The 55,852-nt window shown below is 71.8% G+C and carries 54 protein-coding genes and 12 tRNA genes (1 of these 66 cut by a window edge); 47 read left to right on the top strand and 19 right to left on the bottom strand.

What is annotated here, in order from left to right; translation table 11 throughout:
• Positions 1-609 precede the first annotated feature (609 nt).
• Positions 610-1,899: a condensation domain-containing protein gene (locus ABZ321_RS41785; protein ID WP_354901271.1), complete on the bottom strand. Its 1,290-nt coding sequence runs from the start codon at positions 1,897-1,899 to the stop codon at positions 610-612.
• Between the two features lie 107 nt (positions 1,900-2,006).
• On the opposite strand from ABZ321_RS41785, the gene dop reads away from it, so the two are divergent.
• The 6 genes from dop to ABZ321_RS41815 all read left to right on the top strand — a co-directional run bounded on the left by dop (position 2,007) and on the right by ABZ321_RS41815 (position 6,412).
• Complete coding sequence (gene dop, locus ABZ321_RS41790; RefSeq protein WP_344502171.1) at positions 2,007-3,524, top strand: depupylase/deamidase Dop; 1,518 nt, start codon at positions 2,007-2,009, stop codon at positions 3,522-3,524.
• Positions 3,525-3,569: 45 nt separating this feature from the next.
• Positions 3,570-3,785, top strand: a complete 216-nt coding sequence (locus tag ABZ321_RS41795) for a ubiquitin-like protein Pup (RefSeq protein WP_033362892.1) — start codon at positions 3,570-3,572, stop codon at positions 3,783-3,785.
• 97 nt (positions 3,786-3,882) lie between these two features.
• Positions 3,883-4,722 (top strand): proteasome subunit beta, encoded by an 840-nt coding sequence (gene prcB, locus ABZ321_RS41800; RefSeq protein ID WP_344502173.1) that lies wholly within the window; start codon positions 3,883-3,885, stop codon positions 4,720-4,722.
• 58 nt (positions 4,723-4,780) lie between these two features.
• The gene (prcA, locus tag ABZ321_RS41805; RefSeq protein WP_344502174.1) at positions 4,781-5,611 is read left to right on the top strand and encodes a proteasome subunit alpha; all 831 of its coding nucleotides are present in this window, start codon (positions 4,781-4,783) and stop codon (positions 5,609-5,611) included.
• A gap of 208 nt (positions 5,612-5,819) precedes the next feature.
• Entirely contained in the window at positions 5,820-6,095 is a 276-nt protein-coding gene (locus tag ABZ321_RS41810; protein WP_344502175.1) for a hypothetical protein, read from the top strand.
• Positions 6,092-6,412: a hypothetical protein gene (locus ABZ321_RS41815; protein WP_344502176.1), complete on the top strand. Its 321-nt coding sequence runs from the start codon at positions 6,092-6,094 to the stop codon at positions 6,410-6,412. The genes ABZ321_RS41810 and ABZ321_RS41815 overlap by 4 nt, the downstream gene beginning before the upstream one ends.
• Positions 6,413-6,714: 302 nt before the next feature.
• Here the strand turns inward: ABZ321_RS41815 and ABZ321_RS41820 are convergent, their stop codons facing one another.
• The 4 genes from ABZ321_RS41820 to rfbB are packed head-to-tail and all read right to left on the bottom strand — an operon-like array spanning position 6,715 to position 9,668.
• Positions 6,715-7,416 (bottom strand): glycosyltransferase family 2 protein, encoded by a 702-nt coding sequence (locus tag ABZ321_RS41820; protein ID WP_344502177.1) that lies wholly within the window; start codon positions 7,414-7,416, stop codon positions 6,715-6,717.
• Positions 7,403-7,813 carry a DUF2304 domain-containing protein gene (locus ABZ321_RS41825; RefSeq protein ID WP_344502178.1) on the bottom strand — a complete coding sequence of 137 codons (411 nt, stop codon included), beginning with the start codon at positions 7,811-7,813 and terminating at the stop codon, positions 7,403-7,405. Before ABZ321_RS41825 ends, ABZ321_RS41820 begins: the two co-directional genes overlap by 14 nt.
• Complete coding sequence (gene rfbD, locus ABZ321_RS41830) at positions 7,810-8,694, bottom strand: dTDP-4-dehydrorhamnose reductase (RefSeq protein WP_344502179.1); 885 nt, start codon at positions 8,692-8,694, stop codon at positions 7,810-7,812. Before rfbD ends, ABZ321_RS41825 begins: the two co-directional genes overlap by 4 nt.
• The gene (rfbB, locus tag ABZ321_RS41835) at positions 8,691-9,668 is read right to left on the bottom strand and encodes a dTDP-glucose 4,6-dehydratase (protein ID WP_344502180.1); all 978 of its coding nucleotides are present in this window, start codon (positions 9,666-9,668) and stop codon (positions 8,691-8,693) included. The genes rfbD and rfbB overlap by 4 nt, the downstream gene beginning before the upstream one ends.
• Positions 9,669-9,741: 73 nt before the next feature.
• Between rfbB and rfbA the strand changes: the two genes are divergently transcribed.
• From rfbA to ABZ321_RS41860, 5 genes are all read left to right on the top strand, one after another.
• A complete protein-coding gene (gene rfbA, locus ABZ321_RS41840) occupies positions 9,742-10,611 on the top strand; it encodes a glucose-1-phosphate thymidylyltransferase RfbA (RefSeq protein WP_344502181.1) in 870 nt (289 codons plus the stop codon).
• 64 nt (positions 10,612-10,675) lie between these two features.
• Positions 10,676-11,275 carry a dTDP-4-dehydrorhamnose 3,5-epimerase family protein gene (locus ABZ321_RS41845; RefSeq protein ID WP_344502182.1) on the top strand — a complete coding sequence of 200 codons (600 nt, stop codon included), beginning with the start codon at positions 10,676-10,678 and terminating at the stop codon, positions 11,273-11,275.
• A 35-nt stretch (positions 11,276-11,310) separates the two neighbouring features.
• Positions 11,311-12,669, top strand: coding sequence for a Pup--protein ligase (gene pafA / locus ABZ321_RS41850; RefSeq protein WP_344502183.1), 1,359 nt, complete (start codon positions 11,311-11,313; stop codon positions 12,667-12,669).
• Positions 12,670-12,694: 25 nt separating this feature from the next.
• A complete protein-coding gene (locus ABZ321_RS41855; RefSeq protein ID WP_354901277.1) occupies positions 12,695-12,922 on the top strand; it encodes a hypothetical protein in 228 nt (75 codons plus the stop codon).
• A complete protein-coding gene (locus ABZ321_RS41860; protein WP_344502185.1) occupies positions 12,919-13,584 on the top strand; it encodes a hypothetical protein in 666 nt (221 codons plus the stop codon). The genes ABZ321_RS41855 and ABZ321_RS41860 overlap by 4 nt, the downstream gene beginning before the upstream one ends.
• Here the strand turns inward: ABZ321_RS41860 and ABZ321_RS41865 are convergent.
• A complete protein-coding gene (locus ABZ321_RS41865; protein ID WP_354901279.1) occupies positions 13,552-14,664 on the bottom strand; it encodes a DUF3866 family protein in 1,113 nt (370 codons plus the stop codon). The genes ABZ321_RS41860 and ABZ321_RS41865 overlap by 33 nt on opposite strands.
• A gap of 105 nt (positions 14,665-14,769) precedes the next feature.
• Between ABZ321_RS41865 and ABZ321_RS41870 the strand changes: the two genes are divergently transcribed.
• The 6 genes from ABZ321_RS41870 to ABZ321_RS41895 all read left to right on the top strand — a co-directional run bounded on the left by ABZ321_RS41870 (position 14,770) and on the right by ABZ321_RS41895 (position 19,997).
• Positions 14,770-15,765: a WYL domain-containing protein gene (locus tag ABZ321_RS41870; RefSeq protein WP_344502187.1), complete on the top strand. Its 996-nt coding sequence runs from the start codon at positions 14,770-14,772 to the stop codon at positions 15,763-15,765.
• Complete coding sequence (locus tag ABZ321_RS41875) at positions 15,762-16,727, top strand: WYL domain-containing protein (protein WP_344502188.1); 966 nt, start codon at positions 15,762-15,764, stop codon at positions 16,725-16,727. Before ABZ321_RS41870 ends, ABZ321_RS41875 begins: the two co-directional genes overlap by 4 nt.
• 21 nt (positions 16,728-16,748) lie before the next feature.
• Complete coding sequence (locus ABZ321_RS41880) at positions 16,749-17,033, top strand: hypothetical protein (protein ID WP_344502189.1); 285 nt, start codon at positions 16,749-16,751, stop codon at positions 17,031-17,033.
• Positions 17,034-17,229: 196 nt separating this feature from the next.
• Positions 17,230-17,496, top strand: a complete 267-nt coding sequence (gene tatA, locus ABZ321_RS41885; RefSeq protein WP_344502190.1) for a Sec-independent protein translocase subunit TatA — start codon at positions 17,230-17,232, stop codon at positions 17,494-17,496.
• Positions 17,497-17,579: 83 nt separating this feature from the next.
• Positions 17,580-18,482 carry a twin-arginine translocase subunit TatC gene (tatC, locus tag ABZ321_RS41890; RefSeq protein WP_344502191.1) on the top strand — a complete coding sequence of 301 codons (903 nt, stop codon included), beginning with the start codon at positions 17,580-17,582 and terminating at the stop codon, positions 18,480-18,482.
• Positions 18,483-19,118: 636 nt separating this feature from the next.
• On the top strand, positions 19,119-19,997 hold the full coding sequence (locus ABZ321_RS41895) for a diacylglycerol kinase (protein ID WP_354901282.1): 879 nt from the start codon (positions 19,119-19,121) through the stop codon (positions 19,995-19,997).
• Here the strand turns inward: ABZ321_RS41895 and ABZ321_RS41900 are convergent.
• Both ABZ321_RS41900 and ABZ321_RS41905 read right to left on the bottom strand, forming a co-directional pair.
• A complete protein-coding gene (locus ABZ321_RS41900; protein WP_344502193.1) occupies positions 19,994-20,368 on the bottom strand; it encodes an Hsp20/alpha crystallin family protein in 375 nt (124 codons plus the stop codon). The two genes, ABZ321_RS41895 and ABZ321_RS41900, sit on opposite strands and share 4 nt — an antisense overlap.
• Before the next feature lie 114 nt (positions 20,369-20,482).
• Complete coding sequence (locus tag ABZ321_RS41905; protein WP_344502194.1) at positions 20,483-21,223, bottom strand: HAD-IA family hydrolase; 741 nt, start codon at positions 21,221-21,223, stop codon at positions 20,483-20,485.
• Positions 21,224-21,244: 21 nt separating this feature from the next.
• On the opposite strand from ABZ321_RS41905, the gene ABZ321_RS41910 reads away from it, so the two are divergent.
• From ABZ321_RS41910 to ABZ321_RS41920, 3 genes are all read left to right on the top strand, one after another.
• A complete protein-coding gene (locus tag ABZ321_RS41910) occupies positions 21,245-23,965 on the top strand; it encodes a DEAD/DEAH box helicase (RefSeq protein ID WP_344502195.1) in 2,721 nt (906 codons plus the stop codon).
• 100 nt (positions 23,966-24,065) lie between these two features.
• Positions 24,066-24,980 (top strand): MHYT domain-containing protein, encoded by a 915-nt coding sequence (locus ABZ321_RS41915; RefSeq protein ID WP_344502196.1) that lies wholly within the window; start codon positions 24,066-24,068, stop codon positions 24,978-24,980.
• Positions 24,981-25,490: 510 nt separating this feature from the next.
• On the top strand, positions 25,491-27,971 hold the full coding sequence (locus ABZ321_RS41920) for a glycogen/starch/alpha-glucan phosphorylase (protein WP_344502197.1): 2,481 nt from the start codon (positions 25,491-25,493) through the stop codon (positions 27,969-27,971).
• Between the two features lie 7 nt (positions 27,972-27,978).
• On the opposite strand, the gene ABZ321_RS41925 is transcribed toward ABZ321_RS41920, so the two are convergent.
• Both ABZ321_RS41925 and ABZ321_RS41930 read right to left on the bottom strand, forming a co-directional pair.
• Positions 27,979-28,887 carry a 5'-3' exonuclease gene (locus ABZ321_RS41925; protein ID WP_344502198.1) on the bottom strand — a complete coding sequence of 303 codons (909 nt, stop codon included), beginning with the start codon at positions 28,885-28,887 and terminating at the stop codon, positions 27,979-27,981.
• Positions 28,888-28,909: 22 nt separating this feature from the next.
• Positions 28,910-29,860 (bottom strand): sensor histidine kinase, encoded by a 951-nt coding sequence (locus ABZ321_RS41930; RefSeq protein ID WP_354901285.1) that lies wholly within the window; start codon positions 29,858-29,860, stop codon positions 28,910-28,912.
• Positions 29,861-30,026: 166 nt separating this feature from the next.
• On the opposite strand from ABZ321_RS41930, the gene ABZ321_RS41935 reads away from it, so the two are divergent.
• The 3 genes from ABZ321_RS41935 to ABZ321_RS41945 are packed head-to-tail and all read left to right on the top strand — an operon-like array spanning position 30,027 to position 32,729.
• Positions 30,027-31,118, top strand: a complete 1,092-nt coding sequence (locus ABZ321_RS41935) for a Xaa-Pro peptidase family protein (protein WP_354901287.1) — start codon at positions 30,027-30,029, stop codon at positions 31,116-31,118.
• Positions 31,115-32,242, top strand: a complete 1,128-nt coding sequence (locus ABZ321_RS41940; RefSeq protein ID WP_344502202.1) for an acyl-CoA dehydrogenase family protein — start codon at positions 31,115-31,117, stop codon at positions 32,240-32,242. Before ABZ321_RS41935 ends, ABZ321_RS41940 begins: the two co-directional genes overlap by 4 nt.
• A 46-nt stretch (positions 32,243-32,288) precedes the next feature.
• Positions 32,289-32,729: an Lrp/AsnC family transcriptional regulator gene (locus tag ABZ321_RS41945; protein ID WP_344502203.1), complete on the top strand. Its 441-nt coding sequence runs from the start codon at positions 32,289-32,291 to the stop codon at positions 32,727-32,729.
• Here the strand turns inward: ABZ321_RS41945 and ABZ321_RS41950 are convergent.
• Positions 32,726-33,421, bottom strand: coding sequence for a haloacid dehalogenase-like hydrolase (locus ABZ321_RS41950; RefSeq protein WP_354901290.1), 696 nt, complete (start codon positions 33,419-33,421; stop codon positions 32,726-32,728). The genes ABZ321_RS41945 and ABZ321_RS41950 overlap by 4 nt on opposite strands.
• A 37-nt stretch (positions 33,422-33,458) precedes the next feature.
• On the opposite strand from ABZ321_RS41950, the gene ABZ321_RS41955 reads away from it, so the two are divergent.
• From ABZ321_RS41955 to ABZ321_RS42040, 18 genes are all read left to right on the top strand, one after another.
• The gene (locus ABZ321_RS41955; protein WP_344502205.1) at positions 33,459-34,028 is read left to right on the top strand and encodes a histidine phosphatase family protein; all 570 of its coding nucleotides are present in this window, start codon (positions 33,459-33,461) and stop codon (positions 34,026-34,028) included.
• Between the two features lie 365 nt (positions 34,029-34,393).
• Positions 34,394-34,467 (top strand) — tRNA-Glu (locus tag ABZ321_RS41960).
• 133 nt (positions 34,468-34,600) lie between these two features.
• Positions 34,601-34,673: transfer RNA gene (locus tag ABZ321_RS41965), tRNA-Gly, on the top strand.
• Positions 34,674-34,715: 42 nt separating this feature from the next.
• Positions 34,716-34,788: transfer RNA gene (locus ABZ321_RS41970), tRNA-Gln, on the top strand.
• Between the two features lie 43 nt (positions 34,789-34,831).
• Positions 34,832-34,904: transfer RNA gene (locus ABZ321_RS41975), tRNA-Leu, on the top strand.
• A 14-nt stretch (positions 34,905-34,918) separates the two neighbouring features.
• A tRNA-Arg gene (locus ABZ321_RS41980) sits at positions 34,919-34,992 on the top strand.
• 11 nt (positions 34,993-35,003) lie between these two features.
• Positions 35,004-35,076, top strand: a tRNA-Lys gene (locus ABZ321_RS41985).
• A gap of 1 nt (position 35,077) precedes the next feature.
• A tRNA-Met gene (locus ABZ321_RS41990) sits at positions 35,078-35,154 on the top strand.
• Positions 35,155-35,182: 28 nt separating this feature from the next.
• Positions 35,183-35,258, top strand: a tRNA-Glu gene (locus tag ABZ321_RS41995).
• Positions 35,259-35,280: 22 nt separating this feature from the next.
• Positions 35,281-35,353, top strand: a tRNA-Asn gene (locus ABZ321_RS42000).
• 14 nt (positions 35,354-35,367) lie between these two features.
• A tRNA-Tyr gene (locus ABZ321_RS42005) sits at positions 35,368-35,450 on the top strand.
• 12 nt (positions 35,451-35,462) lie between these two features.
• A tRNA-Arg gene (locus ABZ321_RS42010) sits at positions 35,463-35,536 on the top strand.
• Between the two features lie 11 nt (positions 35,537-35,547).
• Positions 35,548-35,623 (top strand) — tRNA-Cys (locus ABZ321_RS42015).
• A gap of 134 nt (positions 35,624-35,757) precedes the next feature.
• On the top strand, positions 35,758-36,174 hold the full coding sequence (locus ABZ321_RS42020) for a YciI family protein (RefSeq protein ID WP_344502206.1): 417 nt from the start codon (positions 35,758-35,760) through the stop codon (positions 36,172-36,174).
• 4 nt (positions 36,175-36,178) lie between these two features.
• Positions 36,179-37,390, top strand: coding sequence for a DUF6596 domain-containing protein (locus tag ABZ321_RS42025; protein WP_354901292.1), 1,212 nt, complete (start codon positions 36,179-36,181; stop codon positions 37,388-37,390).
• A gap of 9 nt (positions 37,391-37,399) precedes the next feature.
• Positions 37,400-37,807 (top strand): DUF1801 domain-containing protein, encoded by a 408-nt coding sequence (locus tag ABZ321_RS42030; RefSeq protein ID WP_354901294.1) that lies wholly within the window; start codon positions 37,400-37,402, stop codon positions 37,805-37,807.
• Between the two features lie 85 nt (positions 37,808-37,892).
• Positions 37,893-39,509 (top strand): M4 family metallopeptidase, encoded by a 1,617-nt coding sequence (locus tag ABZ321_RS42035; RefSeq protein ID WP_344502209.1) that lies wholly within the window; start codon positions 37,893-37,895, stop codon positions 39,507-39,509.
• A gap of 334 nt (positions 39,510-39,843) precedes the next feature.
• The gene (locus ABZ321_RS42040; RefSeq protein WP_354901295.1) at positions 39,844-41,334 is read left to right on the top strand and encodes an LLM class flavin-dependent oxidoreductase; all 1,491 of its coding nucleotides are present in this window, start codon (positions 39,844-39,846) and stop codon (positions 41,332-41,334) included.
• A gap of 42 nt (positions 41,335-41,376) precedes the next feature.
• Here the strand turns inward: ABZ321_RS42040 and ABZ321_RS42045 are convergent, their stop codons facing one another.
• On the bottom strand, positions 41,377-42,204 hold the full coding sequence (locus ABZ321_RS42045) for a transglutaminase domain-containing protein (RefSeq protein WP_344502212.1): 828 nt from the start codon (positions 42,202-42,204) through the stop codon (positions 41,377-41,379).
• Positions 42,205-42,227: 23 nt separating this feature from the next.
• Between ABZ321_RS42045 and ABZ321_RS42050 the strand changes: the two genes are divergently transcribed.
• Complete coding sequence (locus ABZ321_RS42050; protein WP_354901297.1) at positions 42,228-43,031, top strand: alpha/beta fold hydrolase; 804 nt, start codon at positions 42,228-42,230, stop codon at positions 43,029-43,031.
• Here the strand turns inward: ABZ321_RS42050 and ABZ321_RS42055 are convergent.
• Positions 43,009-44,016, bottom strand: a complete 1,008-nt coding sequence (locus ABZ321_RS42055; protein ID WP_354901299.1) for a serine hydrolase — start codon at positions 44,014-44,016, stop codon at positions 43,009-43,011. The genes ABZ321_RS42050 and ABZ321_RS42055 overlap by 23 nt on opposite strands.
• A 107-nt stretch (positions 44,017-44,123) precedes the next feature.
• On the opposite strand from ABZ321_RS42055, the gene ABZ321_RS42060 reads away from it, so the two are divergent.
• Positions 44,124-45,182 (top strand): nuclear transport factor 2 family protein, encoded by a 1,059-nt coding sequence (locus ABZ321_RS42060; protein ID WP_354901301.1) that lies wholly within the window; start codon positions 44,124-44,126, stop codon positions 45,180-45,182.
• On the opposite strand, the gene ABZ321_RS42065 is transcribed toward ABZ321_RS42060, so the two are convergent.
• Entirely contained in the window at positions 45,152-46,507 is a 1,356-nt protein-coding gene (locus ABZ321_RS42065; protein ID WP_344502216.1) for a diguanylate cyclase, read from the bottom strand. The two genes, ABZ321_RS42060 and ABZ321_RS42065, sit on opposite strands and share 31 nt — an antisense overlap.
• A gap of 30 nt (positions 46,508-46,537) precedes the next feature.
• Positions 46,538-47,878 (bottom strand): extracellular solute-binding protein, encoded by a 1,341-nt coding sequence (locus ABZ321_RS42070; protein ID WP_354901303.1) that lies wholly within the window; start codon positions 47,876-47,878, stop codon positions 46,538-46,540.
• 473 nt (positions 47,879-48,351) lie between these two features.
• On the opposite strand from ABZ321_RS42070, the gene ABZ321_RS42075 reads away from it, so the two are divergent.
• From ABZ321_RS42075 to ABZ321_RS42085, 3 genes are all read left to right on the top strand, one after another.
• Complete coding sequence (locus ABZ321_RS42075; protein ID WP_344502218.1) at positions 48,352-48,885, top strand: C40 family peptidase; 534 nt, start codon at positions 48,352-48,354, stop codon at positions 48,883-48,885.
• 81 nt (positions 48,886-48,966) lie between these two features.
• Positions 48,967-50,994, top strand: coding sequence for a methyl-accepting chemotaxis protein (locus tag ABZ321_RS42080; RefSeq protein ID WP_354901305.1), 2,028 nt, complete (start codon positions 48,967-48,969; stop codon positions 50,992-50,994).
• A gap of 58 nt (positions 50,995-51,052) precedes the next feature.
• The gene (locus tag ABZ321_RS42085) at positions 51,053-51,928 is read left to right on the top strand and encodes a superoxide dismutase (RefSeq protein ID WP_354901307.1); all 876 of its coding nucleotides are present in this window, start codon (positions 51,053-51,055) and stop codon (positions 51,926-51,928) included.
• A gap of 78 nt (positions 51,929-52,006) precedes the next feature.
• Here the strand turns inward: ABZ321_RS42085 and ABZ321_RS42090 are convergent, their stop codons facing one another.
• From ABZ321_RS42090 to ABZ321_RS42105, 4 genes are all read right to left on the bottom strand, one after another.
• A complete protein-coding gene (locus ABZ321_RS42090) occupies positions 52,007-52,522 on the bottom strand; it encodes an LURP-one-related family protein (protein ID WP_344502222.1) in 516 nt (171 codons plus the stop codon).
• 19 nt (positions 52,523-52,541) lie between these two features.
• Positions 52,542-53,294 carry a methyltransferase domain-containing protein gene (locus ABZ321_RS42095; RefSeq protein WP_354901310.1) on the bottom strand — a complete coding sequence of 251 codons (753 nt, stop codon included), beginning with the start codon at positions 53,292-53,294 and terminating at the stop codon, positions 52,542-52,544.
• A gap of 3 nt (positions 53,295-53,297) precedes the next feature.
• Positions 53,298-53,855 carry an SET domain-containing protein-lysine N-methyltransferase gene (locus ABZ321_RS42100; RefSeq protein WP_354901312.1) on the bottom strand — a complete coding sequence of 186 codons (558 nt, stop codon included), beginning with the start codon at positions 53,853-53,855 and terminating at the stop codon, positions 53,298-53,300.
• A 164-nt stretch (positions 53,856-54,019) separates the two neighbouring features.
• A complete protein-coding gene (locus tag ABZ321_RS42105) occupies positions 54,020-55,069 on the bottom strand; it encodes a WD40 repeat domain-containing protein (protein WP_354901314.1) in 1,050 nt (349 codons plus the stop codon).
• 185 nt (positions 55,070-55,254) lie between these two features.
• On the opposite strand from ABZ321_RS42105, the gene ABZ321_RS42110 reads away from it, so the two are divergent.
• On the top strand, positions 55,255-55,852 hold part of the coding region annotated (locus tag ABZ321_RS42110; RefSeq protein ID WP_354901316.1) for a hypothetical protein (this coding region is incomplete at its 3' end). 448 nt of the annotated region lie beyond the right edge of the window; 598 of 1,046 annotated nt are visible.

Genomic DNA, 55,852 nt, shown 5'->3' on the forward strand with positions numbered 1-55,852 from the left:
TGCCCGGGGTGGGGCGTGGGGGCCCCCCCGCCCCCGCCGGTTTTTTGTCGCCCCCCCGGGGGGGGGGGGGGGGCCCCCCCCCCCCCCGCCCCGGCCAAGGCCGCGACGCGACCGTCCCGGCCGCGAACAACCACCGCCCAGCCGACCGCCCCCAGCACCCCGTCGGTCAGGACGCCTGCGGGGTTACCCGTGTCAGCGACGCCCTCGCCGCCGGGTGGCCGCGGGCGACGGCAGGTCGGTCGGTGGCGCGTAGAGCCGTGTCGGTCTGGACGGCCCGCGGGGTCGTCTGCGCCGGCGACGCTCTCGCCGCCGAAAGCCGGTGGACGACCGCTGCTCAGCTGGCGGCTCGCAGCGCTGTGCCGGTCAGGAAGGGCCTGCTGGGTCGTCTGCGCCGATGACGGCCATCGCCGCCGGAGAGACCGCGGGCAACCACTGCCCAGCCGGCCGCTTGCAGCACCCCGCCGGTCAGGACGGCCGTCAGTACCGGCGACGCCTCCGCTGCTGGGAGGTCGTGGTCAACCCGCTGCCCAGCCGGCGGCTCGCAGCGCCCGTGTGAGAGAGCGGGGCGTCAGTACCGGCGACGCCGCCGCCGACGAGAGGCAACCCTGGTCAGCCTATGGCTTGGAGCGCGGCGTCGGTCAGGACGGTCTCGAGGGTTGTCAGTACCGTGGACGCCTCCGCCAGGGAGAGGTGGTGGGTGTCGGCGTAGCAGGTGAGCGCGGTGGCCGGGCCGGCGTCGTCGGCGTGCACGAACAGGCGGCTCGACGGGGTGTCCTTGAACGGCGTCCAGTCGAGGGTCCGGCGGGTCACGGCCTCCCGCAGCGAGCCCCGCGCCGGCGGCGGGACGGGGCCGCGGCGGTCGTTGAGGTGGAAGTCGACCCGGAACTGCGGGCCGCGCTCCGCCGCGATCCGCGCGACCAGGGACTCCTTCGACGCCGTGTCGTAGTACGCGTGCTTGTAGGCGGTCGTGGCCGCTCGCTGGGCGCCCGCCACGACCTGCTCGAACGTGGCGTCGGCGACGTCGACGAGGCACAGCCCCGGCTGGGCGACCGGCGCGACCACGTCCGCCAGCCCGGGGCGGAAGCGGTTGCTGGTCACCAGCAGCACCGGCACCGGGTCGACGCCCGCGCAGCGGCGCACCGCGACCGCGAACCCGGCGAGCAGCGTGGTGGAGGGGTCCGCGCCGGTCCGGTCCGCGAGGACCCGCGTGGCGAGGGGGATCGCGGGGGAGACCAGGCGGCCCTTCCAGTGCCGGGGCCGCTCCCGCCGCCGGGACGAGCGGGGCCACGGCGGCGGCATCGCGCGCAGGACCCGCTCCCAGTGCCGCAGCGCGCTGCGGCTCTGCCGCGCGCCGGCGTCCGACGCCTGCCAGCCGGCCTGTTCGAGGGGCTGCATGCCGCTGACGGGCTCCTGGACCCTCGCGGCGACCTCCCGCAGCATCACCGCGGCCCCGGAGCGGTCCATCGCGATGTGCCAGATCACGGCGCACAGGTGGGTGAGGCGGCCGGCATGGCGCACGACACCCATCCGGATCGGCCAGTCGCTGGTGAAGTCGACGGGTTCGTGGCGGAACCGGTCGAGCATCCGGCCCGCCTCGGCCTCGGCGTCGGCCTCGGTGTCCAGGACCTCCAGCGTGGCGGTGCCGCCGGCCGCGACGACCTGCCGGGGCGTCCCGTCGCCGGCGAACCGCAGCCGCGTGCGCAGCACCTGGTAGCGGCCCATGAGGTACCGCAGCTCGGCCGCGACGTCCTCGACGGACCGGCCAGGGGGCAGCGGCGTCACCCCGCCGAGCGGCAGCTGCTCGCCGAACCTGGTCATCGACGCCCAGATGTCCCGCTGCCCCCATGACAGGGGCGCCTCACCCGCGCCTGCACCCTCGAAGGCGACCAAGATTCGCATCCGTGGATGTTACGGGCGGCGACGGCTTCACAACAATCGGACATCATGCAAACCTGGCGCGCCGCGGTGGAGGCAGACTGTCGTACCTTGCGACTAGGGTTGTGGGCATGAGTGTGCGGCGCGTGATGGGCACTGAGGTCGAATACGGCGTGTCGGTGCCCGGCCAGCCGGGAGCCAACCCGATGGTGACGTCATCCCAGGTGGTCAACGCTTATGGCGCACGACCCGAGCTCACGAAGGGCGGCCGGGCCCGGTGGGACTACGAGGAGGAGTCCCCGCTGCGCGACGCACGCGGGTTCACCTACTCGGGTGCCCTCTACGACCCGGCGGAGGCCCTCGCGGACGAGGACCTCGGCCTGGCCAACGTGATACTGACCAATGGTGCGCGGCTCTACGTGGACCACGCGCACCCCGAATACTCCACGCCCGAGTGCACCAACCCGCGTGACATCGTGCTGTGGGACAAGGCCGGCGAGCGGGTGATGGCCGAGGCGTCCCGCCGCGCGGCCACGATCCCGGGGACGCTGCCGATCCATCTGTACAAGAACAACACCGACAACAAGGGCGCCAGCTACGGCACGCATGAGAACTACCTCATGCGGCGGCAGACCCCGTTCGCCGACATCGTCATGCACCTCACCCCGTTCTTCGTCACCCGGCAGATCGTGTGCGGGGCGGGCCGGGTCGGCATCGGGCAGGACGGGTCCGGCCCCGGCTTCCAGATCTCCCAGCGGGCCGACTTCTTCGAGGTCGAGGTCGGCCTGGAGACCACGCTGAAGCGGCCGATCATCAACACCCGCGACGAGCCGCACTCCGACGCCGACAAGTACCGGCGGCTGCACGTCATCATCGGCGACGCCAACCTGTCGGAGATCTCCACCTACCTCAAGGTCGGCACGACGTCGCTCATCCTGGCGATGATCGAGGACAAGGCGCTGCCGGGCGACCTCGGCATCGCCGACCCGGTGACCGAGCTCAAGGCGGTCAGCCACGACCCGTCGCTGAAGCACCTGATCCGTATGCGCGACGGCCGGCGGCTGAGCGCGCTGGACATCCAGTGGGCGTTCTATGAGCGGGCCCGCGCCTACGTGGACTCCCGGCAGGGGTCCGATGTCGACGAGCAGACCGCCGACGTGCTCGAGCGCTGGGAGAGCGTGCTGGACCGGCTCGGCCGCGACCCGATGCTGTGCGCCGGCGAGCTCGACTGGGTCGCCAAGCTCCGCCTCCTGGAGGGCTACCGCGAGCGCGAGTCGCTGGGCTGGTCCTCGCACAAGCTGCAGCTGGTCGACCTGCAGTATTCCGACGTCCGCGCGGAGAAGGGCCTCTATCACCGGCTGGTCGCCCGCGGGTCGATGCAGACGCTGTTCACCGAGGACGAGATCCAGCGCGCGATCGTCGAGCCGCCGGACGACACCCGGGCCTACTTCCGCGGCCGGTGCCTGGCGAAATACCCCGCCGAGGTGGTTGCGGCGAGCTGGGACTCCGTCATCTTCGACGTGGGCAGGGAGTCGCTGGTGCGGGTGCCGATGATGGAGCCCGAACGAGGGACCAAGAAGCACGTTGGTGCACTGTTCGACAAATGCCCGAGCGCGAAGGATCTGCTCGAAGCGATCACTTCCGGGTAAGTTCGATGCAGCGGTTGTTTGGTGGTCCCCCGAGGAGGATGAGACATGGCGACGAGGGATACGGGCGGGCAGTCCCAATCCGGTAAGTCGCGGCGCGACGAGGAAGAGGACGTCGCCGCGCCCGAGGTCAACCCTGAGACAGCCGAGCGGGTCGAGCAGCTTGGCGAGGACGTCGACGACCTCCTCGACGAGATCGACTCGGTGCTCGAGGAGAACGCCGAAGAGTTCGTCCGCGGATACGTGCAAAAGGGCGGCCAGTAGCCGTCACTGAGAAGGCCCCGTCGGTCCGGACGCATCCGGGCCGACGGGCGTATTGTTTGGTCAACTACAGTCGATCATCCTTGTGAAGGGAGCTCCGTTGCCGACGGGTCTTGACCACTCTGGGCGTCTGCCGGCCGCGTTCCACGCCGCGGGGACCTCGTCGTTCAGCGAGTTCCTGTCGGCCGTCGCGCCCGAGATGCTCCCGGGTCGCCGGCCGCTGCCGCCCGGCATGGCCGCCGACGTGAGCGCGCACGCGACCACGATCGTCGCCATCACCTGTGCCGACGGTGTGCTCATGGGCGGCGACCGGCGCGCGACGATGGGCAACCTCATCGCCCAGCGCGACATCGAGAAGGTCTTCGCCGCCGACGCCTACTCGCTGGTCGGCATGGCCGGCACCGCCGGGTTCGGCCTGGAGATGATGCGCCTGTTCCAGGTCGAGCTGGAGCACTACGAGAAGATCGAGAGCTCGATGCTCTCGCTGGAGGGCAAGGCCAACCGCCTCGCCACCATGGTCCGCAACAACCTGGGCGCCGCGATGCAGGGCCTGGCCGTGGTGCCGCTGTTCGCCGGGTTCGACGTCGACGCCAAGTCCGTCGACAAGGCCGGGCGCATCTTCAGCTTCGACGTCGCCGGCGGCGTCTACGAGGAGCGCGGCTACGACTCGATCGGCTCGGGTTCGCTGTTCGCGAAGTCGTCGATGAAGAAGCGGTACAAGCCCGGCATCACCACCGCCGAGGCCGTGAAGATCGCCGTCGAGGCGCTCTACGACGCCGCCGACGACGACACCGCGACCGGCGGCCCCGACCTGCTGCGCGGCATCTTCCCGGTCATCATGACGGCCACCGTCGAGGGCACCCACCGGCTCACCGACGAGGAGACCCGCGCGGTCGCCGAGGCCGTCATCGCCGAGCGCGCCGACAACCCGGGCGTCTGAGCCCTCCGTCCCCCCGCCCCCGTCAGCCAGCTCCCACGTCAGAAGGAGAACCCGCCCCGTGGCCATGCAGTTCTACGCCTCGCCCGAGCAGATCATGCGGGATCGCTCGGAATACGCGCGCAAAGGCATCGCGCGCGGTCGCAGCGTCGTGGTGCTCAGCTACGAGGGCGGCGTCCTCTTCGTCGCGGAGAACCTGTCGACCGCCCTGCACAAGGTCAGCGAGATCTACGACAGGATCGGCTTCGCCGCCGTCGGCCGCTATCCCGAGTTCGAGAACCTGCGCTCGGCCGGCGTCCGGCTCGCCGACCTGCACGGCTACTCCTACGGCCGCCGCGACGTCACCGGGCGCCAGGTCGCCAACGCCTACGCCCGCACCCTCGGCGCCATCTTCACCCAGGAGCAGAAGCCGTACGAGGTCGAGATCTGCGTCGCCGAGGTGGGCGCCACCGCCGACGGCGACGAGCTCTACCGCATCACGTACGACGGCTCCGTCCAGGACGAGCCCGGCCTCGTCACCATGGGCGGCCAGTCCGACACCATCTCCGGCGCCGTGAAAACCCGCCTGCGGCCCGACCAGACGCTCGCTGAGGCCCTGAAGCTCGCGGTCGAGGGTCTCGGCAGCGTCGGCGGCGAGGGCGGCCAGCCGAGGAAGCTGGCGGCCAACCAGCTCGAGGTCGCCGTCCTGGACCGGCACCGCCCGGGCCGCACGTTCCGCCGGCTGACGGGCCTCGCCCTCACCGCCATCCTGGACGACCCGGCGAAGGCCGAGTCGGTCGAGGAGGGCCTGGAGGACAAGCCCCAGCCGCCGGCCTCCCCGAGCACCCCCGCCGACAACGCCAGCGGCCCCGCCCCGGAGACGGAGACGGAGACGGACAAGCCCACCTCCTGACCGGCCGACGTCCAGCCGTACCACCGCGCGAGCCTCCTCCGGGAGGCTCGCGCGTTGTCGTTCCGGGCACATGCCGCACCGGCGTTCTTGATCGAGTAGCGGATCCGGCTACGTGGACGACCGGATCCGCGATTCGATCAACTGGCGGCCGGAGACGCCACGGGTGGGGGCGTGGACGGAAGTCTGACGGGCGTCGTACATTGGAGGCATGCCGTACCGCTGGTGGCCGGCGACGCTGGCGGCGCTGGTCGGGATCACCGACGTCGAGGTGCTGGAGGCGCTGAACGCCGACCGGCGGCGGCCGCTGCCGGGCTTCGCGTTGGGGATTCCGGCGCTCAGCATCTGGGCGCGGACCGAGGCGGGCCGGGCGCTGATCGTCGTGGTGAAGCAGGAAGGCCAGTTCAGCTGGGGGATTCTCGGAGCGCGGGACATGACCCCTGACGAGCTCGCCGAGTTCGAGAAGTGGGAGGCGAGCGCAGCATGAGCACCGATCCGCTCAGCGAGCAGCAGATGGACGCCATGGTGGCGGCGGTCGCGGCAGGGGAGTTCACGTTCGACCGGGGGGCGCCGACGCCGGCGCTGCCACCGAAGCCGGACGCGGAGGTCATGGCCGTCTACTCGATGCGCCTGCCGTCGGACGTGGCGCAGCGCCTGGCCGCGGTGGCGAAGAGCAAGGGCGTGAAGCCGTCGACGTTGATGCGGCAGTACGTCGAATGGTGCCTGGCCACCGAGGTCAACGACCGGCCGATCTCGCTCACCGACGCACTGCGCGCCCTGACTCAGCTGCGCCCGGCCGCGTAAGCCCGCCTGCGGCGGAACCCCGCCTGCGGCGGAACCCCGCCTGCGGCGGAACCCCGCCTGCGGCGGAACCCCGCCTGCGGCGGAAACCCGCCGGCCGCCGAACCTCGGCAGCCGCGGAGAACCCGGTGGCGCGGTACACCCGCCAGCAGCACGGCCGACAGTGATGGAGCCGGCCGCGGTACACCAGGCGGCAATGCACCCTGCGGCAGGAACGGCAGCAGGCCTGCGGCGGGGAAACCCGGCAGCGGGCGAGCCGGCCGCCTGAAGAGACTGCAGAGCCAGGCGGCCGGGACGCGGCGACGTCAGGTGCGGATCAGGGCCAGGAGCAGCACGATGCCCGCGCGGCCCAGGTAGATCGTGGACTTCATCGGCGAGGCGCTCGGGGTGCCCGCCATCCGGGGGCGCATCGCCACCGGGATCTGGGTGATCCGGTAGCCGGAGCGGGCGACCCGGACCAGGACCTCGATCGTGTCGCCCAGGTACTCCGCCGGGTACCAGTGGGCGAAGAACTCGATCAGCTTGCGGTTGCAGGCCCGGTGCCCGGACGTGGTGTCGCTGAGCTTCGTGCGGGCCAGCCGGGACAGCACCGCCGAGAGCATCCGCATCGCCCACTTGCGCGGGCCGGTGACGCTGTAGCCGCCCTCGCCCGCGAACCGGGCGCCGATGACCAGGTCGTGCTCGTCGAGCGCGTCGACGAGCTTCGGGATGTACCGCGGGTCGTGCTGCCCGTCGGCGTCGACCTGGATGGCGACGTCGTAGCCGTGGTCGCGGGCATACCGGTAGCCGGTGCGCATCGCCCCGCCGACGCCCAGGTTGAACGGCAGCCGGGCCACGATCGCGCCGGCCGAGGCGGCCCGCACGGCGGTGTCGTCGGAGGAGCCGTCGTCGACCACGATGATGTCGACGCCGGGCAGCTCGCCGCGGACCTCGGCGACGACGTCGGCGATGGAGCCGGCCTCGTTCCAGGCCGGGACGATGATCAGGACCTTCTTACCGTTGATCATCAGAGGCCCCAGCGGGAAGGTCCGAGGACGGGGACAGGGGGGCCGGCACGGCGGACGATTCGCGGGGGCGGCCGAGCTCGCTGCGCAGCAGGGCCAGGTCCTCGGCCAGGGTCCGGGTCTCCTCCTCCAGGCGGCTCACCTCCCAGCTGAGGTGCACCGTGACCATGAGCAGGAACACGATGCCGAGGAAGAGCACGAGGCTCACCCCGGACTTGATGCCGAGCGCCTCGGCCACGTTGTTGATGATGGGCGGGAAGAACGCCATCGGCAGGATCACGATGCTGACGGCCAGCCAGAGGATCGCGTACTTCTCCTGCAGCTGTCGCCGCCGCAGCAGCTCGACCATGAAGGCGAGGACCGCCAGGGCGGTCACGCCCGTGACGATGATGAGCTTCACGCCGCACCCCCACTGCCGACGGCGCCCACGCCCGCCGCGAACGCGGGCTCGCGCAGCGCCTCGGCCAGCATGCTATGCCAGTCCCGCATCGGCGCCATCCCCGCGACGGCCCACCGGTCGTGGCCGAGGACGCTGTACGAGGGCCGCGCGGCCGGCGTCACGTAGGCCGCGCTGGTCGTCCGCCGGACCCGCGCGGGGTCGAGCCCGCACAGCTCGAACACCGCCTGCGCCAGCCCGTGCCACGTGGTCTGCCCCGAGGCCGTGCCGTGGTAGATCCCGGCGGGGGCGGCGGAGTCGGCGAGCTCGACGAGCCGGACCGCCAGGTCCCGCGACCAGGTCGGCTGGCCGACCTGGTCGTCGACCACGTCCAGGAAGTCGCGGGTGGCGGCGAGGCGCAGCATCGTCTTGACGAAGTTGCGGCCCTGCGCGCCGTAGAGCCAGGCGGTGCGCACCACGTACCCGGAGTCGGGCAGCGTGGTCAGCACGCTGGTCTCGCCGAAGAGCTTGCTGTGCCCGTAGGCGTTCAGCGGCTCGGTCGGCGCGTCCTCGGCGTACGGCGACGTCCCGGCGCCGTTGAACACGTAGTCGGTCGAGACGTGCACGAGCCGCGCACCGTAGGCGCGGCACGCCTGAGCGAGCACCGTCACGCCCGTGCCGTTGACGGCGAGCGCGGACTCGTAGGCGCTCTCCGCGCCGTCCACGTCGGTCCACGCCGCCGCGTTGAACACCACGTCGTGGCCGTCGACCAGGGCGTGGACCGCGTGCGGGTCGGTGATGTCCAGGTCGGCGCGCTTCAACGCGGTCACCGCCCGGCCGTCCAGCGCCGCCAGGAGGTCCTGGCCGAGCATCCCGCCGGCGCCGGTGACCAGGTAACGGGTCACAGCGCCGCGCGCGTCTTCAGGGGCTCCCACCAGGAGCGGTTCTCCTTGTACCAGGCCACCGTCGCCGCGATGCCGTCCTCGAACGTGACGGCCGGCTCGTAGCCCAGCTCGTTGCTGATCTTCTCGTGGCTCAGCGAGTAGCGCCGGTCGTGGCCCTTGCGGTCCTCGACGGGACGCACCGCGGACCAGTCGCGGCCGGTCGCCTCGAGGAGCACCTCGGTCAGCTCCTTGTTGGTCAGTTCGCGCCCGCCGCCGATGTTGTACACCTCGCCGGCGCGGCCCTTCTCCAGCGCGAGCTGGATGCCGGCGCAGTGGTCGGAGACGTGCAGCCAGTCGCGGATGTTGCCGCCGTCACCGTACAGCGGGACCTGCCGGCCGTCGATGAGGTTGGTGACGAAAAGAGGGATGACCTTTTCGGGGAACTGGTAATGGCCGTAGTTGTTGGAGCAGCGGGTGACCACGACCTCCATCCCGTGGGTGCGGTGGTAGGCGAGCACCAGCAGGTCCGAGCCCGCCTTCGAGGCCGAGTACGGCGAGTTCGGCTGCAGCGGCCACTCCTCCGTCCACGAGCCCTCGTCGATCGACCCGTACACCTCGTCGGTCGAGACGTGCAGGAAGCGGCCGACACCCGCGCGGCGCGCCGCGTCGAGCAGGACCTGGGTGCCGATGACGTTGGTGGTCACGAACGGCCCGGCGCCGAGGATCGACCGGTCGACGTGCGACTCCGCGGCGAAGTGCACGACGGCGTCGTGGCCGGGCATGAGCTGCTCCACCAGGTCGGCGTCGCAGATGTCACCCTCGACAAAGTCGAACGAACCGGCCACGGATGCCAGATTGTCCCGATTGCCGGAATAGGTGAGCTTGTCGAGCACGGTCACGGCCGCGCCGGCATAGGCCGGGTAACCGCCTCCGAGGAGGGTGCGGACGTAGTGGGAGCCGATGAACCCGGCACCGCCGGTGACGAGGATTCTCACGGGATCGGGAGTCTAGTGCACCCACCTGGACGCTGAGTCGACCGAGGGTGTCGACTACCCGTAAGGTGGCCGGGTGCGTGGCATTATCCTCGCCGGTGGCACCGGCTCCCGCCTCTGGCCGCTGACAAAAGCGGTGTCGAAGCAGCTCATGCCCGTCTTCGACAAACCGATGATCTACTACCCGCTGACCACGTTGGTGATGGCCGGGGTCCGCGAGATCCTCGTCATCACCACCCCCGAAGACCAGGATCAGTTCCAGCGACTGCTCGGCGACGGCACCCAGTGGGGCCTCGAGATCAGTTACGCGGCGCAACCGCGCCCCGAGGGGCTCGCCCAGGCGTTCATCATCGGCGCCGACTTCATCGGCGACGACACCGTCGCGCTGGTGCTCGGCGACAACATCTTCCACGGCGCGCTGCTGGGCCAGCGCCTCGCCGACAACGCCGAGCTCAAGGGCGGGCGGGTGTTCGCCTACCCGGTGGCCAACCCGCAGGACTACGGCGTCGTGGAGTTCGACGCCGACGGCAAGGTGCTGTCGATCGAGGAGAAGCCAGCACGCCCGAAGTCGCGGTACGCGGTGCCTGGTCTGTACTTTTACGACAACCGGGTGGTGCAGATCGCCCGGGAGCTCAAGCCCAGCGACCGCGGCGAGCTGGAGATCACCGCGGTCAACGCCGCGTACCTCGAACGCGACGAATTGCACGTGGCAATCCTGGATCGCGGCACGGCGTGGCTGGATACGGGTACGTTCAACACGATGGTCCAGGCCGCCGAGTTCGTCCGGGTGATCGAGGAGCGGCAGGGCCTGAAAATCGGCTGCGTCGAAGAGGTCGTCTGGCGAGCGGGCTTCATCGATGACGCACAGCTGCGGGCATTGGCGGAGCCGTTGCGCAAGAGTGGCTACGGCGATTACCTGATCCATTTGCTCGATTGGGAAGCCTGACCGCCGCCCGCACAATGAGCCGACCGAGCCAGCCAACGACACTGCGACGGGTGGGGCCGCACACGTGAAGTTCCGTCAACTTTCGATCGCCGGTGCCTGGGAGATCACCCCGGTGCTGCACGGCGATCCCCGTGGGTTGTTCCTGGAGTTCTACCGGTTCGAGCAGCTCAGTGCCGAGGTCGGCCACCCGTTGCGGCTGGCGCAGGGCAACGTGTCGGTCTCCGGGCGGGGGGTCGTGCGCGGTATCCACTTCGCCGACGTGCCGCCCGGGCAGGCCAAGTACGTCACCTGCACCAGGGGCGCCGTGCTGGACGTCGTCGTCGACATCCGGGTCGGATCCCCGACATTCGGCCGGTGGGAGGGCGTGCAGCTCGACGACGTCGACCGCCGCGCGCTCTACCTGAGCGAGGGTCTGGGGCACGGGTTCTGCGCGCTCACCGACGACGCGACGATCACCTACCTGTGCTCGGAGACCTACAACCCGACGGGGGAGCACGGCATCCACCCGCTCGACCCGGATCTCGGCATCGTCTGGCCCGTCGACGAGCCGCAGCTGTCCGCCAGGGACGCCGTGGCGCCGTCGTTCGCGCAGATGCGGGCCGAGGGACGGCTGCCGGACTTCGTCACCTGCGAGGCGTATACACAAAGTCTGCGGGCGCAATAGGGTCACAACGGCGCTCAGGCGGCTAATGTTCCTACATGGACCGGCGAATTTTCGGCCTTGAGACCGAATACGGGGTCACGTGCACCTATCGGGGACAGCGCCGCCTGTCGCCTGACGAGGTCGCCCGCTATCTGTTCCGGCGCGTCGTGTCATGGGGCCGTTCCAGCAACGTGTTCCTGCGCAACGGCGCGCGCCTCTACCTGGATGTCGGCTCCCACCCGGAATACGCGACGCCCGAGTGCGACTCGGTGCCCGACCTGGTCACCCACGACCGGGCCGGCGAGCGGATCCTCGAAGGCCTGCTGGTCGACGCCGAGCGTCGGCTGCACGACGAGGGGATCGCGGGCGAGATCTACCTGTTCAAGAACAACACCGACTCCGCCGGCAACTCGTATGGCTGCCACGAGAACTACCTGGTCAGCCGGCACGGCGAGTTCGGACGTCTCGCCGACATCCTGATCCCGTTCCTGGTCACCCGCCAGCTCATCTGCGGCGCCGGCAAGGTGCTGCAGACCCCGCGCGGCGCCGTGTACTGCCTGTCGCAGCGCGCCGAGCACATCTGGGAGGGCGTCTCCTCGGCGACCACCCGGTCCCGCCCGATCATCAACACCCGCGACGAGCCGCACGCCGACGCCGAGCGCTACCGGCGGCTGCACGTCATCGTCGGCGACTCGAACATGAACGAGGTCACCACGCTGCTCAAGGTCGGCACCGCCGACATCGTGCTGCGGATGATCGAGGCCGGCGTCGCCATGCGCGACCTCTCGCTGGAGAACCCGATCCGCGCCATCCGGGAGGTGTCCCACGACATCACCGGCCGCCGCCGGGTCCGCCTCGCCAGCGGCAAGGAGGTCAGCGCGCTGGAGATCCAGCAGGAGTACTTCGACAAGGCCACCGAGTTCCTCGACCGGCGCGGCGCCGACGCGCCGACCAAGCGGGTCATGGAGCTGTGGGGGCGGGTGCTCAACGCGGTCGAGACCGGCAACCTCAAGAGTGTCGAGCGCGAGATCGACTGGGTGACCAAGCTCGGCCTGATCGAGCGCTACCAGACCAAGCACGACCTGCCGCTGTCGCACCCGCGGGTCGCGCAGATGGATCTGGCGTATCACGACCTGCGCCGCGGACGGGGCCTCTACGGCCTGCTCGAGCGCCGCGGGAAGGTCGACCGCGTCTCCAGCGACCTGGACATCTTCGAGGCGAAGGAGACCCCGCCGCAGACCACGCGGGCCCGCCTGCGGGGTGAGTTCATCCGGCACGCGCAGGAGCGCCGCCGCGACTTCACCGTCGACTGGGTCCACCTGAAGCTCAACGACCAGGCGCAGCGCACCGTGCTGTGCAAGGACCCGTTCCGGGCCTACGACGAGCGCGTCGACCGACTGATCGCCAGTATGTGAACGTTGGGTTAGGCTGGCCGGCGCTATGGATGACAACCCCGCCGGTCAGCCCGCCCCTTCGGAGGACCCGAAGCCGAAGGCGAGCGAAAACCCGGACAAGCCGCGGTCCAACCGTCACGGTCGCCGGCTGCAGCGCATCCGCGAGGAGATCGAGCGCAACCGGACCGACGGCCCGGCCATCCCGACCTGGGTCCTGGCGCTCGCCCTGGTGCTCATCATCGCCGTCATGACCGCCCTGGTGGTGTACTCGTGAGCGGCCAGCGGAGCGTCTCGGGCCGCGAGCCGGGGTTGCAGGGTTCGGTCGCGGTGGCGCCGGAGCGCAGCGGAGGCGGCGCCGTGAAGCGGCTGCTCGCGGCCGGGGCGATCTGCATTCTGCTGGCCGGCTGCACGGACGACGGCGAGCGCCGCACTCCGCTGCCCGCCGTCCCGACGTCCGGCGGCGAGGCGTCCGCGCTGCCCCTGCCGTCCCCGTCGCTGCCCCCGGTGGTCGTCTCCGACGGCTGCCAGGGCCTGATCACCCCCGCCCAGGTGCAGAAGTCGACCGGGCTGTCCGTGCAGGCGAGCGCCGGTGACGGCGCGGCCGCCGTCGCGCAGTACGGCCAGGCCGTGCAGAGCCTCGGCCTCAACGCCCAGGCCCGGATGTGCCCCTTCGGCAACGGCGGCGGCGACCAGGTCACGATCGTCGCGCTCACGTTCCCCGACGCGGCCCAGTCGCAGAAGCTCTGGACGACGATCAAGTCCCTCGAGGCCGTCGGCGGCGTCGGCGAGGCCGCACTCAGCGACAGGTCCAAGACGCTGCTCGCCCGCCGCGGCAAGGCGATCGTCGCGGTCTACCTGGTGGTCGCCGCGGCCCCGGAGGCCAACCACCTGAGCCAGCTGCAGTCAGTCGCCAACGCCGCCCTCGCCAAGGCCTGACGGCAGGCTCTGGGCCGCTGCCCGTCCGGCCGCCGCCGCGGCGAGGAAGTAGGCGCGGTCCTCCTCGTACCGGCGACCCATCGTCGACAGCCGCACCGGCAGCGCCAGCAGGGCGGGCTCCAGGTCCTCGGCCACGGGCGTGACGATGCGGTGCGGTGGACACAGCGGCCGCAGCTGCTCGTGTACGACCAGCGCGAGGTCGGCCTCCAGGTCCGACGGCACGACGAGGTCGGCCGGCGCGAGCGCGACCCGCCCGAACGCGGTCAGGCTGTGGTGCGACACCCCGCGGTGCCGGGGCCGGGGGTCCGCGCCGGAGATGCGGGGCGCGGCGACCGGCCGGCCGCCCAGCGCCGCGACCGCGTTGACGGCCTCGCCCGCGGCGACCCCGGAGAAGCCCCACGACGTGCCGGTGCCCAGGTTGCCGGGGCCCTGCGTGACGATGGCCAGGTCGGCGCCGAGACCGTGGCGGGCGGCGAGCAGGCCGCTGTGCACGTTGGTCGACTCCAGGTCGCCGCCGAACGCCTGGCCGGTGGTGACCGTGCCGGCGAGCAGCGGGCGCAGGGCGTCGACGGTGCGGGAGAACCAGGCGGGCAGCGCGCCGCCGTCGGTCATCACGTACGCGACCTTCGCCGAAGGCCGGTCGGCGTGGACGCCGGCGAGGATGGCGGGGAGCGCGGAGTGCAGGTCTGCGATCACCACCGGCATTCCGGAGATGTCGGAATTGTTGGCCAGTGCGTCGCGAAGCGGCGAGACCTCCTCGTCGGCGGCCAGGACGACCGCCTGCAGCGGCGTGTAGCGCGCCTTGACCACGTGGCCGGGGGCGTCCACGTCGTCCGGCAGGCGGTCCGGGATCGCGACGACCAGGGCGTACCCGCCGGTGCCGAGACTCAGGGCGAGCGCGTTGACGTTCAGCAGCACCCGGTCACCGACCTGCGGCGTGCCCACCAGGGCCGGGTAGGCGAGGGCCTGGACCCGCTCCGGGTCGTCCGGCCGGCGCGCCTCGAGGGCCACCTCCACCTCGACGCTGCCGTGCCACGATGTACGGGGCGCGACGACCGTCCCCCAGCGCCAGCGGATCATCGGGACAACCTACCGTGTCTGCGCGCCGTGACCGCGTCGTGACGTAACGAACCGTCACCGCGTGGGCGACGCCGCACGGGCGTTCGGGCTGGTAGGTTCGCTGGCGTGTCGCGGACCCGAACCGAGCGCCTGGTCAATCTGGTGATCTGCCTGCTCTCGACACGCCGCTTCCTGACCGCCGGTCAGATCGCCTCCATCGTGCCCGGTTACGAGCACGACCCGGAGGACGAGCGCGACCACGAGGCGTTCCAGCGCAAGTTCGAGCGGGACAAGGCCGAGCTGCGCGAGCTCGGCGTGCCCCTGGAGATCGGCACGCCCTCCGTGTGGGACAACGAGCCCGGTTACCGCATCGCCCGTCGCGAGTATGCGCTGCCCGACATCCCCCTGGAGCCCGACGAGGCGGCGGCCGTCGGCATCGCCGCGCGGCTGTGGCAGCAGACCGGCCTCGCCGCCGCCGCGTCGTCCGGCCTGGCGAAGCTGCGCGCCGGCGGCATCGACGTCGACCCGCACGCCACCCTCGGCGTCGAGGCGGTCGTCACCGTCGACCCGGCCTTCGAGCCGCTCACCGCCGCCGTCCGCGACCGGCAGGCGGTCACGTTCGACTACCACGTGCCCGAGCGCGACACCGCCCGCGCCCGCAAGCTGCAGCCGTGGGGCGTCGTCTGCTGGCGCGGCCGGTGGTATGTCGTCGGCCACGACCTGGAGCGCGGGGCGGAGCGGTGCTTCCGGCTGTCCCGGATCGTCTCCGGCGTCCGGCGGGTGGGCCGGCGCGGCGCGTACGAGCCGCCGAAGGTCGACCTGATCGCCTACGTCGCGAAGACGAGCGGCCCGGTCGAGCGCACCAGCCCGGCGACGGTCCTCGTGCGGCCCGGCCGCGCGGCGGGCGTGCGCCGCTGGGCGGAGTCGTGCGTGGCCACACCGGAGGGCGACCGGCTCACGTTGCGCTACGCCGACATCGACTTCTTCGCCGGCTGGCTGGTCGGGTATGGCGCCGACGTCGTGGTGCTCGACCCGCCGCCGCTGCGCGACGAGGTCGTCAAGCGCCTCAAGGAGATCGTCGCGGGCGCACCTTCCGAGGCCCGCGCGGAGGTTGCGGTATGACCACGTCCGTCGACCGGCTCGGCCGGCTGCTCAACCTGGTGCCCTACCTGCAGGCCCGGCCGGGGATCACCCTCGCCGAGGCGGCCGCCGACCACGACATCACCGAGCGCCAGCTGCGCGAGGACCTCGAGCTGCTGTGGCTGTGCGGCCTGCCGGGGTACGGTCCCGGTGACCTCATCGACATGGCGTTCATCGGCGACGGCGTCACCGTCATGTACGACGCCGGCATCGACCGCCCGCTGCGCCTCACGCCGGACGAGGCCCTCGCGCTCATCGTCGCGCTCCGCATGCTCGCCGAGACCCCCGGCGTCGGCGAGCGCGACGGCGTCCACCGGGCCCTGGCGAAGATCGAGCACGCGGCCGGCGACCTCGCCGACGCGGCCGTGGCCGTCCGTCTCCCCGGCAACGCCGACCGCCTCGAGGAGCTGCGCGGCGCCGTCGACCGCCGGCACGCGCTGCGGATCACGTACTACACCGCGACCCGCGACGAGACGACCGAGCGCGTCGTCGACCCGATGCGGGTCCTCGTCGTCGGCCGCTGGGCCTACCTGGAGGCGTGGTGCCGCCGCGCCCAGGCGGTGCGGCTCTTCCGGGTCGACCGGATCGACGCCTCCGCCGAGCTGGACGAGCCCGCCCGCGTGCCGGTGCAGGCGCAGCCGACCGACACGCGCACCGGCACCCTCTTCCGGCCCACGTCCGACCTGCCGCTCATCACGCTGCGGGTGGGCCGGGGCGCGCGGTGGATCACCGAGCAGTACCCGTGCGAGGAGGTCGTGCGGGGTCCGGGGGAGCACTGGACGGTCTCGCTGCGCGCCTCCGACCTGGACTGGGCCCGGCGGATGGTGCTCGGGCTGGGCGCCGAGGTGTCGGTCGTGTCGCCGCCGGAGCTGGTCGCGTCGGTGGCCGCCACGGCGCGCGCCGCGCTCGCCGCCTACGACGCGCCCATCCCGGCACTGCCGTAGCCGGTGGTTTAAGGTCGGTGGGTGCTCTGGTGGATCTCGGGTGGCATCGTCCTGGTCGCGCTGATCGTCCTCATCGCCGTGGTGATGTCGACGGCCGGTCGCTTGCGTCAGTTCGGTAACACCGCGCAGTCCCTGCAGCGCAGGCTTCTCGACGGCGAGAAGCGACTCCAGCCCCACCTGGCCCGCCTGCAGCAGACCGCCGAGGCGATGCAGCCCCGCCTGGCCGCCATGCAGGAGCAGGCGTTGGTCATCCAGGCGCGCCGCGGCGAGCTCGAAGACGCTGACCAGCGCCCCGCCGCTCGCTAACAGTTAAGAAACCTTGCGGATCAACTGGGCAAATAGCACCTTTGTCCGGACGGATGGTTGACGATCGGGCAGTTCAGCGTCAACACTCGTCAGGACTTCAGCGGCCGGACCCCTTCCCGCAACCCGGCCTCTGCCCGTCACCCGAAGTGACCAGTACGATGGGTCGGGCAGCATAAAGACAGTGAGGTGGCTTCACATGGGTGCACTCAAGCCGTGGCACATCATCGTGTTGGTGGTGGTGCTGATCCTTCTGTTCGGCGCCAAGCGTCTGCCTGACGCGGCGCGGTCGCTGGGTCGATCGCTGAGGATCATCAAGGCTGAGACCAAGGGTCTCGCCGAGGACAACGTCGACGCCAAGGCCGAGGCCCAGTCGGGTCGCGCGCCGCTGCAGGGCACGATCGACGACAACCGGCCGTCGCCCGCGCCGACCGTCGACCCCGTCAACCGCGTCCCCGAGCGCTGAGGCACTCGAGCGTCGTGAGCATCCTCGCCAGGCGGCGCCAGGAAAGGGCACCGTCGCAGTTCGAACGCGCCGCAGACGGCTCCATGACCCTCATGGAGCACCTGCGGGAGCTGCGCAACCGCCTGTTCAAAGCCTGTCTCGGCCTGGTCTTCGGCTTCGCCATCGGCTTCTGGCAGTCCGGCAACGCGATCAAGCTGGTCAAGCAGCCGGTCTGCGACGTCATGACCTCCCGCGGCCGGGGGTGTGACTTCGTCCAGCTGGGCGTGGCCGACTTCTTCCTCCTGCAGTTGAAGGTCGGCCTCTGGCTCGGCCTGCTCATCACCGCTCCCTGGTGGATGTATCAGCTGTGGGCGTTCATCGCGCCGGGCCTGCACCGCCACGAGCGCAAGTACGCGTACATCTTCATCTCGATCGCGACCCCGCTCTTCGCGCTCGGCGCGTTCCTCGCCTGGTTCGCTCTCGGCCACGGCCTGGAGTACCTGCTGCCGAGCGAGGACATCGTCCACACCTCGCTGGACATCACCCGCTATGTCGACTTCATCACCACCGGCATGCTGGTCTTCGGCGTCGCGTTCGAGTTCCCGCTGATCGCGATGATGCTCAACTTCGCCGGCATCCTCAGTGGCCGCAAGCTGCTGGGCTGGTGGCGCGCCGTGGTGTTCATCTTCTTCGCCTTCGCCGCCGTCGCCACGCCGACCCCCGACCCGTTCACCATGTCGGGCCTGGCACTGGCCATGTCGTTGCTGTACTTCGGCGCGGTCGGCGTCGCCTTGATCAACGACAAGCGCAAGGGCCGCAACCAGTCCATCTACGCCGACGTCGACGACGACGAGATCTCCTCGATCGACGACCTCGCGCCGGAGCCGGTCGCCGCGGCCACCTCAGTCGGCGGCTACGACCCGATCGAGGCACCCACCCCGGTGGACGGCCCGACGCCGGTCGAGCGTCCGAGGTCCCTCGACAGCCGGTACGACGACATCACCTGACCCACCCCACCCGCTCAGCCCCGACGCCCGCCGCGCATCAGCCGGCGGGCGTCGTGCTGTCCGCGCCGGGGACCCGGTGCACGAAGTCTTCCGGATCACGAGAAGCGCCGGCCCCAGCTCCGGTCGGCGTGTGCTTCGGCCGGCCTCCGGTCCGGTGTGCCCATTGGTTCGGCCGGCGCCTGGTTCGGCCGGCCATGGGCTCCGGCACGGCGCGCACGCCGCGGGCGCAGCCCCGGTGTGGTCCCGGTGGGCGGGGAAGGCCCTGGCATCCTCGCGTGGACATCGGGCCGCTCGCCAATCCGACCGCCGGTGAAGGGCGGCGGGCCGGACTGCTGCCTGAGGCCGCCGGGGTCGACTTGCGGCATGCGTGCCTGGAGTGCAGGCGCGGCCGTTTCTGGCTGTCCACTGCCGAGTTGGAAACCTGCTGAGGAGACGACGCGAGTGGCCAGTCGCCGCGCTCACCGTCCGGCCCGGACGGTGAGCGACCACCGGATGCGGCGCGCACGCGCCGCTTGCCCTGCCACGCGCCTCAGCGCGGGCAGTGCGCCGCGGAGCGGCGCATTGGGGTGCGGGTGAGAATCCCCGCCGGGCCCCGCCGCGACAGCGGTGGGGGAGGCACCGCCTAGCATCCGTGCGATGGACATCGCGTTGCTCGCCAATCCGACCGCCGGCAAAGGGCGGCGGGCCGGACTGCTGCCTGAGGTCGTGGCGCGGCTCAAGGCCGGTGGGCACGCGGTCGACGTGGTCACCGCGACCAGCCGGGACGGCATGGTGGAGCAGGGCAAGGCGGCCGTCCTGAGCGGCCGGGCCGTGGTCGCGATGGGCGGCGACGGCACGGTGCACCTCGGGCTGCAGGCGGTGGCCGCGACGGGGGCGCCGTTCGGGATCGTGCCCGCCGGGACCGGCAACGACTTCGCGGTCCGGCTCGGGCTGCCCGGGGACACGCTGCGGGCGGCCGAGGCGATCGCGGCCGGCACGACCACGAGAAGCGTGGACCTCGCGCGGGTCGAGGGGGCCGACGGGACCACGGCGTGGTTCGGGGCGGTCATGGCGGCCGGGTTCGACGCGTTCGTCAACGAGCGGGCCAACCGCATGCGCTGGCCGCGTGGTCCCCAGCGGTACAACCTGGCGATCGTCGAGGAGTTGCTGGCGTTGCGCAGCAGGTCGTACACCATGCGGATCGACGACGAGGAGAGCGTCTTCGACTCGGTGCTGGTCGCGATCGGCAACACCGAGAGTTACGGCGGCGGATTCCGGATCGTGCCCGGAGCCGACCCCACCGACGGGCTGCTGGACGTGGTCGTCGCCGAGCCGCTCAACCGGCGCACGCTGATGCGGCTGCGGCCCAAGGTGTTCAAGGGGACGCACGTGCACGACCCGCGGGTCAGGACGTTCCGGGCGCGCAGGATCGAGCTGGCCGCCGAGGGGGTCACGGCGTACGCCGACGGGGAGCGGATCTGCCCGCTCCCCGTCACGGTCGAGTGCGTGCCCGGTGCCTTGCGGCTGATCGTCTAGGCGGCGTTGTGGATGCGGACGGTGACGCCGTTCGCGGACGGGGTGGTGGAGACGTCCGACTCGGTCACGCCGTCGGGCAGCGAGAAGCTGCGGCTGAACGAGCTGGAGCTGGACGAGCTCGACGAGAACGTCGCGCCGCCCTCCTCGTGGTGCGACGAGGTGCTCGTGCCGCCGCCGCCCTTGATGGTGAGGCGGCCGCCGGAGACCTGGACGTCGACGTTGCTCGGGTCGACGCCGTCGACGGTGATGACGAGGTCGTCGCCCTCGGTCGTGGTGGAGACGGAGGCGGAGTGGGCGCGCGAAGCGGCGTGGTCGACCTCGGACTCGATGCGGGCAAGAGCTTCTGACGGGTTCCAACGGCCTAACGGCATGATGATCCTCCGGAAGGAAGGTAGTCGACGTATCCCCTGCACTGTGGCCGCCTGGCCGGGAGCCGACAAGCGCACAGGCGGTCTTGCGACAATGGTGCCCAACGGCCGCAAGGTTTAAAGCAGGCGCAGCACCGCGCCCAGGCCGTGAACTTTGCCCGGGTCACTCTCCGGGATGACGAGGACGCTGCAGCCCGCCGCGGCGGCGCCGGCGTCGGCGGGCGAGTCGCCCACCATCAGGGTCCGCTCCGGGTCGGTGCGCAGCGCCGCGCAGGCCTTCCAGAAGATGGCGGGATCCGGTTTGCAGCGGCCCACCTCGTACGAGAGGACGAACTCGTCGACCAGGTCGGCGAAGCCCAGCTGACCGGCCAGGTCGCGCAGGTCGAAGCCGATGTTGGAGACGACCGCGACCGGCACGCCACGCGCCCGCAGCGCCTGGAGGGTCGGGACGGTGTCGGCGTACAGCTGCCAGCCGTCGGCGATGAGCAGCCGGTCGTAGAGGGCCTGGGCGAGGTCGGCGTCGACGGTCGCGGCCAGCCCTTCGTATGCGGCCCGGTGCGCGGCGACGGACAGGTCCCGGTCGGCCCACACCTCGGCGAGGTGCGCCGGCACGCGGTGCGGCTTCGGCCCGCCGGCCCGCCCGGCCGTCATCAGCCGGTCGGCGAGGACCGTGGCCTTCCCACGGTCCAGGGTGGTGCCGAGGCTCGAAGCCGCCGCCGTCACCCACCTGACGGGGTCCTCCACCTGCGCGATCGTCCCGTGGAAGTCCAGGAGCACGGCCTCGACGGGCCGCCATGTACTTGGTGGTTCAGCGCTTTCCGGCACGCCAGCACGATACCCATGAGCGGATCCGGGCATCTTTCGCCTAGCCTTGGGGTCATGAACACCCCCGCCGAGCGGTACGAAGCGGCGCAAAGGCGGGCTCAGCGTCCTGCCCTGACCGAGTTCGTCGATGAGCTGGACTTCACCCTCGACGACTTCCAGGCCGAGGCCTGTGACGCGCTGGAGCGCGGCACGGGCGTGCTGGTGTGCGCGCCGACCGGTGCCGGCAAGACCGTCGTCGGGGAGTTCGCCGTCCACCTGGCGCTGCGGCAGGGGCGCAAGTGCTTCTACACGACGCCGATCAAGGCGCTGTCGAACCAGAAGTACAACGACCTCGTGCAGCGGTACGGCGCCGAGCGCGTCGGCCTGCTCACCGGCGACAACGCGATCAACGGTGACGCCCCGGTCGTCGTGATGACCACCGAGGTCCTGCGCAACATGCTGTACGCGGGCTCGGCGACCCTCGAAGGCCTCTCCTACGTCGTCATGGACGAGGTGCACTACCTCGCCGACCGGTTCCGCGGCGCCGTGTGGGAAGAGGTGATCATCCACCTGCCCGACTCGGTGACCCTCGTCTCGCTGTCGGCGACCGTGTCCAACGCGGAGGAGTTCGCCGACTGGCTCGTCACCGTGCGGGGCGAGACCACGGTCGTGGTGAGCGAGCACCGGCCCGTGCCGCTGTGGCAGCACATGCTCATCGAGCGGCGGATGTTCGACCTCTTCCACGACGCCGAGGCCGCGCAGAAGCACGACGTGCATCCGGAGCTGCTGCGGTACCACCGGGAGATGCTCCGCCGGGTCGAGATGACGGCGGGCCAGCGGGGCGGCCGGCGCAAGGGCCCCTACCGGCCCGAGATCGTCGAGCGCCTGGACCGTGAGGGCCTGCTGCCGGCGATCCTGTTCATCTTCAGCCGCGCCGGCTGCGACGCCGCCGTCCAGCAGTGCCTCGCCGCCGGGCTGCGGCTCACCGCGCCCGACGAGCGGGTCGAGATCCGGACCATCGTCGAGTCGCGCACCAAGCACATCCCGAGCGAGGACCTGCAGGTCCTCGGGTACTGGGAGTGGCTCGACGGCCTCGAGCGGGGCCTCGCCGCGCACCACGCCGGGATGCTGCCCGCGTTCAAGGAGGTCGTCGAGGAGCTGTTCGTCCGCGGCCTCGTCAAGGCCGTCTTCGCCACGGAGACCCTGGCGCTGGGCATCAACATGCCCGCCCGGTGCGTGGTCCTGGAGCGGCTGGTCAAGTACAACGGCGAGGCGCACGTCGACCTGACGCCGGGGGAGTACACGCAGCTGACCGGCCGCGCCGGGCGCCGCGGGATCGACGTGGAGGGCCACGCCGTCGTCGTGTGGGCGCCGGAGCTCGACCCGCGGCACGTGGCGGGGCTCGCGTCCACCCGGACGTATCCGCTGAAGTCCAGCTTCCGGCCGTCGTACAACATGGCCGTGAACCTCGTCGGCAGCGTCGGCATCGCCGCCGCCCGCGAGCTGCTCGAGAGCTCGTTCGCCCAGTTCCAGGCGGACCGCTCGGTGGTCGGGCTGGCCCGGCAGGTGCAGCGCAACGTCGACTCGATCGCCACGTACGGCGCGGAGACCGCCTGCCACCTCGGCGACTTCGACGAGTACTTCGGCTACCGGGTCGCGATCGCCGACCGGGAGCGGGCGATCGCCCGCCAGGGCGCCCAGCAGCGCCGCGCCGCCGCCCTGGAGTCCCTGGAGCGGCTGCGCCCCGGCGACGTCGTCCGGGTGCCCACCGGCCGCCGCGCGGGCCTCGCGATCATCATCGACCCGGGCGTCGGCGGGCGTGGTTTCGGCGAGCCCCGGCCGCTCGTGCTCACCGAGGACCGCTGGGCCGGCCGGATCTCCGGCGCCGACTTCACTTCGGCCGTCGAGTCCCTCGGCCGGGTCAGGGTCCCGAAGCAGTTCAACTACCGCTCGGCCCAGGACCGCCGGGACCTCGCCGCGCAGCTGCGCCGCCTCTCGCTGGAGCCGGCTCCCCGCGGGCGGCGGTCCCGCAACCCGTCCGCCGTCGACGACCACGAGCTCGACCAGCTGCGCGCCTCGATGCGCCGGCACCCGTGCCACCAGTGCCCGGAGCGGGAGGAGCACGCCCGCTGGGCCGAGCGGCGCTGGCGCCTGGAGCGCGACACCGAGGCGCTGCGCGGCAAGGTCGCCAACCGCACCGGCTCTCTCGCCCGCACGTTCGACCGTGTCTGTGGCCTGCTCACCGACCGCGAATACCTCTCCGCCGCCGGCACCGTCACCGACGCCGGCCGGATGCTCGCCCGGATCTGGTCCGAGACCGACCTGCTCGTCGCCGAGTGCCTGCGCACCGGCGTCTGGGACAGGCTCGGCGCCGCCGACCTCGCCGCCGCCGCCAGCGTCCTGGTGTACGAGGCCCGCCGCGAGTCCGACGACCGCGCCTCCATCCCGCGCGGCGACGTCTCCGAGGCCATCGACGCCACCCTGAAGCTGTGGTCGGAGCTGCGCGAGGACGAGGACTCGCGGGGTCTTCAGCTCACCCGGGAGCTGGATCTCGGCTTCGTCTGGCCGGTGTACCGGTGGGCCCGCGGCGAGAGCCTCACGAAGGTGCTCGGCAGCGTGCACGGACTGGAGGGCGACATGCCGGCGGGCGACTTCGTGCGCTGGTCCCGCCAGGTGCTCGACCTGCTCGGCCAGCTCGCCGAAGCGCCGGGCGCCTCGGACGCCGTGCGGCGCACCGCCAGGCAGGCGATGGCCGCCATGACGCGAGGAGTTCTCGCATACAGCGTCATCGCGTAGTCACCCACCGAGTTTTCATCGGAGCGGATTAGAAAAAATCGTTCGGATCCGCAATGATGCTTTTCGCCGGGGGGCCAGTCCCGGCGCGGAAGGAAGCATCGTGGGAGAGCTGCATCATTTCACGTACGGGCTGATCACCCCGATCTTCGCGTACGCGATGTCGTTCCTGGGTTCCCTCCTCGGCCTGGTGAGCACCGCCAGAGCCCGGGCGGCCACCGACACCCGCCGCCGGGCGTGGCTGCTGGTGCTCGCGGCTTGGGCCATCGGCGGCACCGGCATCTGGGTCATGCACTTCATGGCGATGATCGGCTTCAGCGTCAGCGGCTCCCCGCTGCGCTACGACGTCCCGATCACCGTCGCGAGCTTCTTCATCGCCGTCATCACCGTCGGCCTCGGGCTCTTCATCGTCGGCCTCGGCAAGCCCGCCATGTGGAAGGTGCTCGTCGGCGGCCCGATCACCGGCGTGTCCGTCGCCTTCATGCACTACACCGGCATGGCCGCGATGCGGATCAACGGCTCCTTCGACTACAAGAGCAACCTGTACCTGGCGTCCTACGCGATCGCGGTCGTCGCCGCCACCGTCGCCCTCTGGTTCACCATCGTGGTCCGCGGCATCCCCGCGACGATCGCCGCGGCGGCCGTCATGGGCGTCGCCGTCTGCGGCATGCACTACACCGGCATGGCGGCCATGCACGTCAACCTCACCACCGACAACCTGGCCACGGTCCCCGGCGTCGACGTCAACTGGTTCCTCGCCCCGATCGTCCTCTTCGTCCTGGTCGTGGTCATCGCCCTCGCCAGCGCCGTCATGGCCGTCCCCTCGGAGCGCGAGCAGGCCGAGGCCGCCGCCGTCCGCGACAAGATCGCCGCCGGCGACGCCCTCCGCTCCGCCACGGCCGGCCCCGTCTTCGGCGGCGGCTCCGCCGCGGGCCCGACGGCCCCCGGCACCGGCCAGGCCTTCTCCGCCCGCGCCGCCAACGGCATCGCCGACGCCCGCCGCCAACGCGGCCGCTGACCGCTCCGCTCCCTTCCGCCGCTTCTTCCTCCCGCTGCCGCTCGACGGGTCGTTTCTCGCCCCGTCCGGGCGGCAGCGTCGTTCCCGTCCCGCCGATCGCCCCGTTGCCATGACCACCGACCCGATCTGGACGTCGGCCTCCGCCCTTCCGCGGCTGGCGGCCGGTCAGGTCTGCGCTCGCCCTTCTGGCCGTACGCGAGCTGGCGTGACCGCCGCTGTCACCTCCCTTGGTGATCGAAGTCGCGTGGCGGTCGTCCGGGCGACCAGAGCTGTCCTTGGTGGGGTGATTCTCATGATCCGGAAGAGTTTGTGTGGCTATGGCGACCAGAAGTCTTCCGGATCATGGGGTGGACTGGGTGGTACCAGGGTTGTGTGCGTGATCCGGAAGGACGTGTGTGGCTGGGGTGGCGTGAGGGGTTCCGGGGCGCCGGGTGAGGGGTGGGAGGGGACGGGGAGAAAAAGTTGGGGAGACGGTGGGTCGGGGATGAGCGGCTGGCGGATACTTGGCGGGTGACCGAGGCGCGGCCCCGACCCAGGCGCACTGTTGGCGACTCGCTCGAGGAGTTCGAGCGGGACCTGATCTCCAACCTGTACTACCAGCGTGGGACGACGATCGAGTCGGCGAGCGGGCCTGACGGGTACCACACGCTGGCCGTGACCGTGCGGGACAGGCTGGTGGACAGGTATGCGAGGACGGCGGCGGCGCATTACGCGGCCAATCCGCGGTTCGTGTACTACCTGTCGGCGGAGTACCTGCTGGGGCGGCAGCTCAGGCAGAACCTGCTGTACACGGACACGGAGCGGTGGGTCAGGCCGATCGCCGAGGACCTCGGGGTGTCGCCGGAGGCGCTCGAGGTGTACGACGTCGAGCCCGGGCTCGGCAACGGCGGGCTGGGGCGGCTGGCCGCGTGCCTGATGGACTCCATGGCGACGCTGGACATCCCGGCGGTCGGGTATGGGATCCGGTACGAGTTCGGCATCTTCAAGCAGACGTTCCGCGACGGCAAGCAGGTCGAGCGGCCCGACGACTGGACGTTCTACGGCAACCCGTGGGAGTTCCCCGCACCCGACGACCGGCAGCTGGTCGGGTTCTACGGCACGACCGTGGCCGACCCGAAGGACCCGGAGAACCTGCGGCGGAAGTGGACGCCGGGGGAGACGGTCAGGGGCGAGCCGAGCCACATGCTCGTGCCGGGGTACGGGACGCAGACCGTCAACATCATCCGGCTGTGGCAGGCCAGGGCGAGCCGCGAGTCGTTCGACCTGGCGAGGTTCGGGGTCGGGCAGTACGTCGAGGCCGTCGACGACATCGTGAGGGCCGAGAACATCAGCAAGGTGCTGTACCCCGACGACAGCACGGAGCCCGGGCGGGAGCTGCGGCTCAAGCAGCAGTACTTCCTGGTGGCGTGCTCGCTGAGAGACATCATCCGGCGGTACCGGCTGCGCAACAGCGGATGGGAGGGGTTCGCCGACAAGGTCGTGATCCAGCTCAACGACACGCATCCGGTGATGGCGGTGACCGAGCTGATGCGGCTGCTGGTCGACGAGCACGGGCTCGGCTGGGACGAGGCGTGGGGGATCACCCGCCGGACGTTCAACTACACGTGCCACACGCTGCTTCCGGAAGCGCTCGAGACGTGGCCGGTGCAGCTGCTGGAGCGGCTCCTGCCGCGGCACATGGAGATCGTCTACGCGATCAACCACTTCTTCCTGGAGGAGGTGCGGCAGGCGTACCCGGGCGACGAGGACGTCGTGCGCCGCATGTCGATCATCCAGGAGGGCGACGAGCGGCGGGTGCGGATGGCGCACCTCGCGGTCGTCGGCAGCACCGCCGTCAACGGGGTCGCCGAGCTGCACACGAAGCTGCTGGCCGGCACGACGCTGCACGACTTCGCGCAGCTGTGGCCGGAGCGGTTCCACAACGTGACGAACGGGGTCACGCCGCGGCGGTTCCTGCGCATGGCCAACCCGGCGCTGTCGGAGCTGATCACCGAGATGCTCGGCGACGAGGGGTGGCTGACGGACCTGGAGCGGCTGCACGGGCTCGGCCCGCACGCCGACGACCCCGCGTTCCGCGCCGCGTGGCGGGACGTGAAGCGGCACAACAAGGCCGGGCTCGCCGCCGCGGTCGAGCGGTCCACGGGCGTCCTCATCGACCCCGACGCGCTGTGCGACGTGATGATCAAGCGGTTCCACGAGTACAAGCGGCAGCAGCTGAAGCTCCTGCACGTGATCACGATGATGAACCGGATCCGGGCCGACCCGCAGGCGACGTACGTGCCGCGCACGGTGCTCTTCGGCGGGAAGGCGGCGCCGGGCTACCACGCGATGAAGCTGCTCATCGAGCTGGTCAACGCGGTCGCCGGCGTGGTGAACACCGACCCGGTCGTCAGCCGGTATCTGCGGGTGGTGTTCCCGGCGGACTACAACGTGACGAAGGCGCAGTTCATCATCCCGGCCGCCGACCTGTCCGAGCAGATCTCCCTGGCCGGCAAGGAGGCGTCCGGCACCGGCAACATGAAGCTCGCCCTGAACGGCGCGCTCACCATCGGCACCCTCGACGGCGCGAACATCGAGATCCGGGACCGGGTCGGCGCGGACAACTTCTTCCTGTTCGGGATGGACACCCCGGCGGCGACGGCGCTGCGCCGGTCCGGGTACTCGCCGCGGTCGTTCTACGAGGCGGACTTCGAGCTGCGGCTCGCCGTCGACACGATCGCCTCCGGCACGTTCGCGAAGGGCGACCGCGACGTGTTCGCTCCGGTCGTCGACGCGATGCTGGGCCGCGACGAGTACATGGCGCTCGCCGACTACCGGTCCTATGTGGACTGTCAGGACACGGTCGCGGAGGCGTGGACGGATCCGGACCGGTGGACGCGGATGTCGATCCTCAACACGGCCCGGTGCGGCTTCTTCTCCTCCGACCGGACCGTGCGGGAGTACTGCGAGCAGATCTGGAAGGTGGACCCGGTCCGCGTCGGGGAAGCCTGAGCGGCGGCTAGCTCGCCAGGGCGTCGACGATGCGCTTGGTGGCGCCGGCGAGGCCCCAGCGCTCGGCGAGGGCGAGCAGCGCGTCGGGGTCGGCGGGGGCGGACGGCAGCTTGGTGTCGACGTCGCCGAGCGGGATGGTGCGGGCGACCGCCACCACGTCGCGGGCGGCGGTGAGGTACTCGCGGCCGGCGGCGATCTTCGTGCGCAGCCCCGGGGCGAAGCCGGAGGCCGGGTCGTCGAGCGCGGCGAGGATGCCGTCGAGGTCACCGTACCGGTCGACGAGGCGCGCGGCCGTCTTCTCGCCGACGCCCGCGACGCCCGGCAGGCCGTCGGACGGGTCGCCGCGCAGGGCGGCGAAGTCGGCGTAGCCGGCGGCGGGCACCCCGTACTTGGCGTGCAGGGCGGCGTTGTCGAGGACCTCCAGCTTCGCGACGCCGCGGCCGCAGTACAGGACGGTCACCTCGCGGGTGTCGTCGATGAGCTGGAAGAGGTCGCGGTCGCCGGTGGCCACCTCGACCGGGCCGGGCTCGCGGGTGGCGAGGGTGCCGATGACGTCGTCGGCCTCGTAGTCGTGGGCGCCGACGGCGGTGATGCCGAGCGCCGCCAGGAACTCCAGGATGATCGGCACCTGCGTCGACAGGGCGTCGGGGACCTCCTCGCCGCCGGCGGGGGTGAGCCGGTGCGCCTTGTAGGACGGCAGCAGCGCCACCCGCCACGCCGGCCGCCAGCTCTCGTCGAGGGCGCAGACGAGCCGGTCCGGCTGCCGGCCGCGGACCAGGGTCGAGAGCATGTCCAGGAAACCGCGGACGGCGTTGACCGGGGTGCCGTCGGGGGCGACGGCCGCCTTCTCGGGCACGCCGAAGAACGCGCGGAAGTAGAGGCTGGCGGAGTCGACGAGCAGCAGAGGTCGGGCCACTGCAGCAGCCTACCCAGTCAGCCTAGCGAAGCACGTGCACCCGGGTGGTGGTGCCGGTCTGGCTGGTGTGTCGCTGGACCAGGTCGACCAGGTAGTGGACCATGACGAGGCCGCGCCCGCCGCGGCCGCCGGTGGGTCGCAGCCGGCCGGCCATCACGTCGGTGAGGTGGCCGAAGTCGCGGACCTCGCAGACCACCCGCTCCTCGTCGCGCCAGGTGCGCAGCGTGCCGGAGCCGCCGGCGTGCATGATGCTGTTGGTGGCCAGCTCGTTGACCGCGCTCTGCAGGTCGCCGATGCGGTCCGGCGGCAGCTCCGCGTCCAGGCCGATCTCGGCGACGGCGCGGCGGACCTTGACCAGCCCGCCGACCTCGAAGCGCAGCGTCGTGGCGCCGAACGGGGGCTCCGACAGCGGCACGTTGTAGGCCTCGGTGATGCCGTAGGGGTCGTACGCGTCGCTGGCGGACCGCGCGCCGTCCTCGATCATCGTCGGGTGCGTCGCGTAGGCGTCCTTGACCATGTACGGGTCGAGGCGGCTGGTGTCGTAGGGGCAGAGGATCGACGCCTCGCGGCCCTGGAACGCCACGTTGATCATCGCCTCGTGCTGGACGCAGGCCGGGTACTCGTCGTCGGAGCGGCCGGGCCAGATCGGCTCGCCGATCACGCGGACCCGCTTGCCCGGGTGCTCGTCCATGAACTTCGACAGCACCCACGGGATGATCCGGCCCGGGTTGCGGCCCGCCTCGTGCATGTCGGTGAACGCGACGACCTCGGCGAACGCGCCGAGCCGCTCGCGGATCAGCTGCACATTGGCCGGCGGCGCGGCGACGGCGACCGGCTCGCCGAGGGAGACACCCTCGTAGATGAAGTTCATCGTGCCGTCGAGGAACGTGGCGGCGTCGCGGTACGCCAACGCATCATGGACGAACGGCTCGTTGCGCCGGTCGCCAGCGATGGCCGCGTTGCGTGCGCTCATGCGATGCGCTGCTCGTCTCGATCGGGGAACCGCTCGGTCCGTACGATCTCTGCCCTTACTCAAGCTCCGACTGCAGACTACGCCATAGGTCCCCGACCGACACCTATCCGTTGGTGTCGACTCCGGGTTGTCGCCCGGAAACCAAACGAACGTTAAGCTTGCACACGTGTCCCAGAAGGAACAGCGACTCCGTGCCGCGCAGTCCGCCGCCACCGCGGCCGGACTCGACGCGCTCCTCATCCCACCAAGCGCTGACCTGCAGTATCTCACAGGTTACGACGCGCACGCGCTGGAGCGGCTCACCCTGCTCGTGCTGCCCGCCGACGGCGAGCCGACCCTGATCGTGCCCCGCCTGGAGCGCCCGGCCGCCGAGGCAGCCGATCCCCACGGTGTACGGATCGTCGACCACGTGGACGGTTCGGACCCGTACGAACTGGTGAGCGCCGCCATCGGCAAGGCCGACGCGGTCGGGCTCGGCAACCGGATGTGGGCCGAGCAGGTCCTCGCTCTGCGCGCCGCGCTGCCGTCCGCCGAGCAGCGCCTCGCCGGCGCCGTCCTGGCCGCCCTGCGGGTGCGCAAGTCGCCCGGCGAGGTCGAGGCGCTGCGCCGGGCCGGGCAGGCGATCGACGCCGTCCACACCCAGATGGGGCAGTGGCTGCGGGCCGGCCGCACCGAGAACGAGGTCGCCGCCGACATCGCCGCCGCGATCCGCGCCGCCGGGCACGCGACCGTCGAGTTCACGATCGTCGCCGCCGGACCCAACGGCGCCAGCCCGCACCACGGCACCTCCGACCGGGTGATCGCCGCGGGTGAGCCCGTCGTCGTCGACATCGGCGGCCGCATGCCCGACGGCTACTGCTCCGACTCGACCCGCACGTACTGCATCGGCGAGCCGCCCGCCGAGTTCGCCGCGTACTACCAGGTGCTGTTCGAGGCGCAGCGCGCCGCGGTCGCCGCCGTGCGGCCCGGGGTCACCGCCGAGTCCGTGGACGCCGTCGCCCGCGACCTCATCGCGGCCGCCGGCTACGGACCGGCGTTCCTGCACCGCACCGGCCACGGCATCGGCCTGGACGGGCACGAGGAGCCCTACATCGTGGCCGGCAACGACACCCCGCTCGAAGAGGGCATGGCGTTCTCGATCGAGCCCGGTATCTACCTCTCCGGCCGGCACGGTGCCCGCATCGAGGACATCGTCGTGTGTACGAGCAGCGGCGTCGACCGGCTCAACACGATCCCGACCGAGCTGGTGATCCTGTGAGCACCGTGGAGCGGATCCTGCCGACCGAGGAGGCCGCGGACCTCATCGGGCTCGTGCGGGAGATCGCTGACGGGGAGCTGGCGCCGCGCGTCGACGACTTCGAGGCCCGCGGCCAGTTCCCCCGCGAGCTGTTCCGCCTGCTCGGCCGGGCCGGGCTGCTCGGGCTGCCGTTCGACGCCGAGTACGGTGGCGGCGGCCAGCCCTACGAGGTGTACCTGCAGGTCCTCGAGGAGATCGCGGCCCGCTGGCTGGCGGTCGCCGAGGGCGTCTCCGTGCACAGCCTCGCCTGCTACCCGACCGCCGCGTACGGCACCGAGACGCAGCGCAAACGGCACCTGCCCGACATGCTCGGCGGTGAGCTGCTCGGCGCCTACTGCCTGTCGGAGCCGCAGAGCGGATCCGACGCGGCGTCGCTCACCACCCGGGCCGACCCCGACGGCGACGGGTACACGCTCAACGGCACGAAGGCCTGGATCACCCACGGCGGCAAGGCCGACTTCTACGACGTCTTCTGCCGCACCCCCGAAGGCATCTCCTGCCTGCTGCTCGACGCCGGCACCCCCGGGCTGCTGCCGCAGGCACCCGAGCGGACCATGGGCCTGCGCTCCTCCACGGTCGCGCAGATCGTGCTCGACGGCGCACACGTGCCCGCCGACCGGCTCCTCGGCGAGGCCGGAGGCGGGTTCAAGATCGCGCTGAGCGCCCTGGACGGCGGCCGGCTCGGCATCGCCGCCTGCGCCGTCGGCGTCGCCCAGGCCGCCCTCGACTACGCGGTCGCCTACGCCAAGGACCGCGCGCAGTTCGGCCGCCCGATCATGGAGTTCCAGGGCGTCGGGTTCATGCTCGCCGACATGGCCACCCAGATCACCGCGGCGCGGGCGCTGTACCTGTCCGCGGCGAGACTGCGCGACGCCGGCCGCCCGCACAGCGCGGAGGCCGCGATGGCGAAGCTGTTCTGCACCGACACTGCGATGCGCGTCACCACCGACGCCGTCCAGGTGCTCGGCGGGGCCGGCTACGTGCAGGACCACCCCGTCGAGCGGTACATGCGAGAGGCCAAGGTGCTGCAGATATTCGAGGGGACCAACCAGATCCAACGCCTCGTCATCGCCCGGTCGCTCTGAGAATCGTGCCTGCGCGCCGGGGCGGGCACCAGTTAGGGTTCGTGCCGTGGAAGAGACCGATCGCGCGATCGTGGCGGCCCTGGCCGCCGACGGCCGCCTGTCCTACACCGACCTCGCCGAGAAGGTGGGGCTGTCGGTGTCGGCGGTGCACCAGCGGGTGCGCCGCCTGGAGCAGCGCGGCGTCATCAAGGGCTACACGGCACGGCTCGACCACGACGCGATCGGACTGCCGCTGACGGCGTTCGTCGCGATCCGCCCCATCGACCCGTCGCAGCCCGACGACGCCCCCGACCGGCTGGCGAAGCTGCCGGAGATCGAGTCGTGCTACTCCGTCGCCGGCGAGGACTTCTACATGCTGCTCGTCCGGGTCGAGAGCCCGCTCGCGCTGGAGCGCCTGCTGCAGGAGATCCGCACCGCCGCCAACGTCATCACCCGCACGACGGTCGTGCTGTCCACGCCGTACGAGAGCCGGTCGCCGAAGATCTAGTGGCCGGTGCGGGCCCGGCTGATCGCGTCCCCGACTCCGCCGGTGTCGGACAGGTCGGGCAGGACCACGTGCGCGCCCGCCGCCGCCAGCTCCTCGACCGTGTAGCGGCCTGTCGCCACCGCCACCACGCCCGCGCCCGTGGCGAGGGCCGCCTCGACGTCCAGGGGTGTGTCGCCGACGAGGACCGTCCGCAGGCCGTCGAAGGAGCGCTCGTACCGGTCCCGCGCCGCCGCCCTGGCGATGCCGACGAGGTTGGCCCTGACGGTGTGGCTCCAGCCGTACGCGCCCGCGTCCAGATCCAGGTGCTCCACCAGGCCGAACGGGCCGAGCTTCACCTCCGCGATCCGCCGCAGGTTGCCCGTCAGCACCGATTGCACCCCGCTCGCCGACATGACGGCGGCCAGGGCACCGGGCAGCGCCCGGCCCCGCACCGGCAGGAGATGCGCCAGCTCGTCGAACGCCGTCTCCGCCGCGACCCGCAGCCCCTCCAGGTGCTCCTCGGACGTCGGCGCGCCGTTGAGCCGCAGCACGTCGTGCGCGATCGCCCGGTCGGTGCGGCCCGCCATCGGCGGCTGGGCGGTCACCGGCCGCCCGTACCGGCGAAAAAATGCCAGATCGTAGGCCTCGCGACCGAGTCCATCGACGTCGACGAGTGTATGGTCAACATCCCAGAGCACCAGAACCTCGTCCACGAGACGCACTGTAGCGAAGCGAGGCAGAATGAGGCGGATGGGCGACATCGTCGTGGTGCGGCACGGACAGACCGAGTGGAGCGCCGCCGGGCGCCACACCTCGAGGACCGATCTCGACCTCACCCCGGCGGGTGAGCGGCAGGGCCGGGCACTCAGCCGGGCGTTCATGACGGCGGGCTTCGTCGCCGTCGTCAGCAGCCCCCGCCGCCGCGCGCTGCGCACGGCGGAGCTCGCCGGCCTCACGGTCACCGAGGTCGACGCCGACGTCGCCGAGTGGGACTACGGCACGTACGAGGGGCTGACCACCCCCGAGATCCGGGCCGAGCGGCCGGACTGGGACCTGTGGACCGACGGCTGCCCCGGCGGCGAGACCCCGGAGCAGGTCACCATCCGGCTCGACCGGTTCCTGGCGCGGGTCCGCCCGATGCTCGTCGTCGGTGACGTCGCCGTCGTCAGCCACGGCCACGCCTCGCGCGCCCTGGCGTCGCGGTGGATCGGCGAGTCCGTCGCGTTCGGCGCGCGCCTCAGCCTCGACACCGCGACCCTTTCGACCCTCGGCCACGAGCACGACCTGCCGTCGATCCGCACCTGGAACACGACCATTTGAAAGACCGCCGATAAATAGGGTTGTCGCCGTCGTCGGCGCGCCCTATCGTATTCATCAACACCGGATGAAACACGAGAGACAGGAGATGGGCCATGAAGCGGCTCCCCAGTGACGCGACGCGACGGCAGCTGCCGCGCGGTTGCGGGGAAGCCGTGTTCGGAGGCAATCTCCGCGGTTATCTCTGTGAGCGACTTCAGCAGCACCAGGGCAGGTGGAGCGGCTAGCATCCCGCTGGCACAGCACCCCGCCGCCCTTCCCGTACCCGGGACCGGGCGGTTTTTCTTTGCCCGCTCACCGGTCGATGAATGGCGTTCTTTGACAACTCCACAGTGGATGACGCACGTCTATATAAATGTGCGAAATAGCGCCCGTGAGGCTGAGGAAGGTAGACCACTGGACTCTCAATCCGGAAGACCGGGTTCAACCCCCGGACGGGCGACGCAGCTCTGGTGAACTCGGCGGACACGCCGCTCTTCCACAGCGGAGAAACGGGGTCGGTGCCCGTGAGCTGTTCTGGGTGCCCGGGGAAGGGAACGCGAGGGGGACGCTCGCCTCCCGGGGCACCAGCACGTGCGGTTGTAGCTCAGTGGTCAGAGCGTCGCCTTGCCATGGCGAAGGTCCCGGGTTCAAGTCCCGGTTGCCGCTCCGTTGTTCCCCGGCCGGCGGGCCATCACCCCGCCGGCCCCTTGCAGGCTGGTGTAACCCGGCAACACATCCGGCTCTGAACCGGACATTGGGGGTTCGAATCCTCCGCCTGCAGCGCACGCCCCGGGGCTGTCCGGGGCGCCGTCAAGAAAAGTCCGGCCCTCGTGGTCCAAAGGTAGAGGCACGGCGTTGAGGTCGTCGTAGGTGCGCGTTCGAATCGCGCCGAGGGCACTTTGGAAAGTCACGTCTTCGTAGCTCAGGGGAGTAGAGCGCCAGGTTGCGGACCTGGGGGTCGCTGGTTCGAATCCAGCCGAGGACACGCAGTACAGCGCGCCGCTAGCTCAATGGGTAGAGCGGCTGGCTCTTAACCAGCAAGTTCGGGGTTCGAGTCCCTGGCGGCGCACTGCGGGGTGGAGGAGTTCGGTCGTCCTCGCCGGTCTCATAAGCCGGAGCATCGTGGGTTCGAATCCCACCCCCGCATCTCACGTGTACGACCGTGTATGAAGCATGGCGCGGTGGACGAATTGGGAGAGTCGCCCGGCTTTCACCCGGGACACTGTGCGGGTTCGAGGCCCGTCCGCGCTACGTCAGTTCGGTGTCAGTCCGGTCCGGCGTCGCCCAATCGGCAGGGCAAACGGCTGTTAACCGTTCGGGTCCCGGTTCGAGTCCGGGCGCCGGAGCAACACCAGATCATGCGGGTGCGCCGACGTTGGAGAGTCGGGCTTGGCTGTAACCCAGGTGCCTTTGGCTCAGGGGGTTCGAATCCCTCCACCCGCACGCAGTACACACGCCTTCGTAGCTCAGTGGAGCAGAGCGCCAGGTTCCGAACCTGAAGGTCGCTGGTTCGAGTCCAGCCGAGGGCACGCAGCAGCACGACCGTATGCCCGAGTCAGGTCAGGGGGCCGCCTGCAAAGCGGTGCACGCCGGTTCGAATCCGGCTTCGGTCTCCATCGTCACATCATGACGTCGTCATCCACTGTGCGAGTGCGAAGATCGTTGCGCCGCGCATGTCGAAACCGCCGGGGTGGCTTCGTTCCCATGGTGACCGCCGCCGGACGGCGCGGCGCGACGTGAGGAGCCGGGGATGGCGAAGTACCTGCTGATCGTGGACTACAACGGCGGCGACGTGGACACGCCGATGGACGAGTGGACGCCGCAGGACATCGCGGCGCACATGGACTACTACGGGGCGCTGCGGCAGGAGCTGCTCGACAGCGGTGAGCTCGTCGACCAGCAGGCGCTGACCGGGCCGGAGCACGCGAAGGTGGTCACGTCCGACGGCGTCGCGGCGCCGGTCGTCACCGACGGGCCGTTCGCCGAGTCGAAGGAGCTGCTCGCCGGGTATCAGCTGGTCGACGTCGACTCGGAGGCCCGGGCGATCGAGATCGCCGCGAAGATCTCGTGCGTGCCGGGGCCGGGTGGGGTGCCGCAGCGGCAGCCGATCACGGTCCGCAGGGTGATGGACGCGGCCGACTTCGAGCTGCTGACGTCCGAGGTCTGAGCCGGTGAAGGACTCCGTCGAGGACCTGCTGCGCGAGCTGGCGCCGCAGGTCCTCGGCGCGCTCGCCCGCCGGTTCGGCGACTTCTGCGCCGCGGAGGACGCCACACAGGAGGCGCTGCTCGCCGCCGCCACACACTGGGACGAGATCCCCGACAACCCGCGGGGCTGGCTGATCCAGACCGGTTCGCGGAAGCTGCTCGACCAGCTGCGGGCCGACCAGGCCAGACGGCGGCGCGAGGTGCTCGCCGTCGAGCCGCCGCCGGTGGTGTACGAGCGGGACGACACCCTGACCGTGCTGTTCCTGTGCTGCCATCCGGCGCTCACCGAGGCGTCGGCGATCGCGCTGACGCTGCGGGCCGTCGGCGGGCTGACCACGGGTGAGATCGCCCGGGCGTTCCTGGTGCCGGAGGCGACGATGGGCCAGCGGATCAGCCGCGCGAAGCAGAAGGTCCGCTCCCTCGACGCGCCGTTCCGGATGCCGGAGCGGCCGGAGTGGGCGTCCAGGCTGCGATCGGTGCTCCAGGTGCTCTATCTGATCTTCAACGAGGGGTACGCCGGCGGTGGCGGCGAGCTCGTCCGCGTCGACCTGTCCGCCGAGGCGATCCGGCTCGCCCGGATGCTGCGCGCGCTGCTGCCCGACGACGGTGAGGTCGCGGGGTTGCTGGCGCTGATGCTGCTCACCGACGCCCGGCGGCCCGCCCGCGTCGACGCCGCCGGTGACCTGGTGCCGCTCGCCGAGCAGGACCGGCGGCGGTGGCTGCGGCCGCTGATCGTGGAGGGCACCGCCGTGCTCGACGCGGCGTTCCGCGCCGGCGCGGTCGGGCCGTTTCAGCTGCAGGCCGCGATCGCCGCCCTGCACGACCGGGCGGCGAGCACGCAGGACACCGACTGGCCGCAGATCCTCGCCCTGTACGGGCTGCTGGAGCGCATGACCGCGAATCCGGTCGTCGCGCTGAACCGGGCGGTCGCGGCCGCGATGGTGGACGGCCCGGCGGAGGGGCTGCGGCTGCTGGCGGCCCTGGACGGACGCCTGCCGGGCAGCCACCGGCTCGACGCGGTCCGCGGCCACCTGCACGAGCTGGCCGGTGACGCCGCGGCGGCGGCCGGGCACTACCGGGCGGCGGCGTCGGCCACGGCGAGCATCCCGGAGCGGCGGTACCTGACGATGCGTGCCGCGCGGCTCAACGCCGGCGGAAATGTCGTACCCGGGTCGTAGCGTGTGCGCATGGCAGACACGAACCAGACGGTGGCGGGCGACGGTGATGTCGGCGAGTTCGTCGAGGGGGTGGCCGACGAGCGGCGGCGCGGGGAGGCGCGGCAGCTCGTCGCGCTGATGGGCGCGGTGACGGGCGAGCCGGCGGTGCTGTGGGGCAAGGCGATCGTCGGCTTCGGCTCGCGGCACTACCGCTATGACTCGGGCCGGGAGGGCGACATTCCGGCGGTGAGCTTCTCGCCGCGCAAGGCGCAGACGGTGCTGTATCTGACCGGCGGGGTGGATGCGTATCAGGACCTGCTGGGCCGGCTCGGGCCGCACACGACCGGCAAGGGCTGCCTCTACATCAAGCGTGTCGATGCCGTCGACGACGCCGTCTTACGCGAGATCGTGGGTCGTTCGTTCCACATGACCTTGTAGCAAGGGGTTCACGAGACATTCATACCCTGATATACGTCGATGCGTGACGTCACCCGTCACGGATGGACCCACTCAGGGAGGGCCAGTGAGAAGAAGCTTCGCGGCGCTGATCGGCGCCGTGCTTGTCGTGCCCGCGACGGCCACCGCCGCGTTCGCGGGACCCGTCGGCTCCGGCGGACCGGCCGTCGAGGTGTCCGGCGGCTCGGCCGGCTCGGCCACCGTCGACCGGGCGCTGCGGCTGCACGGTGCCGACGCGAAGGTCGCGTCCGGTGACGCGTTCAAGGTCTACCGCGCCGAGGTGGAGGCCGGCGGCGCCGCCCACGTGCGTTACACCCGCACGTATCACGGGCTGCGCGTCTACGGCGGCGACGTCGTCGTGCACACCGACGCCAAGGGCGCCTACGCGGGCACGTCCAACAGCCTCGACGCGCCGCTGCGGATCTCCGTCACCCCGTCCGTCGCGGCGGTCGCCGCGCAGCGCACCGCCAAGGCCGCGTTCGCCGGCAGCGTGACCGCCACCCGCGCGCCGCAGCTCATGGTCGACGCCTCCAGCGGCACGGGGCGGCTCGCGTGGGAGAGTGTCGTGGAGGGCTGGGCGCCGGACGGGCAGACCCCGTCCGTGCTGCACGTCGTCACCGACGCGACCAGCAACGAGGTCCTCGGCACGTGGGACGAGATCGAGACCGTGGCCGGCACCGGCAAGACCATCTACTCCGGCAACGTCAGCATCGACACGACGCTGAGCGGCAGCACGTATCGGATGAGCGACCCCTCGCACGGCAACAACACCGCCTGCGACATGAACAACACCACCTCCGGCACGTGCACCGTCTTCACCGATGCCGACAACACGTGGGGCACCAACGCCAACAGCAACCGGCAGTCCGCCGGCGCGGACGCCTACTTCGGCGCCGCGAAGACGTTCGACTACTTCAAGAACGTGCACGGCCGCAACGGCATCTTCGGTAACGGCGCCGGCGTGCCGTCGCGGGTGCACTACGGCAACGCGTATGTCAACGCGTTCTGGAACGGCTCGCAGATGACCTACGGCGACGGCTCCGGCAACGCGCGGCCGCTGGTCTCCCTCGACGTCGCCGGCCACGAGATGAGCCACGGCGTCACCGCCAACATCGTCTCCGGCGGCCTCACCTACTCCGGCGAGTCCGGCGGTCTCAACGAGGCCACCAGTGACATCTTCGGCTCGATGGTCGAGTTCTACGCCAACACCGCCAGCGACCCGGGCGACTACCAGATCGGCGAGAAGATCAACATCCGGGGCAACGGGACGCCGCTGCGGTACATGTACAACCCGTCGCTGGACGGCTCGTCGCACAGCTGCTGGTCCACCAGCACCAAGAACGTCGACGTGCACTACTCGTCGGGCCCGGCGAACCACTTCTTCTTCAACCTCGCCAACGGCACCGGCAGCACCGCCTACGGCACCTCCCCGGTCTGCGGCTCCGCCCCCGCCGTCACCGGCATCGGCCGGTCGAAGGCCGAGCTGATCTGGTTCCGCGCCGTGAACCTGTACTTCACGTCCAACACGTCCTACGTCAACACCGCCAACCCGGGCAACACGGCCCGCGCCTACTCGCTGCGCGCCGCCGCCGACCTGTACGGCAACTGCTCCACCGAGTACAAGGCGGTCAAGGCCGCCTGGACCGCGGTCAACGTCGCCGGTAACGACGCCGCCTGCCCGTAGCGGGCAGCGTTTCAAGTCCGACGTCGAGACAGGGCCCGGCCATGCGGATGGCCGGGCCCTGTCCCGTCACGGGGCTCGCGCCTGTCGATGACTCCCTTGCGCTGGCGATCTACCGCCGTTCCCGGTTCGTGCCGCTGGTGCCGGGGCCGGGTGGGGGATCGCTTCCGGGCGCTCGCGGAGGTTGCCGGGAGCGTCGCCCGAGTCGGTCGCCGACGCTCCGCCATCTGCCTGTGAAAGGGTGGGACCGGGGGCGGGACGCACTTCGCGGCGCCGGCCGGGTGCGTCCGGTCACACGAAGCGAACGCCCCAATCGTCTGTGTGGCAGAATATCTGCATGACCGACTACGGGCACGAGCTGCGCTTCGGGACGTTCCTGCCTGCCGAGGCGGCGACCGCCACGGAGACGCTCCGGCTCGCCCGGCTCACGGAGGAGCTCGGCCTCGACCTGACCAGTGTGCAGGACCATCCGTACCAGGCGCGGTTCCTGGACGCGTGGACGCTGCTGTCCGTCGTCGCGGCGCAGACCAGCACGCTCACCGTCTTCCCCAACGTCGCCAACCTGCCGCTGCGCCCGCCGGCCGTCCTCGCCCGGGCCGCCGCCAGCCTCGACGTCCTCACCGGCGGCCGGGTCGAGCTCGGCCTCGGCGCCGGCGCCTTCTGGGACGCGATCGCCGGCATGGGCGGCGAGGTGCTGACCCCCGGCGCGTCGCTCGAGGCCCTGGAGGAGGCCGTCGACGTCATCCGGGCGCTGTGGAGCACCGAGCGCAGCGCCCGCGTCGACGGCACCCACTACCGCCTGCGCGGCGCCCACCCCGGCCCGCCGGCCGCCCACCCGATCGGCATCTGGATCGGCGGTGTCAAGCCACGCATGCTGCGCCTCGTCGGCCGGCTCGCCGACGGGTGGCTGCCGAGCGCCCCGTACGTGCCGCCACCGCAGCTGGCCGAGGCGAACCGGCGCATCGACGACGCCGCCACCGCGGCCGGCCGCTCCCCGGGCGACATCCGCCGCCTGTACAACGTGGCCCCCGGTCAGGCGCCCCTCGCCGGGCACCCGAGGACGTGGGCGGCGCAGCTGGCCGACCTGGCGCTGGGGGAGGGGATGAGCACCTTCGTCCTGATGGTGCAGGCGGGCGGGGACGGTGTGCTCCGCACGTTCGCCGAGGACGTGGTGCCGGATACCCGCCGTCTCGTGGCCGCGGCCCGTGGCGCCACCGACGCGCCCGCGCCGGCCGCCGCGCCGGAGGTGGTGTCCGTGGCGGCGGCGGGCGAGGTGTCGGGGGCGGTCGCGCTGTGGGACGAGTCGCAGCGGCCGGTGGGGCCCGTGCCCGGGACGCCGCTCACCGCCGCGCAGCGGGCGTCCGGGCAGCACCTGGTCGACGTGCACGACCACCTCCGCCAGGAGCTGGAGCAGCTGCGGGACCTGGTCGAGCAGGTCGCCGCGGGCGGCATGGACGTCGGCCGGGCCCGGTCGATGATCAACACGATGACGATGCGGCAGAACGCCTGGACCCTCGGCACGTACTGCGAGAGCTACTGCCGGGTCGTCACCACCCACCACACCATCGAGGACGTGAACCTCTTCCCGCGCCTGCGCGCCGCCGACCCGCGCCTCGTCCCGGTCGTCGACCGGCTGGAGGCCGAGCACCACGTGATCGCCGACGTGCTCGAGCGGGTCGACGCCGCCCTCGTCGCCATGGTGTCGCGGCCCGACGGCATCGCCGACGTCCGCAAGGCCGTCGACCTGCTCGGCGACACGCTGCTGTCGCACCTCGCCTATGAGGAGCGCGAGCTGGTCGACCCGATCGGCCGTCTCGGCCTCTTCTGACGCATCTTTTGACAACGCCCGCGGGGGCCCGACCGCGGGACGTCAGAGGTCGACCCAGGCGTCCAGGCCGCTCGGGGAGACGCAGTGGACGCGGCCGCCCGGGTGCAGGGCGGGGTCGGCGGCGTACCGGTCGGCGAGCTCCCGCTCCGCCTCGACGGCGCCCGCGTCGGCGGCGAGCAGCCGCTCGGCGACCCAGTCGGCGAGCTCCTCGTCGACCTCACCCCACTCGTCCCACAGCAGCAGCTCGTCGCGCTGGCGGTGGGCGAGCTCGTGGCGGACCTGGTCGAGCAGGAAGCGGTGGCCGCGGTACGGGCCGACCGGATCCGCGCCGAAGTTGTCGGCGTCGATCTCCTCGCGGCGGTGCGCGGTCCACGCCTCGGCCGCGGTGATGAACTCCCGCACGTCGAAGGTGTCGACGTCGGTCGAGGCGGGGTCGAGCTGGGCGTCGACGCGGACCCAGCGCTCGCCGTTCCAGTACTCGGCGACCACGTGGTCGTAGTGGAACGCGTCGCCGAAGTAGCCGGCGAAACCGATCCGGCTGCGGGCGGCTACCCCGCGGTGGCGCAGCGCGGCGACGGTGAGCAGGGTGAAGTCGCGGGCGCAGCCGACGACGCGGGTCTTCGGCTCGCGGGGCGCGCCGAGCGGGCGGGTGTGCCGGGACCGGTCCGCGGCGAGCATCCGCGACACCCACCGCGAGTCGACCTCGGCAAGTCGAACGCCGGAGAACGACAGGCCCTGCGCGAAGTAGTGCACGACGACGTTGCGCACGACGCTGACCAGGCCGGGGATGTCCGTCGGCAAATGGTTGAGCAGCGCGGAGTACGGACCCGGGTCACTGAAGGCGGACTGCGACCGGTACCGATCGACCATGCGCCTCAATGTACCGTCACCCGATGCGCATCGACGTTCGCGGGTTGACCTTCGAGGTGCACGCAAAGGGTCCCGCGGACGGCCCGCCGGTCCTGCTGCTGCACGGGTTTCCACAGGACAGCCGCGAGTGGGACGGCATCACCGGCGGGCTGCACGACGCCGGCCTGCGCACCTTCGCCCTCGACCAGCGCGGCTACTCCCCGGACGCCCGGCCGGACGGCAAGCGGGCCTACCGGATGGCCGAGTGCGTCGCCGACGTCGTCGCCGTGCTCGACGCGCTCGGGCTGCCCGACGCGCACGTCGTCGGGCACGACTGGGGCGCGGTGGTCGCGTGGCAGGTCGCGGCCCGGCACCCGGACCGGGTCCGGACGCTGACCGCCGTGTCCGTGCCGCACCCTGTGGCGTACGCGACCTCGGTCAAGCGCGACGTCGCGCAGACGCTCAAGTCGGCGTACATGCTGTTCTTCCGCACGCCGTGGCTGCCGGAGCGGCTGCTGTCGGCCCGCGGTGGCGCGCTGCTGCGCAGGATCGCCGGCGGTCACCCCACCACGGAGCCGGACAACCTGACGGGTGCGCTCAACTGGTACAGGGCGATCTCCGGCCACGACCTCAAGGGACTGGGACCGGTCACGGTGCCGACGACGTTCGTCTGGAGCGACGGCGACGTGGCGATCTCCGGTCACGCCGCCCGCCGGTGCGCGGCCTTCGTGACCGGAGACTTCCGCTTCGTGACCCTGCGTGGCGTCAGCCACTGGATCCCCGACGAGGCACCCGGGCCCCTGCTGGAGGCGGTGCTGGAGCGGGTCAGCCCCCGTCCACCGCGGTGAAGGGCTTCAGCGGTTGCTTCGCCGCGATCGCCGGCACCGTGACCCGCTCGACCACGTCGAACATGGCCCGGCCGAGCACCGCGTGCGCCTCGACGGCGGGGTGCGTCGCGCCGTAGTTGTCGAGGTCGCCGAGGCCCTCGGCGAACAGCCCGTAGACGAGGGCGGGCGCGCCGTCGGCGCCGAACATGATCCCGGCCTCGTGCCGGGACGCGCCGAGGGTGTTGAAGTCCTGGCCGTACTTGGACGCGACCCGGCTGCGCTCCGCCGAGGACATGTTGCGCCGGATCCCGTCGTGGTAGCCGTTGATCCAGCGCAGGATGCCCAGCAGGAAGTCGCAGGAGGCGGGCTTCAGCAGCGTCTTCGTTGCCAGGCGCCACAGCAGGTCGTGGATCTCGCGGGGCGTGGTGTCGCCGAGGAAGAACCGGTTCGGGTTCGCGACCGGCTCGACCCTGGTGTGGGTGAAGCCCTTCGCGGCGAGGATCTCGTTGATCTCCAGGGCCGGCACGACCCGGCCGCACATGCGCACCGCGGTGTTGTCGGAGACGAGCAGCATCGCGGTGAGGAAGTTGGCGACCGTGATGTCGTCACCCCACACCGTGTGCAGGAAGTAGATGCCGGTGCCGCCGAGGATGATGTCGGCCTGCAGGTCGAGCTTCTGGTCCAGCCGCAGCTCCCCACGGTCGATCTTGTCCATGACGGCGGTGGCGACGGCGAGCTTCTGCACGCTGTAACCCTTGGTGACGTGGTCGGCGTCGTCCTGGACGACCGGCTGCGGCACCCCGGCCGCGTCGACCAGGGCGATGTGGGCGTGCCAGGTGCCGCCGGCCTTGGCCTTCTGCCGCTCGTACACGCGACGGATGCGCTCGGAGGGTGACCCTGTCGTCGTCGTCGCCGCCTCCGCCGAAGCGGGTGAGCCGACGAGCGGGACGGCCGCGGCCCCGGCGCCGAGCGCGATGGCGGCGCGGCGGGTGAGCTTGTTCGTCATGGTCTGGACGCTAACCACGCGCCATGACCGATTCAACATGACAAATCCCATCTGCTGCGCTTTCAACCTTTGACCGCCCTGCGGCGTCGTCCTTGTAGCGTTTCATCATGGACATAGCGGCGTCCCTCACCGAGGCACTTGAGGCCGTCACGTTCGCCGACCGGGGCGCCGACGAGGTCACCGGGCTGCTCGTCGAGGCGGTCGTGGCGTGGGCCGAGGGGCAGGGCTGGCGGACCTATCGCCGCGCCGCGAGCGTGTTGCCGTTGCCGCCACCGTACGAGCGGCAGCGCTCCGTCCTGGATGTCGCCTGCGCGCGGCCCGGCGGCCCGCCCGTGGTGGTCGAGGTCGACCACGGCGACCGGCAGCGCACCGTCGACAAGCTCGCCGCCGAGGCCGCCGCCGGGCGGGTCGCGATCTGGGTGCGGTGGGGCACCGGCCGGCTCGCCGTCCCGGAGGGGGTGTGCCTGGTGGCGCTGCCGGTGACCGCGCGGGCCGGCCTGCACGGGCGCGGCAGGCTGTTCTCCCGGGTGCCGGACCTGCCGGCCCCGGAGCACACCGCGGGCGGCGGGTCGTACACGGCGGAGGAGCTCGGCGCGAGCGGCGGTTCCGACACGGCGCAGGAGCTCGGCGAGGGTGGCGGGTCATCCACTGTGGAGGAGCGCGGCGCGGGCGGCGGTCCGGACATGGTGGAGGAGCGCGGCGAGGGTGGCGGGTCGTACACGGCGAAGGAGGCCGAACAGGACCCGCCGGCACCGGAGCGCGGTGCGGGCGATGGGTCACCCACCGAGGAGGAGCTGGACAGCGATCTGGCGCTGGTGCTGCGCGCCTACGCCGCGTTCGCGCGGGGTGACATCGACGGCGCGGTGCGGGACCTGGCGCCGGACGTGGACTGGGTCGAGCCGGACGAGTTCCCCGGCGGCGGACACCACCGCGGGCCGGCGGCGGTCGCGGCGTACCTGCGCGACTCCTACGACGGCTGGGGCGAGCTGCACTCCGAGCCGGTCGCGCACCGCCGCGGCGACCAGATCGTGATCGTGCACCGGGTGTGGGGCACGCTCCGCGACGGCACGCCGGCGTCGGCGACGGTCGCGGACGTGTTCACCGTCGAGGACGGCAAGGTCGTGCTGATGATGGCCTACGCGGACCCGGCGGACGCGTTCCGGTAGGCGGCGCGCTGCGGGCACGGGGCGTGGGCGACGCGGCCCTTGCCGCCGGTCTTCGCCGCGTACATGGCGACGTCGGCGTCGTGCATGAGCTCGTCGATCGGGACCTCGCCGTCCCACAGTGACACGCCGACGCTGGCCCGCGGGGTGAGCGTGGCGCCGTTGTGCTCGGTCGGGACCTGCAGCGCGGCGAGCAGGCGGCCGGCGACGGCGTCCACGTCCTCGCGGGCGTCCATGCCGTCGAGCAGGACCGCGAACTCGTCCCCGCCGAGCCGGGCCACGGTGTCGCAGGCGCGGACCCCGGCGAGCAGCCGCTCCGCGACGACGGTGAGCAGGTGGTCCCCGGCGGCGTGCCCGTGCACGTCGTTGACCTGCTTGAAGCCGTCGAGGTCGACGAGCAGCATCGCGACGGGCAGGCCGCTGCGGGCGTTGCCGCGGGCCGCGCCGAGCCGCTCGCGCAGCAGCGCCCGGTTGGCCAGGCCGGTCAGCCCGTCGTGGGAGGCCCGGTGGTGCACCTCCTCGAACACGCCGCGCAGCACGCCGAGCGTCTCGTTGAGCGAGCGCCCCATCTGGCCGACCTCGTCGGCGCGGTCCAGCTCGACCCGGCGGCTGAGATCGCCGCGGGCGACCCTGGCGAGGACGTCGACGACCTCCCGCAGCGGTCTGGAGATGGTGCGGGCGGCGAGCACCGACAGCAGCACCGCGGCGAGCGCGCCGATGGCGAGCAGCAGGCCCATCAGCTGGGCGGTGCGCACGCTGTTGGCCCTGGTCCTGCGGGCACCGTCGTCGACGGCGTCGACGAGCTGGTCGAGGAAGCTGCTGGCCCGGTCCTTGACGGCGCGGGCGATCGCCTCGGAGCGCACCAGCACGACGGAGGCCGCCTTGCGCTGGTCGCCGTCGCGGGCCGCGTCGAGCGCCGCGTCGCGGGCGGTGCGCCACATCGTGATCGTCGCGGCGAAGGAGCGCAGGCTCTCGTGTTCGGCGGCGGACAGCCCGATGACGGTCAGCGCCCGCACGTCGGTGTCGATGGCCTTGTCGGTCTCGGCGATGATCTCCGCGTAGCTGTCCCGGTAGAAGCCGGGCTCCGACAGGATGTACGACAGCACGGACTCCTGCTGGGAGCCGACGGCGGAGCGGACCGCGGTCATCCGCGCCAGGGCGACGACGTTGACCTTGTACTCGTGGTCCTGCTCGGCGACGAGCCGGCGCAGGTTGAGCAGGCCGACGACGCCGGACGCGGTGAAGATCGCGGTGACGACGAGCGACACACTCATGATCTTCGTGGCGATCCGGCGGTCAGCCGTCCAGCGCCGCATCCGGTCGTACACGCCGCTGACATCGGCGCGGGGCGGCGGAAGCTAAGCGGGCCAGGTGGCGTCGACCCGGTGCAACGCGGTTGCCGTGGGGGTGCCCTTCACCCACGCGGTCATCTCGGTCCAGAACGAGCCGGCGCCGACGGTCGCGGGCATCAGGTCGGAGCCGTCGAAGCGGAACGCGACGGCGGGGTCGGCGAGCAGGTCCGCGGACAGCTTCGCCACCGGCGAGGTGAGCAGCGACCGGTCGAGGCCCTTGTTGGCGCTGACGATGTCGCCGCTGACGGCCCGGCGGTCGGCGAACTCGGGGGTGGCCAGGTAGGCGGCGAGCGCCTGGACCTCCGGGCGGTCGGTGAAGGCGCCGGCGAACACCCCGGCGCCGAGGACGGGGCGGCCGGCCCCCGATCCCGCCGCGGGGTCGACCGGCGGCAGGTAGAACGCGAAGATGTCGCCGTCCTCGGTGATCTTCGCGGTCGAGGGCCACCAGGTGCTGTAGAACGACGCCTGCCGGTGCATGGCGCACTCCTGCTGCAGGATCGGCAGGCCGCCCTCCTGGAACGCGGTGGTGGCGACGCTGTCGACGCCGCCGTAGCCGCCGTTGACGTAGGCGGGGTTGCGCAGGATCCCGCCGACGCGGTCGAGCGCGGCGACGACGGCGGGGTCGTCGAACGGGATCCGGTGCTCGACCCACCGGTCGTAGACGTCGGGTCCGGCGGTGCGCAGCAGCGTGTCCTCGAGCCAGTCGGTGACCGGCCAGCCGGTCGCGGCGCCGGACTCGATGCCGGCGCACCACGGCTTCACGCCGTCGGCGGCGATGCGGTCGCTGAGCGTGAGCATCTCGGCCCACGTCTTCGGCACCGTGTAGCCCTTCGCGGCGAAGTACTTCGGCGAGTACCAGACGAAGGACTTCACGTTGGCGTCGACGGGGGCGCCGTACAGGACGCCGTCGACGCTGCCGTAGCGCTTCCAGTCCGCGGAGAACCAGCGGTCGACGTTGGCGACGACCTCGGTGCCGGCGGGCTTGAGGGCGCCGGCGCGGACCATGCTCGTCAGCAGGCCCGGCTGCGGGAAGAGGGCCAGGTCGGGCGCGTCGCCGGCCTTGACCCGGGTGGGCAGCGCGGTCTCGAAGTCCGCGGAGCCCGTGTAGTTGATGGAGATGCCGGTGCACGCCTGGAACGCCTCCCAGGCCTTGGCGAGCTTGTCGGCCTCCACGTCCCGGATCGACGAGGAGACGCTGACGGTGGTGCCGCGGTGGCCCTGGTAGTCCGCGTAGGGCGCGCAGCTGGCGGAGGTGGCCGGTCCGTCGTCGCCACCACCGCCGCAGGCGGCCGCGGCGAGCACGACCGCCATCGCGACACCCCTCCGCAGTGTCCGAAAAATCCCCATGAATGCAGCATATGCGGTTGATTCGGTCAGGTGGGTCCGGTCGCCGTACAGGGTCGGCCGGTCGGCTCCGGGCCGGTCGGCCGTTCGGTACGGACAAATACGGTCATTCCAGGGTGCAGGCGGGCAATCGTGGCTGTGAATGATTTCACGCCCGCCAACGTCGGGCGGATGCTGCGGTTAGCGTCGCCGACGGCCCTCATGACGGCCGGTAACCACATCGTCCGTTTCGCCCGGTACTTCGGGTCCGTCCGGCTTCCGCAGCGGCAGGCATCCCGAGACACGCATGAGAGCACCGGGCCGACAGTGGAGTCATCCTGAACGCACGCCAGCCCCTGCACCGCATCGCGGCCGGCACCGCCGCACTCGCCCTCACCGCCGTCTGGCTCGGCCCCTCGGCCGCCGCGGCCCAACCAGCACCACCGAACGAACTGAGCGTCGACTCGGCCGGCACCCTCGCCGACCAGGAGCTCCAGTTGGCCGCCTACGAGCGGGCCGACAAGGCCTACCGGACGCTGCGGCTGCAGACCCGCACCGCTCCCGGCGCCAACGACGCCGACACCCGCCCCGCGCCCCCGGCGCAGCCCTCGGTCAACGTCGCCAAGCCGGCGCCGAAGACGGCGGCACCGAAGAAGTCGACCGGCTCAGGATCGGGCGGGTCCACCGTGAAGCCGCCCTCCGGCGCCGCCGGGACCGTGGTGTCCTTCGCCCTCGCCCAGGTCGGCAAGCGCTACGTGTACGCCACCTCCGGGCCGAACACGTATGACTGCAGCGGCCTGGTGTCGGCCGCCTACGCCCGGGTCGGGATCAAGCTGCCGCACCAGAGCGAGCAGATCGCCGCCCGCGGACGGCGCGTGCCGTCCGGGCAGTGGATGCCGGGCGACGTCATCCACACCTCCGGGCACGTCGCCATCTACATCGGCGGCGGCAAGGTCGTCGAGGCCGCCAACCCCAGCACCGGTGTGCGCGTCGCGCCGGTGCGGGGCGGCACCGCGTACCGCTTCCTCTGACGTCTCAGGCCCCGCCGGTGCCGATGTACCGGCGGGGCCCGAAACGCTCAACAACCGTCCCGCACCGCCGATGCACCCGGTGTGACCGCTTCTGGACGGCCGGTCCTGCTCGCGCCGGCACTCTGGCTCGCGGACCGGGTCCGCACCAGCACCCGCCTCGCGGTGCTCTGCGTGGTGCTGCTGATCCCCGGCCTGGGCGCCACCTGGGCGTACACCGGATCCGTCAACCACCAGATCGACCTCACCGGCGCCGAGGTCGACGGCGCCGAGGTGGTCCATCCGGCGCTGGACGCGATGGCCGACCTCGCCGCCGGCCGCACCCCGGACCTGGGCCGGCTGCGCACCGAGGTCGCCGGCCACCCGCGCCTGGGCCTGTCGGACGAGATGAACGCCGTCACCGCCGCCCAGGGGAAGCTGCCGGCGGCCGAGGCCATCGCCGCGCTCATCACCGAGGCCGGCAACACGTCCAACCTCACCCTCGACCCGGACCTCGACACGGCCCACGTCGCGGGCATCCTGATCGGGCTGCTGCCCGAGGCGATCCTGGCGGCCACCGGCGCGGCGGCCCAGGACACCTCCGCACCCCACAACGACCGCGTCGCGGCCCAGGCCGTCCTGGCCGGCACCCTCGACGGCACCGCCGGCGAGATCCGCGAGGCGGTGCAGACCGCGACCCGCGACACCGGCGACGCGTCGCTCGCACAGCGGCTCACCACGCTCGGCGCCGCCGCGGACGCCGTCGAGGCGCTCGGCGCCACCCTCACCGCCAAGCTCACCGAGCCGGGCCCGACCGCGTTCGACGGCGCCGCGGCCGTCGTCGCCGCCGTCGAACCGGCCATCGCCGCCCTGAACCGGCTGCTCGGCACCCGGCTCGACCACCTGCGCCAGGACCGGCTGATCAACCTCACCGCCACCACCGCCGGCCTCGTCATCGCGCTGTGGCTCGCCGCGGCCGTCTGGTGGCGCACCCGCCACGACGTGAACCTCGCCTGCGACGGCGTCGTCGCCACCGCCGACGGAGACCTCGCCGAGCGGGAACTGCCCGACGGGCGCGACGAGCTCGGCGACCTCGGCCGGGCCCTGCGCAAGGCCCGCGGCCGCCTCGCCGAGCAGGACGCGGAGCTGCGCCAGGCCCAGCACGTCCGGGAGGAACAGCTGCACGCGTCGTTCGAACAGCAGCGGGAGGCACAGCGGCAGCTCCGCGAACGCGCCCAGGGAGTCGTCGACGAGTCCGTCGGCGAGATCTCCCGCGAGCTGCGCGACGTCCGCGCGCAGGTCGACGCCGTCCGCGACGCCGCCCGCACCATCGACGAGCGGGTCACCGAGGCCGACCACGCCACCGCGTCCGTCGTCGAGCGGGCCCGCCGCGCCGAACAGGTCGTCGCCGCGCTCGGCGAGAGCCTCCGCCAGGTCGACGGCACCACCCAGCTCATCGCCGGCATCGCGGCGCAGACCCGGCTGCTCGCCCTCAACGCCACCATCGAGGCCGCCCGCGCCGGGGAGGCGGGCCGCGGCTTCACCGTCGTCGCCGACGAGGTGAAGGACCTCGCCGGCACGACGGCCCAGTCCACCGAACAGATCGCCGCCACCCTCACCACGCTGGAGCGCAGCGCCGCCGACATGACGAACACGATCGCCGCGATGGTCGCCGGCGTCGGCGGCATCGGCGGTGCGACCGGCGTCCTGCGGCACGTCGCCGTCGACCAGCACAGCGTCGTCGAGGTCCTGGACCGCCAGGTCAACGGCACGATGGAGCGCATCGAGCAGATGTCGGCGCTCGCGGAGAAGCTGGAACGCCGCCACGCCGAACGCATCGCCGCCACCGGCCCCGTCCGCCTCGGCCTCGCCGGCGGGCGCGACGTCGTCTCCGCCCAGCTGCAGGACCTCAGCCACGGCGGCCTGCGCTGCCAGGCCGACGGCACCCTCGACCTGCGCACCGGCGGCACCCTCGACGTCGAGCTCGTGCTCGACGGCACACCCACCCGCCTGCACTGCCAGGTCGTGCACTGCATCGCCCGCGGCCCCCAGACCGAGCTCGGCCTGCAGTTCCTCGCCCCGCCCACGGACACCGTCGAGCGGATCCGCCGGCACATGAACGCGACCAGCTGAATTCGGGGTACACCACGACATGTCGAAATTCCTGCGCGTCACAGCCATCCTGTCCGTGGTGTTGGCGTCTGTACTGATGTCCGCGCCGGCGTCGGCCTCGCCCGTTTCGCCCGCTGTGCTGGATCTCCCCGAAGGGTTCCAGCCCGAGGGCATCGCGACCGGTCCCGGGCCCTTCGCGTACCTCGGCTCCCGCGCGGACGGCCGCATCTACCGCGCCAACCTCGTCACCGGCAAGGGCACCGTGATCAGCCCCGCCGTCGGCACCCCGTCGCTGGGCATGAAGACCGACCAGCGCGGCCGTCTCTTCGTCGCCGGCGGCAACGCCGGCAACGCCCGCGTCATCGACCTGCGCACCGGCGCCGTCCTGCGCTCCTACCAGTTCGCGACCGCGCCCACGTTCGTCAACGATGTCGTGCTCACCCCGCGGGCCGCGTACTTCACCGACTCCAACAAGGCCGTCGTCTACCGGCTGCCGCTCGGGCGCGACGGCTCCCTGCCCGCCACCTTCGAGACGCTGCCGCTCACCGGCGACTTCGTCCTCGACCCGAACGGCCTCAACCTCAACGGCATCACGCAGACCCCGGACGGGCGCGCCCTGATCGCCGTGCAGTCCAGCACCGGCTACCTGTTCCGCATCGACCCCGCGTCCGGCGTCACCGCCCGCATCGGCGACCTGGCCCTCGTCAACGGCGACGGCCTGCTCACGATCGGCCGCACCCTGTACGTCGTGCAGAACCGCCTCAACCTGCTCACCTCGGTGAAACTGTCGAAGGACGGCCGCGCCGGCACCGTCATCGCGTCGGTGACCGACGCCCGCTTCGACGTGCCGACGACGGTCGCGAGGTTCGGCAACCGGCTGTACCTGCCGAACGCCCGCTTCACGACGCCGCCGACGCCGACCACCCCGTACACGGTCGTCGCCGTCCGCCTCTGACCTTGATGTGTGCGGCCTTTGATGTGTGCGGCCTTTGATGTGTGCTGCCGCCACCGGACACCCGGTGGCGGCGGCACGTCAGTCGTCCTGCTGTTCCTTCTTCTTGCGCTCCTCGTCCTTCTCGCGCTGAGTGGCGAGCTCGAGCGCGAGGACCGCGGCGAGGATCAGGACGTGGTTCTCCGAGTCGGCGATGCGCACCGCGTAGCTGTCGCGGATGCTCAGCCAGCGCTTCGACACCGAGGCGACCTCGCGGCCGTCGCGCTCCACCGTGTACTCGTGGTCGAACAGGTCACCGCTCATCGTCAGGTCGCCATCGCCCGGCACGTCGATGGTGAACTTCTCGCGGAACGGCGTGAACAGCTTCTTGCGGACCTCCGCGGCGTCCTCGCCGGCGATCCTGATCTGGTACGTGGGCCGCAGCGCGATCAGCTGCCGGTGGACCGACGCGACCTCGGCGCCGTGGAGGTCCTCGATGACCAGCTTGTCACGCAGGCTCAGCACCTTGCCGTCGACGTGCAGCACCTTGCGGCCCGAGTCGTCGGTGATGTCGAAGTCGTCACCGATGTCGAAGAACCGTTCCTTGATGACATACATGATCCCGATTCTCCTCCGGTCAGGCGTTCCCTGCCCGGCGGGCGAGCGTCACGGTCGTGCGCAGGTCGAGGGTCGTGCCGCCGCCGAGGCCGTCCAGCGTCCGAGCCAGCGCGGCGAGGAGCGTCTCCTGCTCCTGCGGTGTCCTGGCCCGGAACGGGCCGAACGTGCGGACCAGCCGCAGGTACTCCGCCGTGGTCATCGGCAGCTCGCGGCCCATCCGCACCAGCTCCACGCCGGTGAACAGGCCCGCCGCCGCGATGTCGTCCCGCGCCCAGGTGTCGGGCCGTGGCCGCACGCCGTCGTCGGGCACCGACCGGAACGCGGCGTCGATCGCGGCCGCGTGCGCCGGGTCGGCGTACGCGTACCGGTGCCCGAACACGGCAAGGGTCCCGCCGGGCGTGATCGCGTCGAACGCGCGCTTGGCGCGTGTTTGCGGGTCGAGCCAGTGCCACGCCATCGCGCAGCCGAGCAGCGACACCCCGCCCGGCGGTGGCACCCACCGCTCGAACGGCGCCGCCACCACCGTCACCGCGGGAAACCGGGCCTGGAGGACCGCCGCCATCCTCGCGTCCGGCTCGACGCACGTGACCGGTGCCCCCAGCCCGAGCAGCACCGCCGTGCCGTGCCCGGTGCCGGCGCCGATCTCCGCGACCGTCTCCAGTGGACGCTCCATATAGGACGCCATCGCCGGGCCGACCTCCGGCGGGTAGCCCGGCCGGGCGTCGTCGTACACCGCCGCGACCTCACCGAACCGGTTTCCCCGTCCCTGCATGCCTCAGATTTTGTCAGACCCCGGTGGTAGGACTTTGGCATGCGAAGACAGGTCTCTCACGGCGGGCACCCAGTGCTCGCCGTAACGGTGATGGAGGTCGGGCAGCCGCCAGTCGTCGCCGGTCACCGTGCCGCGGCACAGGGTGGAGCCGCAGCCGCACGGCATGGTGAAGCCGGGGGCGGTGGTGCTCGTCGCGTAGTCGTTGGTGAGCTCCTCCCCGGCGTCGATGTCGCGCCGGGCGGCGAGCGTGTAGGCGTCGACCCACCACAGGTTCGGGTCGCAGCTGTGGTTGCCCTTGCCGTTCGGCCTGCCGGGCGGCACCACGAGGTGCAGCGTCCCGCTCACCGTGATCGTGTCGATGTATGGGCTGCCGGGCCGCCGGGCCGCTTCGGCGAGCATGTCGCTGAGCTCGGCCCAGGTCACCAGCCGCCCGCCGAGCCGCGACACCGCGGCGCCCGCGGGGATCCTGGCCCGGGCGAAGAGCCCGTCGCCGGCGATCCCCGACACGCCCACCTCGACGTCGGGGTGCAGCCAGCAGTCGGGTTGGGGAGCGTCCACCATGCCGCAATCCTGCCCCAATTGAGCCAGGGTGCCGCGGCGCGTGTGGATGGGTCGGCGCAGCATGTGTGCGGTGTTCTTCTGTGGACGTCTGCTGTGGACGTCTCCTGCGGACGCGGTGGTGTTCGTCCGCCCCGGGCGGGGCGGTGGCGGGACGGCCCGAGGGGTCATGGCGCCGGGGTGGTGGTGACGTTGTGCCACAGGTGGAGGTGGCCGTTGCCGTCGGCGGCGGCGAGGGTGGTGCCGTCGGGGTGGAAGGCGAGGGCGTTGACGAGGCGGGTGCCGGTGTTCAGGAAGCGGGGGTCGGGGGTGCCTGGCGCGGGGCGCAGCTTGATGATGCCGCTCGCGCAGCCGATGGCGAGCACGTCGCGGCCCCAGGCGAGGGACAGGACCCGGCGGCGGCCGCCCGGGTTGCGGGAGCCGGTCAGGGTGCCGGTGGCGACGTCCCACAGGCGGACCACGCCGCCGAGGCCGCCGGCGGCGAGGGTGGTGCCGTCGGGGGAGTAGGCGAGCGCCATGACCTGGGCGCGGTGCCCGCGCAGGGTGGCGCGGCGGGTGCGTGACGGCACGTCCCACAGCAGCACGGAGCCGTCGAAGCCGGCGCTGGCGAGGGTGCGCCCGTCGGGGGAGAACAGCACCTTCTCGACGTGGCCCGAGTGCCCGGTCAGCACCGCGAGGGGTTCGCCGGTTGCGGCGTCCCACAGTCGCACGGTCAGGTCGATGCTGCCGGTGGCGACGAGCCGGCCGTCCGGCGAGACCGCGGCGGACTTCAGCGGCGCCGTGTGGCCGGACATGGTGGCCAGCTCCGCGCCGGTGGCGGCGTCCCATCGTTGGGCGAGGCCGTCGGCGCTGCCGGTGACGATGCTCCGGCCGTCGGGGGTGAACGCGACCGCCATGACCCAGCCGCCCGGCGCCGGCCGGTCTGCCCCGGTGTCCTCGCCGGTCCGTGCGTCCGCGATCCGCACGGTGCAGTCGGCGCCGCCGGTGGCGACCAGCGTGCCGTCGGGCGAGAAGGCCACCGCGGCCAGCCCGTCCTGCCGCGGGTCCACGGACACGTCCGGCAGGCGGCCCATGCCGCGGTAGGAGTCCTTGACGAGCTTCGGGTAGCCGACGAACCCGAGCAGGAACACGGCCACCCGGCCGGCGGTGGAGTCCAGCTGCGTCATCCACCACACGGCGCCGACCGGCAGGATCACCCCGAATATCACCCCACACATACACAGTGATGCTGATAGTTACGAAGGTGATCGTCAATGGCCGGGAAGAGGTGTCGGACACATCCCGGACAGCAGACACCGGACCGTTGCGCGGGTGCAGGAGAATGGCCCGGGCGTGATCACAGGTAGATCACGTTCACTGGGTGCCGCCAACCGCGCGGCGGGGGGAATGCGTCGGAGGTTGTGTGAGCCCAACTCTCGGCGGGGTGACGGGGCCCGCCCAGCGGGCGACCCTGCCCACAATCCCGCGTCAACGTGTCCAGCCCGACGGTGTTCGTACACCGGCGGCGACGACAAGCCGGAAGACCCGGCTCGTCACGGTCGGGGCGGTCGTCGCCGGCCTGGCGGTCCTGCTCCTCGGCTACCTGCGCATGGCGCGGGCCACCCCCACCAACAGTGACGCCGCCGCCAACGCGCTGCAGGCCTGGGACATGCTGCACGGTGACGTGCTGCTGCGCGGCTGGACGCTCAGTGACGTGTCGTTCTACAGCACGGAGCTGCTGCAGTACGCGCTGATCGAGGTCTTCTTCGGTCTCGACCAGCGCGTCGTGCACGTGGCGTCGGCGACCACCTACCTGCTGCTGATCGTGTTCGCCTCGCTCGCCGCCAAGGGCGACGCGACGGGGCGCGCGGCGTGGGCGAGGGTCGCGGTGGTCGTCGCGACCCTGCTCGTGCCCCAGCCGCACGGCGGGTGGGCGGTCGTGCTGTACGCGCCGGATCACACCGGCACCGCCGTGCCGCTGCTGCTCGCGTGGCTGCTCGTGGACCGCAGGTCGGCGACGC

It is taken from the genome of Dactylosporangium sp. NPDC006015 (assembly GCF_040614215.1).
GTDB lineage: Bacteria > Actinomycetota > Actinomycetes > Mycobacteriales > Micromonosporaceae > Dactylosporangium > Dactylosporangium maewongense.

What these genes read in the sequence shown, in the direction of transcription:
- ABZ321_RS41785 (WP_354901271.1), bottom strand. Translation starts at nt 1,899, where the DNA reads ATGCGAATCTTGGTCGCCTTCGAGGGTGCAGGCGCGGGTGAGGCGCCC.
- dop (WP_344502171.1), top strand. Translation starts at nt 2,007, where the DNA reads ATGAGTGTGCGGCGCGTGATGGGCACTGAGGTCGAATACGGCGTGTCG.
- ABZ321_RS41795 (WP_033362892.1), top strand. Translation starts at nt 3,570, where the DNA reads ATGGCGACGAGGGATACGGGCGGGCAGTCCCAATCCGGTAAGTCGCGG.
- ABZ321_RS41810 (WP_344502175.1), top strand. Translation starts at nt 5,820, where the DNA reads ATGCCGTACCGCTGGTGGCCGGCGACGCTGGCGGCGCTGGTCGGGATC.
- ABZ321_RS41815 (WP_344502176.1), top strand. Translation starts at nt 6,092, where the DNA reads ATGAGCACCGATCCGCTCAGCGAGCAGCAGATGGACGCCATGGTGGCG.
- ABZ321_RS41820 (WP_344502177.1), bottom strand. Translation starts at nt 7,416, where the DNA reads ATGATCAACGGTAAGAAGGTCCTGATCATCGTCCCGGCCTGGAACGAG.
- pafA (WP_344502183.1), top strand. Translation starts at nt 11,311, where the DNA reads ATGGACCGGCGAATTTTCGGCCTTGAGACCGAATACGGGGTCACGTGC.
- ABZ321_RS41855 (WP_354901277.1), top strand. Translation starts at nt 12,695, where the DNA reads ATGGATGACAACCCCGCCGGTCAGCCCGCCCCTTCGGAGGACCCGAAG.
- ABZ321_RS41865 (WP_354901279.1), bottom strand. Translation starts at nt 14,664, where the DNA reads ATGATCCGCTGGCGCTGGGGGACGGTCGTCGCGCCCCGTACATCGTGG.
- ABZ321_RS41875 (WP_344502188.1), top strand. Translation starts at nt 15,762, where the DNA reads ATGACCACGTCCGTCGACCGGCTCGGCCGGCTGCTCAACCTGGTGCCC.
- tatA (WP_344502190.1), top strand. Translation starts at nt 17,230, where the DNA reads ATGGGTGCACTCAAGCCGTGGCACATCATCGTGTTGGTGGTGGTGCTG.
- tatC (WP_344502191.1), top strand. Translation starts at nt 17,580, where the DNA reads ATGACCCTCATGGAGCACCTGCGGGAGCTGCGCAACCGCCTGTTCAAA.
- ABZ321_RS41895 (WP_354901282.1), top strand. Translation starts at nt 19,119, where the DNA reads ATGGACATCGCGTTGCTCGCCAATCCGACCGCCGGCAAAGGGCGGCGG.
- ABZ321_RS41900 (WP_344502193.1), bottom strand. Translation starts at nt 20,368, where the DNA reads ATGCCGTTAGGCCGTTGGAACCCGTCAGAAGCTCTTGCCCGCATCGAG.
- ABZ321_RS41905 (WP_344502194.1), bottom strand. Translation starts at nt 21,223, where the DNA reads ATGCCCGGATCCGCTCATGGGTATCGTGCTGGCGTGCCGGAAAGCGCT.
- ABZ321_RS41910 (WP_344502195.1), top strand. Translation starts at nt 21,245, where the DNA reads ATGAACACCCCCGCCGAGCGGTACGAAGCGGCGCAAAGGCGGGCTCAG.
- ABZ321_RS41930 (WP_354901285.1), bottom strand. Translation starts at nt 29,860, where the DNA reads ATGAGCGCACGCAACGCGGCCATCGCTGGCGACCGGCGCAACGAGCCG.
- ABZ321_RS41955 (WP_344502205.1), top strand. Translation starts at nt 33,459, where the DNA reads ATGGGCGACATCGTCGTGGTGCGGCACGGACAGACCGAGTGGAGCGCC.
- ABZ321_RS42020 (WP_344502206.1), top strand. Translation starts at nt 35,758, where the DNA reads ATGGCGAAGTACCTGCTGATCGTGGACTACAACGGCGGCGACGTGGAC.
- ABZ321_RS42030 (WP_354901294.1), top strand. Translation starts at nt 37,400, where the DNA reads ATGGCAGACACGAACCAGACGGTGGCGGGCGACGGTGATGTCGGCGAG.
- ABZ321_RS42040 (WP_354901295.1), top strand. Translation starts at nt 39,844, where the DNA reads ATGACCGACTACGGGCACGAGCTGCGCTTCGGGACGTTCCTGCCTGCC.
- ABZ321_RS42045 (WP_344502212.1), bottom strand. Translation starts at nt 42,204, where the DNA reads ATGGTCGATCGGTACCGGTCGCAGTCCGCCTTCAGTGACCCGGGTCCG.
- ABZ321_RS42050 (WP_354901297.1), top strand. Translation starts at nt 42,228, where the DNA reads ATGCGCATCGACGTTCGCGGGTTGACCTTCGAGGTGCACGCAAAGGGT.
- ABZ321_RS42055 (WP_354901299.1), bottom strand. Translation starts at nt 44,016, where the DNA reads ATGACGAACAAGCTCACCCGCCGCGCCGCCATCGCGCTCGGCGCCGGG.
- ABZ321_RS42060 (WP_354901301.1), top strand. Translation starts at nt 44,124, where the DNA reads ATGGACATAGCGGCGTCCCTCACCGAGGCACTTGAGGCCGTCACGTTC.
- ABZ321_RS42070 (WP_354901303.1), bottom strand. Translation starts at nt 47,878, where the DNA reads ATGGGGATTTTTCGGACACTGCGGAGGGGTGTCGCGATGGCGGTCGTG.
- ABZ321_RS42090 (WP_344502222.1), bottom strand. Translation starts at nt 52,522, where the DNA reads ATGTATGTCATCAAGGAACGGTTCTTCGACATCGGTGACGACTTCGAC.
- ABZ321_RS42095 (WP_354901310.1), bottom strand. Translation starts at nt 53,294, where the DNA reads ATGCAGGGACGGGGAAACCGGTTCGGTGAGGTCGCGGCGGTGTACGAC.
- ABZ321_RS42100 (WP_354901312.1), bottom strand. Translation starts at nt 53,855, where the DNA reads ATGGTGGACGCTCCCCAACCCGACTGCTGGCTGCACCCCGACGTCGAG.
- ABZ321_RS42105 (WP_354901314.1), bottom strand. Translation starts at nt 55,069, where the DNA reads ATGTGTGGGGTGATATTCGGGGTGATCCTGCCGGTCGGCGCCGTGTGG.